This window comes from Mesorhizobium sp. C268A, assembly GCF_040324475.1.
GTDB lineage: Bacteria > Pseudomonadota > Alphaproteobacteria > Rhizobiales > Rhizobiaceae > Mesorhizobium.
In genome coordinates this window covers 1,695,373-1,751,963 of sequence record NZ_JAMYVX010000001.1, presented here as the reverse complement: position 1 = coordinate 1,751,963, position 56,591 = coordinate 1,695,373, and the positions used below count along the sequence as shown (strand labels likewise).

Sequence of the window (56,591 nt, the reverse complement as noted above, 5' to 3'; positions counted from 1 at the left end):
GGCACCGCCGCGCCTATCCAGGCAGGCGCTGTCGCCGCCATCCGCCAAGGCGAGCCGCTGGTCGAGGAGATCAGGCAGCGGATCAAAACCGGCCTCGACCTTGCCTATGACAGGCTGGCCCAGATTCCCGGCATCATCCTGCCGACGAAACCGCGCGGAGGCATGTATGCCTTCTTTGCCATGGACGGCGAAAGCGACGCCCGGCAGGCCTGCGCCAGGATACTGGAGACGGCGCGCGTCGGGCTGGCTCCCGGCCACCTCTTTGGAAATTCGGCAGCGGCCTTCCTGCGGATGTGCGTGTGCCGTGAACGCGACCAGATGGCGACCGCGCTCGAGCGCATGGTCGCCGCCATGAATTGACGCCCCGCTGGGAGGTGGGACGGCAACAAACCGTGCGGGAGCAAACCCGCCCGATCACAACCAGAGGGAACACAAAATGAGCTTCACTCGTCGCAACCTGCTTCTTCTCGCCGCCACGATCGGCATCGCTGCCGGCCCGGCCACCGCCTTTGCCGCCGATGTGCTCAATGTCGGCGCCTACCCGACCAATCCGCCCTTCGAATACAAGAACGAGAGCGGCACTTTCGAGGGCTTTGAAGTCGACATCGTCAACGAAGCGGCCAAGCGTGCCGGCATGACCACCGACATTGCCGACCTCGGCTTCCAGGCGCTGTTCGCGGCTGTCAGTTCCAACCGCATCGATGTCGCGATCTCCTCGATCACCATCACGCCGGAGCGACTGAAAACGCTGTCCTTCACCCAGCCCTATTATGACTCCGACATGGGCATTGCGACGAAGACCGATAGCGCTGTTAACACCGAGGCCGACCTCAAGGGCAAGATCGTCGGCGTGCTTTCAGGCTCGACCGGCGAGACCTGGGTCAAGGCGCATCAGGAGGCTGACGGCTACAGCGACGTGAAGGGCTATGACACGCAGCAGAATCTTCTGCTCGACCTCAGCGCGGGCCGCGTGGACGCCGCCGTCAGCGATATTCCGGGCATGGAATACTCCTTCACCAAGATGAAGGACCTGAAGGTCAAGCAGCGCATCAAGACCGGCGAACAGTACGGCCTGATGATGAGCAAGGACCATCCGCTGCTCGGCAAGCTGAACGACGCGCTGACCGCGATGAAGAAGGACGGAACGCTGGCCGCGATCCACAAGAAGTGGTTCGGCAGCGACGCGCCAGCCGATTCCTCGACGGTCAAGGAAAGGCCGCTGCCCAAGGCCTGACCGGCAATGCACTTAAATCGTGCCGGCTCCCAGGCCGGCACGATTCATTTCACGCTCCGGCGCCTGCTGCCACACGGATAGCCTCATCGGAGGCAAGGTCGATTGGTTTTAACTTGAGCATCCTTTGCTCTGGGGTTCGGGAACGCTCCCATGTCGCTGATCGACACCTTCTTCAATCCTGACGTGATCATGTCCAGCCTGCCGGCGCTGTTGCGTGGCTTCCTGAACACGCTGCTGCTCGGCATTTTGAGTATCGGCATCGGCATTCCCATCGGCCTGGGGATCAGCCTGTTGCGGCTCTATGCGCCGAAGCCGCTGCGCTGGCTGGCGGTCGGCTACACCGACATCTTCCGGGCCCTGCCGGTGCTGGTGGTGCTGATCCTGATCTACTATGCGCTGCCCTTCCTCGGCATCCGTCTGTCGTCCTGGGCCTCCGCCGTGACGGCGTTCGCCATCATCATGTCGGCCTATTCAGCAGAAGTGTTCCGCTCCGGCATTGAGAGCATTCCGAAAGGCCAATTCGAGGCAGCACAGGCGCTCGGCCTGCCTTTCCTTTTGACCTTGCGCAAGGTGGTGCTGCCGCAGGCGATCCGCGTGGTCATCCCGCCGATGACCAGCAATTGCGTTTCGATGTTCAAGGACACGTCGCTCGCTTCCACCGTTGCGCTGCCTGAACTGTTGAAGGAAGCGACCAACGCGCAATCGCTCTATGCCAATCCCTCGCCGCTGATCGGCGCCGCTTTGGTCTATCTCATCTTCCTCTGGCCCATGGTCCGCCTCGTCAGCCTGCTCGAAGACCGCTTCAAGACCGAGAAGACGCGCTGACCTCATCAACCGTCCCGCTTCCCAAGCCATTCGCAGGAGATACAGTTGAGCAATTCCCAAGCCGCCGGCGGCTTTCCGGTCGACACCATCCGCGCCATGTTTCCGGCCTTGCAGCGCGCCGGTGATTTCATCTTCATGGACAACGCCGCCGGCGCGCAGATCCCGCAGAGCGTGCTCGATGCGGTGACCAACCACCTGGTCTCGCACAATGTGCAGCGCGGCGGACGTTACGGCCGCAGCGTCGCGGTCGACCAATCGGTCGCCAATGCGCGCGAGAGCGTGGCCTTGCTGATCAACGCCTACAGTCCGTCGGAAATCTGCTTCGGCATGAACGCCACCTCATTCATCCGCTTGGTCAGCCTCGGCATCGGCCAGATGCTGGCCAAGGACACAGAGCGCGACGAGATCGTCATCACCGATATGGACCACGACGCCAACATCGCGACGTGGCTGGCGCTGGAATCCGCCGGAGCCAAGTTCAAGTGGTGGCGCATGCGCGAGGACGGCAACCTGCATGTCGACGACCTCAAGCCGCTGGTTTCTGAGCGCACCCGTCTCGTCGCCTGCACGGTGACGGCGCACTCGATCGGTTCGATCGTTGATGTCGCTTCCGTGGCCGCGATCGCGCATGCGGCCGGCGCCGAAGTGTTCCTTGACTGCGTGCATTACGGACCGCACGGGCTGATCGACGTGCAGGCCTGGGACTGCGATTATCTCGTCTGCTCCGGCTACAAGAATTTCTCGCCGCATATGGGCTTTCTGTGGGGCCGCTTCGAAACGCTGAAGCGGCTGCCGACCTTCCGCGAGGATTTCATCCCCGACGAGCCGCCTTACAAGGTCGAGGCCGGCACCTTCATCTACGAGAACGTCTCAGGCATGGATGCCGCGGTGCAGTACCTGGAACTGATCGGCCGCAATCTGGCGCCCTCCAACAACCGCTCGCGGCGCGACAACATCGTTGCCGGCATGGGCGCCATCCGCGACTATGAAATGCTCCTGGCGCGCGAGATGCTCGCCGTGCTCAAGGGATGCAATGCCACGATCTACGGCGTCGCCGAGGAAGCCCGCATCAACGAACGCGTGCCGACATTCTGCTTCAACATCGGCAAGCTGTCGCCGCAGCGGATCGTCGAGGAAATGGCTGACATGCAGATCGGCATCCGCGACGGCCATATGTATGCGCCCCGGCTGATGAAGCGTCTCAACCTGTCGATGGACAGCGGCGCCATCCGCGCCTCGCTGGTCCATTACAACACGGTCGACGAGGTCAGGCGTTTCGGCGAGGCACTGCGCGCCGTCATCGCAAGGCTGTCGTAGCTGGTCCTTAAACCTCTCCGGCGCGGAACATCGGCCCGCCCTTGTGGGCCGGGAAGCCATAGCCGTTGATCATCACCAGATCGATGTCGGAGGCACGCGCCGCGATGCCTTCGGCGAGTAATGCCTTGCCCTCTTCGGCCATTGCCGCCAGTAAGCGCGTGACGATCTCATCGGACGAAAAGCGGCGCGGCACGATGCCGTTGGCCGCTCGCACGGCCTCGATCAGCGCCGTTACTTGCGGGTCGCTCCTGCGTTCGCCGTCCGAATAATCGTACCAGCCGCGCCCGGTCTTGCGGCCGAAGCGGCCGGCCTCGCACAGCCGGTCGGCGATTTCGACATAACGTGCTTGCGGATCGCGCATCGCCGCCTGTCGCTTGCGCCGCGCCCAGGCTATCTCCAGCCCAGCCATATCGTTGACCGCGAAGATCCCCATCGGGAAGCCCCAGGCCTCCAGCGCGGCATCCACCTCATCGGGTGCTGCGCCATCCTCCACCATGAACTCCGCCTCGCGGCGGTAGGCGGAATAGATGCGGTTGCCGATGAAACCCTCGGTAACGCCGCACACGACAGGCAGCTTGCCGAGCTTTCTGACGAAGGCGATAGCCGAGGCGAGCACGTCGGGCGCCGTCGCCGCGCAATCCACCACTTCGGTGAGCCGCATGACGTTGGCCGGCGAGAAAAAATGCAGGCCGACGATCCGCTCGGGCCTGGCGGTTGCCGAGGCGATCTCGTTGGGGTTGAGGTAGCTGGTGTTGGTCGCAAGGATGGCGTCCGGGCGGACGATGCGATCAAGCGTCCGGAAGAGGTCGGTTTTTACCGCGAGATCGTCGAACACCGCCTCGATGACCAGATCGGCCTGCGCCAGCCTGTCGGCTTCGCTGGCCGCTTCAAACCGGCTCAGCGCCTCCCTGCGCGCATGATCGGTGAGACGGCCGGATTGGACTGACTTGTCGAGAAGGCCGGCGATACGCGCGTATCCTTTTGCCGCGGCGTCGTCCGTCTGCTCGACGCCGATTACGCCATAGCCGGCATTCAAGGCCGAGACCGCGATGCCTGCACCCATCAGGCCGGTTCCGACGATACCGACGGTCTCGACCTTGCGAGGCGTGACACCCTCCAGCCTGTCGACTTTGCTGGCTTGCCTCTCGGCAAAGAAGACGTGGCGCAACGCTGCCGCTTCGCGAGAATCCCGGAGGCGCAGGAAGGTCGCGCGTTCGTCCGCAAGACCGTCCTCAAGTTTGGCCGTGGACGCAGCCCGGACCAGTCTCACGGCTTCTGCAGGCGCGATCTGTCCACGGCTGCGGGAAAGCACCTTCTTTGCGGCTGCCGCGTCGGCCTCAGGTTGCGAGCGCGGGACGGAAAGCGCGCCCGTGGGCCGCAGCGGTTGGCCGACGAGATGGCGGGCGACGTCGAGCGCGCCTTCGGGAAGATCGTCGGCAATGGTATCGATCAGACCGAGAGCGAGCGCTTCGTCGGCATTTGCGGGCCGACCCGTGCCGATCAGGTCAATTGCGGCGACCGTGCCGATGAGGCGGGGCAGGCGTTGGGTTCCGCCGGCCCCAGGCACTAACCCGAGCTTGACCTCGGGCAGGCTGAAGCTGGCCGCCTTGCTGGCCACCCGGTAGTGGCAGGCCAGCGCAATCTCGCAGCCGCCGCCGAGCGCCGCGCCGCCTGCTGCCGCCACGATCGGTTTGGCGAAGCTCTCGATCGCTTCGATCACGTCAGGCAGTGTGGGCGAGACAGCGGGCTTGCCGAATTCCTTGATATCGGCGCCACCGATGAAGGTGCGCCCAATGGCGGTCAGCACCACGGCAGACACTTCATCCGACGCCGCACGCCCAAGCGCAGCCATCAGTCCGGCCCTGACATGGAAGGACAGCGCGTTGACCGGCGGATTTTCGATCGTGACGACGAGAACGCCATCGACGATCTTGCCTGTGACACTCTCGGAAAATCGTGCTGTGTTCATGGAGTTTTATCCCGGAACGACGGCAAATCTTCCTCCTCCTTCGCTCTCCGCCAAATGCCGGTGTCCCGGCTCGGACGGATGAAGCGCCATGGATCTTCAAAATAATTTCAAGCTTAAAATAATTAGAATTCGAAAAACTTCAAGCCTACCGGAGTCGACTGCAAAAGGCGTCGCTACCACGACGGTGATCGGTCAGACTTGACGGTTGCACTGCGGTGCCGGGTCAAGGCGAGTTTGTGGAAACCTTCGGCAGCAGGGCTTTGAAATAGTCGATCGTCTGTTGCAGCCCGGCTTCCAAAGTCACCGTCGGCTCCCAGCCGACAAGCCTTTTGGCAAGGGTGATATCGGGCTGGCGGTGCCGCGGATCGTCTTGCGGAAGATCGCCGTAAATTATATCCGAACCTGATCCGGTCATCTGCGTCGTCAGTTCGGCCAAGCGCCTGATCTTTACTTCCCTTGGATTGCCGATGTTTACTGGACCGGTCACCTCCGGCCCCGTATCCATGAGGCGCAGCATGCCGCTCACCAGGTCGTCGACGTAGCAAAACGACCTTGTCTGTGAGCCGTCGCCGAAAATGGTTATCGGTTCACCACGAAGCGCCTGCACGATGAAATTTGAGACAACCCTGCCGTCTGCCGGGTGCATGCGCGGCCCGAACGTATTGAAAATCCGCGCGACCTTGACCCACAAGCCATGTTGTCGGTGATAGTCGAAGAACAGCGTTTCGGCGCAGCGTTTGCCTTCATCGTAGCATGAGCGCGGCCCGATCGGGTTTACATTGCCCCAGTAACTCTCGGGCTGCGGATGCACAGACGCGTCACCATAGACCTCACTGGTGGAGGCCTGAAAGACTTTGCATTTCAGCCGCTTTGCCAGTCCAAGAACATTGATGGCGCCGTGCACGGCGGTCTTGATCGTCTGAACCGGGTCGTACTGGTAGTGAACAGGCGAGGCCGGACACGCCAGGTTGTAAATCTCATCGACTTCGACGTAGAGCGGAAAGGTCACGTCATGGCGCATGAATTCGAAGCGGGGATGCTTGGCCAAATGGTCGATATTGCGCTTTGATCCGGTGAAAAGGTTGTCGACACACAAGATTTCGTCGCCTCGTTCCAACAGGCGGTCAATAAGATGCGAGCCGATAAACCCTGCGCCCCCGGTAACGAGAATGCGTCTGCGGCTGTCATAGAGTCTTGCCAATTTCTGCTCCCAGGCAAATGCTGATCGACCAGATATCGGTCGCCACACGCAGGATACGACGTGTCCGCAGCCAATGCACAAGGACCAAACTGAAATTTCGCAGATCCGCTCGGTGCCGATGCGAATTCCGATCCGGGCATTTGGTTTGATCAGAAGGCACGATTGAGGCCGATAGTGGCCTATGGATTGGCAGCAGAGAATATCAGCCCTGTCGTCAGGGCCGCCGCTGCGTAGATGGCCGGCAGAACCTGACGGTTCACCCCAATCCGCAGCAGAGAGTGGCTCGAAACCCGATCCTGCTGGATTTTATCCACAACTTCGATGACATCGGCGGATGGCAACATGAAAAAAACGGTGACGCCTATTTGCGTGAGACATTCCTCTTCGCGATAGAGCATCGTTGAATTGGCCAACAGCCTGCCATACAAGCACGTCGGCTCAACAGGTGGCTCGAGGAACCCCACGGATGTCCGAACGCATTGCAGTTATCGGCCTGGGTTATGTCGGCCTGCCGGTAGCCATTGCCTTTGGGAAGGTTTTCCCCGGCACCATAGCTTTTGACATCAGCGAGCGTCGGATCGGGGAATTGCATGGCGGCGTCGATCGTACGGGGGAAGTTGACGCAACGGCGCTCAAGGAGACCTCGATAGGGCTGACCACCGACCGGGAGATGTTGAAAGGCGCTACTTTCTTCATCGTCGCCGTGCCAACCCCTATCGACGCAAATCGCGCTCCCGATCTAGCTTCTTTGAAACTGGCGTCCGAACTCGTCGGCGAGGCGGTGAGCAAAGGCGCCGTCGTCGTTTTTGAGTCGACAGTCTATCCAGGTGTGACCGAAGATTTCTGTGGGCCGATCATCGAGCAGGTTTCCGGCCTGCGACATCCCCGCGACTTTGCCCTCGGCTATTCGCCCGAACGCGCCAACCCCGGCGATCGAGAACACTCGCTGCAAAAGATCGTCAAAGTCGTCTCCGGCGAGAATAACGAGACGCTGGAGCGCGTCGCGAACGTTTATGGCCGTATCATCGATGCCGGCGTCTACCGCGCCCCGTCGATCAAGGTGGCCGAGGCAGCGAAGGTTATCGAGAACACCCAGCGCGATCTGAACATCGCGCTGATGAACGAACTGGCAATGATCTTCGAGCGGCTCGATATCCGGACGCAGGATGTTCTTGATGCTGCGTCGACGAAATGGAACTTCCTTCCCTTCAAACCGGGGTTCGTCGGCGGCCACTGCATCAGCGTCGATCCATATTATTTGACCGCCAAGGCCGAGGCAGAAGGTTACCATCCGCAGATCATCCTCGCCGGACGTCGCATCAATGACGGCATGGGGGCCTTCGTCGCCCAGCAGGTTGTCAAACGGCTGATTGGTTCTGACACGCCCGTCAAAGGGGCTTCTGTCGGCATTCTCGGGCTGACATTCAAGGAGGACGTGCCGGATTTGCGCAACAGCCGCGTTTTCGACATGGTCAAGGAACTAAGGCAGTTCGGAATTGTCCCCAAAGTCCATGATCCCCTTGCCGATGTCGAAACCGCTCGGCGTGATCACGGCGAAACAATCCTGCCGCTCGATGAGATAAACGATTTGCAGGCGCTTGTTCTGGCGGTGCCTCACAGGCAATATCTCACCAACGAAAGAGCGCGTCTTTTTCAAATGATCAGGCCGGGGGGGACACTGTTCGATGTCAAGTCGGCCATCAAGCCCAATGAAGTTCCCGACAACATAAAATACTGGAGCTTGTAAAGCTCGCCTGAAATTAACGCTAGGATATGCAGTGACATCAAGCAGGCCGATACTGATCACCGGCGCAGCCGGGTTCATAGGGTTTCATCTTTGTCTGAGGCTGCTTGCCGAAGGACGCCAGGTTATCGGCCTCGACTCCATGAACGAGTATTATGACGTCAGCCTGAAGCAGGCTCGTCTCGAGCGGCTGAAAGCGTTTTCAAATTTTTGTTTCGAGCATGCCGATCTCACGGAGCGGGACCGTATTTCGGAGCTCTTCCTCTCGGCCGCGCCGGAGGTTGTCGTCAATCTCGCGGCGCAAGCCGGCGTACGCTATTCGATCAGCAATCCGCACGCCTATGTGGAAAGCAACCTCAGCGGCTTTGTCAACATCCTGGAAGGATGCCGGCAGGCCTCCGTCGGCCATCTGGTCTATGCATCGTCGAGTTCGATTTATGGCGGCAGCACCCGCATGCCGTTTTCCGTGCACGATCCGGCGGACCATCCGCTCAGCCTTTACGCCGCAAGCAAGAAGGCGAACGAGCTGATGGCGCACACATACAGCCATCTGTTTCGACTGCCGACCACCGGGCTGCGTTTTTTCACCGTCTATGGTCCGTGGGGGCGGCCGGACATGGCGCTGTTCATCTTCGCCAAGGCTATCCTCGCCGGCGAGCCGATCGAGGTCTTCAACTATGGCAACATGCAGCGGGATTTCACCTATATCGACGACATTGTCGAAGGTATTATCCGCGTCATGCAGCAACCCGCGACACCCAATCCTGAGTGGAAAAGTGTCGCGCCAGACCCAGCGACCAGCAACGCCCCGTTCAAGATTCACAACATCGGCGGCAATTCGCCCGTTCAACTGAACCGATTGATCGAGGTGCTCGAAGACGCGCTGGGACGCAAGGCAAACCGCAACCTCAGGCCACTTCAGCCAGGCGACGTTCCGGCAACTTTCGCCAATGTCAGCTCGCTCGAGGAGGCGACCGGCTTCAAGCCCAAAATCCCGATCGAAATAGGGGTTCCGCGCTTTGTCGAATGGTACCGGGAGTTCTACCGATCATGATCGGACGCTTCGCCACCTGGAGGCGGCTGGCTCCTGACCAGCCATCGCTGGCGCATGCCGCTCGGAAAACTCAATAAGCCGCAGCCGAACTGGGTGTCGCCTGAAGGCGGTGAATATCTTTCCGGGGCGGCGCACCGAACAGGCGACGATATTCTCGGCTGAACTGCGAAGGGCTGTCATAGCCCACCGCGAACCCGGCCGTGCCTGCGTTTGCGCCGCCGGCAAGCATAATCCTTCGCGCCTCCTGCAGGCGCAGCTGCTTCTGGTATTCGAGCGGGGTCATGCGCGTAATCGCCTTGAAATGGGCATGAAGGGACGACGCGCTCATGCCTGATGCCGCCGCAATGTCTTCGATGCGCAGTTGTGCCTGGAAATGATTGCGGATCGTGGCGATGGCGCGGCTGACCTGGCTCAGGTGGCTGTCCACCGACGCCATCTGGCGAAGCGTGTCACCGTGCGGTCCGGTGAGGAGCCGGTAAAGGATTTCGCGTTCGATCAGCGGCGCCAGCACGGTGATGCTCTCGGGGCGATCGAGCAGCCTGACAAGCCGACAGGCGGCATCAATCAGGTCGGGGTCACTTGGATAGGCAGCTAACACCGGCAGATCCCTGCTGGGGGATGCACGTCCTTCTTTCACAAGCAGCTCGGCCAGCGCGGTGGAATCAAAATCTATCTTGCAACAGAGGTAGGGCGCCGCCGGGCTCGCCTCCAACACATGCCCGACCAGCGGCAGGTCGACCGAGACGAGCAGGTAGCTCGATGCGTCATAGACCACGCTCTGGTCGGCCAGCGAGACGCGCTTCGATCCTTGGGCGATTATGCAAAGCGACGCCTCGTAGACCGCAGGCACGGGTGCACTGGGCTGGTTGGCGCGAATGAGCGACAGCCGCGGCACCGCAGTGCCGGCCATGCCAGATTTCGGCGCAAAGCGGGTGATTAGCTCGGCGAGTTCATTGATTTTCTCCATGCCGCATAAATCTTCATGGCGCGAAATGTTGCAAGGCATTTCGAGTTCATTTGGAGGATCGTGCAAACTCTTTGGACGATCACGCTACCGCCCTTTACCGGTTCGCCGCCATCTATCTCCCCGCCACCGCAGCGAAAAAGGAAACGATCATGAAGGGACTTAAAGACAAGGTTGTACTCATCACCGGCGCCTCCAGCGGCATCGGCGAAGCGACGGTTCGGGAACTTGCCGGTGCCGGCGCCAGACTGTTCATCGGAGCCCGCCGCACCGAGCGGCTCAAGGCGCTGGCCGCAGAAATAGGCAAAGGCGTGGCGTGGCGCGAACTCGACGTGACTGACGCGGCGAATTTCGACGCCTTTGCCGATGCCGCTCATGCCGAATTCGGGCAGATCGATGTGCTGGTCAACAATGCCGGCGTCATGCCGCTGTCGCCGCTTGCCGCGCTGAAGCGCGATGAGTGGTCTCGCATGATCAATGTCAACATCGGCGGCGTGCTGAACGGGATCGCCGCGGTGCTGCCGCGCTTCGTCGCCCAGAAGAATGGGCATATCGTCAATGTCGCCTCGGTCGGTGCGCATATCGTGCTGCCCACCGCGGCGGTCTATTGCGGCACGAAATATGCCGTCTGGGCAATCACCGAGGGGCTGCGGCAGGAGCATGACGACATCCGCGCCACGATCATCTCCCCCGGAGTGACCGCAACCGAACTGGGCGACGATATCAGCGATCCTCAGGTCGCCACGGCTCTGAAAGAATGGCGGCAGAAGTCGCTCACACCGGACGCCATTGCACGGGCGATCCGTTTTGCGCTTGATCAACCCGATGGCGTCGACGTCAACGAAGTGATCGTGCGGCCAACCGCTGCCAATATGTAGAACTTGCTGCCGGATGCCGGCTTTCGGCGAGCTAGGGCGCTCTCCGAGATCCGGCAAACGGCCCACCCCTTAATGCACCCGCCCTCAGCCTCTGGCGCAACTCCCGCGGGCCACATCGTACCGGCTCTCGAACGCGCGCGAAAAATGCGCACTCGAATTGAACCCGCAAGCAAAGGCGATTTCCGAGATCGTGGGCGACACTCGGGCGGGCGACAACAATTCTTCCTTGCTGCGCTCCAGCCGCCTGTCCCAGACGAAGCGTTCCGGTCTCGCGGCAAGGCCGGTGCGCCGCTGGGAACTTACCCCGCTAATCATCTCCCCTGCGACGGTAGAGATGTCAGGCTTCGCCGGCCAGGCGCGCTGAAATCAGCCGCGCCGCCTTGATCACCGCTTCGCCCTGGCTGGCCGCCACGCTGTCATCGGCGCGTGACACAGGCGAGGCCACCGCCAGAGTGCCTAAAGGACGGCCATCGGAGCCGAGGATTGCCGCGGCTATGCTGTGGACGCCTTCTTCATAGCCTTGGGAGCTCGAGGAATAGCCGCGCTTGGCGGCAAGCCGGATCGCCTTCATCAGCCTGTCGGGCTGCGTCACCGTGTGTGGCGTGAAGGTCGGCAACGGCTTGTCGACATAGGCCTCGGCCGCTTCCTGAGGCGAAGCGGCGAGAAAGGCGATGCCGGAGGCGGTGCCGTGCAAGGGCAGCACCTGGCCGACATCGACATTGACCCGGTTGGCCTTTGCCGAGAGTTCGACGTGGACGGTCAGCAGTGCGCCGGCGCTGAATTCCGACAGATGCACCGTTTCGCCTGTTTCCAGCGCCAGCTCGCGAACCACAGGTGCTGCCACGCGCACGAAGGGAAAATGCGCGTCGCGAAAGCGGGCCAGCCGCGACAGGCCGGCGCCGAGCCGGTAGCGGCGGCTTGCCGGCTCTTGTTCGATCAGGCGGTGGTCGGCCAGCGCCATCAGCAGGCGCCGCGCCGTCGCCTTGTCGAGGCCGGTTTTGCGGGCGAGCTCGGACAGGCCGATCTCCGGTTCGCCGAGCGTGAACTGTTCCAACAGCGATATCGCTTTGCCGACTGTGCTCATCGTGCATCCTCAAGATACTTCGCATGGGAGGGAAGCCAATCCACCTTGCAGTCCGCTCATAGCACATAAAATGGTGGTTCAAATAACGAACCGTTTGGAAGCGACAAAAAACACCAGCAAGTTTCGCGGCGACATCAATCTCGATGCGCCGCGCCGTGCGAGGGGTGATGCTGCGCGGCAACACCTATCAACAGGTGGATCAACTCGGCGGCGCTGCGCCTGGCCGGCGTGTCGACCCAAACGCCTGATCCTGGCCGGCGCGGAAGCTTCAACTCTGCCCCAGCTGCGCGCGGCGCCAGGCGGCGGGCGCCTGGCCAACCCGCTCCCGGAAGAAGCGTGAGAAATAGGCCGGATCGTCGAAGCCGATTTCGTAGGCGATGTCCTCGACGGTGCGCACGGTGAACAGCAGCAAGCGCTTGGCCTCCAGCAACCGTCGCTCGCCCATGAGCCGCTTGACGCCGCTGCCAAGCACCCTATGGGCGGCCTTGTCGAGAAGATGCGGTGTCGTGGCCAGCGCCTCGACGTAGCGGTCGACGGGCCAGTTGTCGCGGAAATGCGCATCGACCAGACGGCGCAAGCCGCGCGCCAATGCAGCATCGGAAGAGCCAGTCGCATCCATTACCTCGGGACCAAGACGCGCGACGTGGGAGAGCGCGACGGCAATCAGCGCCGGCAGGGTCTTGTCACTCCCGGCCTGCGCCTCGGCATATTCCGTGGCGATCATCTCCAGCACCGCCGCAAGCCTTTTCCACGCGACGTGCTGAGGAAGGCTATCGGCAAAAACCGGCCGATCCAATGGCAGCAGGCTGTGAGCGGCTATTGCCGCAAGCGCATCATCGGCGACCGAAACGACGATGGCGTCGGTGCCGGGCCCGATCGAGAAGCCATGCACGATGGTGCTCGGCACGAAGCTGACGGCCGGCGCCGAAAAGTGCCAGGATTGATCCTCGATGCGATAAGTGCCGGAGCCGCTTGTCCAGTAGGTGATCTGGCCCATTTGCGGATGCTTGTGCGCGGCAACCTGGCCGAGATGAATGTTGCTGCGCGCAAGCACCGTCTCGACATGCAGGAAGCCGACTTCGAGCGGCCGCACCGGCTCGCCATAGACAAAGAAATCAGGAATGGAATTGAGGCTCATGGCGCCGGAAAAAGTCCAATCGGTTTTGCCGTTACGTCCTAACCGATCCTTGCCAGGAGAGCTAGAGTTGATGCCATAAGTGGAGGAACATCATGCGATCGGGAGACTTTCGTACCGACAATGGGCGCCCGTTCACCGGGGCCGAGTATCTGGAGAGCTTGCGCGACGGCCGCGAGGTCTACATCAACGGCGAGCGCATTGCCGATGTCACCACCCATCCGGCGATGCGCAATTCGGCGCGGTCGCTGGCGCGCCTCTATGATGCGCTGCACGATCCCAAGCGGCAGGGCACGCTGACCTCGCCTACCGATACCGGTTCGGGCGGCTACACCCACAAATATTTCCGCGTCGCCAAATCCTCCGGCGAACTCGCGGCCCAGCAGACCGCGATCGCCGAGTGGTCACGCATGTCCTATGGCTGGATGGGCCGCACGCCCGATTACAAGGCGGCACTGATGAACACGCTCGGCGCCAATGCCGACTGGTACGGCCCGTTCAAGGACAATGCGCTCGCCTGGCACAAGCGTGCGCAGGAAGCCGTGCTGTTCATGAACCACGCCATCGTCAACCCGCCGATCGACCGCCACAAGCCGGCCGAACAGGTGAAGGATGTCTTCGTCCACATCACCAAGGAGACCGACGCCGGCATCTATGTCTCCGGCGCCAAGGTGGTGGCGACGTCCTCGGCGCTGACCCACTACAATTTCCTGGCGCAGAGCTCGGCGACGGTCACCGAAGATCCGTCGCTGTCGGTCATGTTCATCGTGCCGATGAATGCGCCGGGGGTAAAGATGTTCTGCCGCGTCTCCTATGAGCAGACGGCCAACACGGCGGCGGCTCCGTTCGACTATCCGTTGTCGTCGCGCTTCGACGAGAACGATGCCATCCTGGTGCTCGACAATGTCTTCATCCCCTGGGAGGACGTGCTGGTGCTGCGCGACGCGCAGAAAATCCTGTCCTTCCATCCGGCTTCGGGCTTCATGCATGGCTATTGCTTCCAGGGCTGCACACGCTTTGCCGTCAAGCTCGACTTCCTCGCCGGCCTGCTGGCCAAGGCGCTGCGCGCCACCGGCGGAGATGCCTTCCGAGGCAACCAGGCGGCGCTGGGCGAGGTCATCGCGCTCAGGCACATGTTCTGGAGCTTTTCCAACGCCATGGCTTATAATCCGATCCCCTGGGCGAATGGCGCTGTCCTGCCCAACCTGGAAGCAGCCCTTGCCTACCGGACTTTCATGTCGGAAGCCTACCCGCGCGTCATCGACACGGTGCGCCGGGTGATCGCCTCCGGCTTGATCTACCTGCCGTCATCGGTGCGCGACTTCAACAATCCCGAGATCGACAAATACCTCGCGCAATATGTGCGCGGTTCCAACGACATGGGCCATGTCGAGCGCATCAAGATCATGAAACTGTTGTGGGACGCGACCGGCACCGAGTTCGGCGGCCGCCACGCGCTCTACGAACTCAACTATGCCGGTGCGCCGGAAGAGGTGCGGCTGCAGGTGCTGAAGGGCGCCGAACGCGGCGGCCGGCTGAAGGCCATGGAAGAACTGGTCGACACCTGCATGGCCGACTATGACGAGAACGGCTGGACGGGAGATACCTGGCTCAATCCGCTCGCTTCTACGGCCGGGTGATGTCAGATGGCCACGCAGATTTCGAAGGCCGATTTCCGCGACGCCATGGCAAGGGTCTGCGCGCCGGTCAACATCGTCACGACAGATGGTCCGGCCGGGCGCGGCGGCTTCACCGCCACCGCCATGTGCAGTGTGTCGGACGAACCGCCGACACTGCTGGTGTGCATGAACGGCCGCTCGACGCAGGCCGCAATGTTCCTCGCCAACCGGCGCTTCTGCGTCAACGTGCTGACGCATGACCATATGCACCTGGCCGGCAAGTTCGCCGGCGCGACCAGGGACATGGAGGCACGCTATTCGGCGGCGCGCTGGCAAACGCTGGCCTCAGGCACGCCGGCGCTGTCCGATGCGATCGTCAATTTCGATTGCGAGATCGAGGATGTGCACATAGTCGGCACGCATAATGTCATGATCGGCCGGGTTATCGACGTCAGGCACGGCAGCGGCGGCTCGGCGCTGCTTTATGTCGACCGCAATTACACGCAGCCGACGCGGCTTGGCAGTTTTGGCGGCTGAGCGGGAGCAGTCAGTTCTCGCCGGCGATCAGGCTCTCCAGCAGATCGAGCAATTGCTCGAGCCTCTCATGTCCGAAGCGCTGTTCGATGTCGCGGTAGATGACGAGGCGTTCCGGCGACAAGGCATCGATAAGGGCGGAGCCCGCCGGGGCGATCGTCAGCACGACACGGCGGCCATCGCCTTCCGCCCTGTTGCGGGTGATGAATTTTCGGCCCTCGAGCGTCTTGATGATGCGTGTCAGGCTGGGCGGCAGCACCGAAGCGCGATCGGCAAGTTCCGTCGCCTCGACAGGGCCGGCCTCGCTCAGAACGCGCAGCACACGCCATTGCTGTTCGGTCACGTCATGCGCCGCCAGCATAGGGCGAAACCGCGCCATCACCACTTCGCGGGCATGGAGCAGCGCCATCGGCAGAGAACGACGGGTGTTTTCAGGCAGCAAGAAGCAGCGTCCCCAATGATGCGGGCGGTCGGCGGGACCGCACGCCAAAACCTGACCTTTCCATCCCGTATCGTCGCCTCAACTTGGATGCAAGGCTTGACTTCAGTGATGCTGCATGTAATTAACGCGTTAACTACAGCAGCGCAACAATCCGGGAGGCGAGACGCGGTGCCTCACTTTTCCATCGAGTATTCGGCCAACCTCGATGCCAAGGTCGACATGAGCGAATTGTGCGCGCTGGTGTTGCGCACCGTGCTCGGCACCGGGCTGTTTGAAACCGGCGCGGTGCGGGTGCGGGCCTTCCGTGCGGAAGCCTATGCCATCGCCGACAGCCTGCCGGAAAACGCTTTCCTCGACATGTCGTTTCGCATTGGAACCGGGCGCAGCGCCGAGGACAAGAAACGAACCGGGGAGGCGGTCTTCGCCGCGGTGAGCGAATACCTTGGCCCCCTGTTCGATACCCCGCATTTCGCTCTTTCCCTGGAGATCAGGGAGATCGACCCGGTACTGAGCTGGAAGAAAAACGCAATCCATCCGCGACTGCGCGGCAAGTGACGGAAGCTGATATGTCCGACCTCGAAGGCAATCTGAAAAAGGCCGAGGCCTATCTGGCCCGTTTCAAGCGCGACGGCGTGCTGAACCAGATCGGCGGCGAAGCGGTGCCGGCGGTGGATGGCTCGACCTTCGAGAGCATGTCGCCGGTCGATCTCAAGCCGCTGGCCAAGGTCGCGCGTGGCAGTGCCGCCGATATCGACCGCGCCGCCAAGGCGGCAAAGGCGGCGTTCCCGGCCTGGGCCGCCATGCCGGGCGACGGGCGCAAGAAGCTGCTGCACAAGATAGCCGATGCGATCGAAGCGCGCGCCGAGGAGATCGCCTTCGTCGAGTGCATGGACACCGGCCAGGCGCTGAAATTCATGGCCAAGGCCGCGCTGCGCGGCGCCGAGAATTTCCGCTTCTTCGCCGACCGCGCGCCGGAAGCGCGCGACGGCGAGACGCTGCGCACGACAGGCCAGGTCAACATCACCACGCGCGTGCCGATCGGCCCGGTCGGCATCATCACGCCGTGGAACACGCCGTTCATGCTGTCGACATGGAAGATCGCGCCGGCGCTGGCGGCAGGCTGCACCGTCGTCCACAAGCCGGCCGAATTTTCGCCGCTGACCGCTCGCCTGCTGGTCGAGATCGCCGAGGAGGCCGGCCTGCCGAAAGGCGTGTGGAACCTGGTCAACGGCCTCGGCGAGCACGCCGGCAAGGCGCTGACCGAGCACCCTGACATCAAGGCGATCGGTTTTGTCGGTGAGAGCCGCACCGGCTCGATGATCATGAAACAAGGCGCCGATACGCTGAAGCGCGTGCATTTCGAACTGGGCGGGAAGAACCCGGTGATCGTCTTCGCCGACGCCGATCTCGAACGTGCGGCGGATGCGGCCGTGTTCATGATCTACTCGCTCAACGGCGAACGCTGCACCTCATCGTCGCGGCTTCTGGTCGAAGCCTCGGTCTACGACACATTCACGGATCTGGTTGCGGAGAAGGCAAAGCGCATCAAGGTTGGCCATCCGCTCGATCCCAAAACGGTGGTTGGTCCGCTGATCCATCCGGTGCACGAGGAAAAGGTGCTTTCCTATATCGAGATCGGCAAATCGGAAGGCGCGGTGGTAGCCGCCGGCGGCGGCAAGTTCGCCGGTCCGGGCGGTGGCTGCTATGTCAGCCCGACGCTGTTTACCGGCGCCACCAACAGGATGCGCATTGCCCAGGAAGAGATTTTCGGGCCGGTGCTGACCGCCATTTCCTTCAAGGACGAGGCCGAAGCGCTGGCGCTGGCCAACGACACCCAATACGGCCTGACCGGCTATCTCTGGACGTCGGATGTTACCCGCGCCTTCCGCTTCACCGATGCGCTGGACGCCGGCATGATCTGGGTCAATTCGGAGAATGTGCGGCATTTGCCGACGCCGTTCGGCGGCGTCAAGAATTCCGGCATCGGCCGCGACGGCGGCGACCATTCCTTCGATTTCTACATGGAGACGAAGAACATCGCCTTCGCCACTTCAGCGCACACGATCCAGAAACTCGGCGGCTGACCGGAGGACATCGCATGCCACTGCCCAAACCAAACCTCTATCCCGCCTTCAACATCGTGCGCCTCAGCCATGTCGAACTGGCGGCCACCGACCTTGCGAAATCCCGCGCCTTCTATGTCGACACGCTCGGCCTGCAGGTTACCGACGAGACATCGGACGCCATCTATCTAAGGGCCCTGGAAGAGCGCGGACACCACTGCATCGTGCTGAAGAGGGCCGGCAGCGCCGAAGCACGCGATCTCGGCTTCAAGGTTTTCTCGGATGAGGATCTCGACAAGGCCGAGCACTTCTTCAAGGCAAAAGGCCTGCCGGTCGAGTGGGTCGAGCGACCGTACCAGTCGCGCACCTTCCGCACCCGCGACCCGCACGGCATTCCGCTCGAGTTCTTTGCCCAAATGGAAAGGCTGCCGCCGATTCATCAGAAATATGCGCTCTACAAGGGCGTGAAGCCGCTGCGCATCGACCACTTCAACTGCTTCTCGCCCAATGTCGACGAGTCCGTCGCCTTCTACAACGAGCTTGGCTTCCGCGTCACCGAATACACCGAGGATGCCAGTAGCGGAAAGCTGTGGGCGGCCTGGACGCACCGCAAGGGCGGCGTCCACGACATCGCCTTCACCAACGGTGTGGGTCCGCGCCTGCATCACGTCGCCTTCTGGGTGCCGACACCGCTCAACATCATCGACCTGCTCGATCTGATGGCGACGACGGGTTACCTCGCAAATATCGAGCGCGGCCCCGGCCGGCATGGCATTTCCAACGCCTTCTTCCTCTATGTCAGAGACCCGGACAATCACCGCATCGAGATCTACTGCTCGGACTACCAGACGGTCGATCCGGATCTGGAGCCGATCAAGTGGGACCTCAAGGACCCGCAGCGCCAGACGCTGTGGGGCGCGCCGGCGCCGAAAAGCTGGTTCGAGGAGGGCAGCACCTTTGCCGGCGCGGCCGCACGCCAACCGGATTTGGCGGCGTCGCCGATCATCGCACCGTGACCACAGACGCGAACCTGACGGAGACCGGGATGACTGCACCTGGGCGGCTCGCCACCTTCACCGTCGGCGGCAAGACGCGCTATGGCGCGGTCACAGATAAGGGCGTCGTCGACCTGTCGGCGCGGCACAGCCAGTGGCCGACGCTGCGCGAAGTGATCGAGGCCGGCGTGCTACGGCGGCTGGCGGAAGAGGCCGAAGCCTACGCCGTCGATTTTCCAGTCGGCGCCATCGCTTATGAAATCCCTCTGCCGACGCCGGAAAAGATCATCTGCGTCGGCGTCAACTACCCGGACCGCAACGAAGAGTACAAGGACGGCCAGGCCGCGCCTTCCAACCCGTCGCTGTTCATCCGCTTCCCCCGCTCCTTCGTCGGCCACGACGCGCCGCTGGTGCGGCCGCCGGAATCGCCGCAGCTGGACTATGAGGGCGAGATCGTCATCGTCATCGGCAAGGGTGGACGACGCATCGCCGAGAGGGATGCGCTTGACCATATCGCGGCACTATCCCTGTGCAACGAAGGCACCATTCGCGATTGGGTACGGCACGCCAAGTTCAACGTCACGCAGGGCAAGAATTTCGACCGCACCGGCTCGCTCGGTCCGTGGCTGGTGCCGTTCACCGACGAGGCGCAGATTGCCGACATCGCGCTGACCACCCGCGTCAATGGCGAATTGCGCCAGCAGGACCGCACCAGCCGGATGATCTTCTCGTTCCGCAAGATCATCGCCTATGTCTCCACCTTCACCACGCTGGTGCCAGGCGATATCATCGTCACCGGTACGCCGACCGGCGCCGGCGCCCGCTTCGACCCGCCGATCTGGCTGAAGCCGGGCGACGTGATCGAAGTCGAAGCCGACGGCATCGGCGTGCTCCGCAACGGGGTCGTCGACGAGGCAGCATCGTGACCCCCGAGCAAGTTGAAGATGCCGCGGCAAGGCTGTTCGAAGCCGAGCGTTCGCGCCGCCAGATCCGTCTGCTCAGCCTCGATTTTCCCGACGCGACGATGGAGGATGCCTATCGCGTCCAGGCAGCGCTGGTGAAACGCAAGACCGATGCCGGGCTGACCCCGAAGGGCTGGAAGATCGGCCTGACATCGAAGGCGATGCAATATGCGCTCGCCATCGACACGCCGGATTCGGGCGTGCTGTTCGACGACATGTTCTTCAACGACGGCGCGACGATACCCGTCGGCCGCTTCATCCAGCCGCGCGTCGAGGCCGAGATAGCCTTCGTCATGAAGGCGCCGCTGAGGGGCCTAGGCGTGACCATCTTCGACGTGCTCAACGCCACCGATTATATCACGCCGGCGCTCGAAATCCTCGACACGCGCATCGAACGCGTCAATGCCGAGACAAAGAAGGCGCGCACTTTCTTCGATACGATTTCCGACAACGCCGCCAATGCCGGCATTGTCGTCGGCGGCCGGCCGCAACGACCCGATGAAGCCGATATGCGCTGGATCGGCGCCATCGTCTCGCGCAATGCGGAGGTCGAGGAGACCGGGCTTGGCGCCGGCGTGCTCAACCATCCGGCGATGGGCATTGCCTGGCTGGCGGACAGGCTCGCCCGCTACGGCATGTCCATCGCGGCCGGCGAGGTGGTGCTGTCCGGATCGTTTGTGCGCCCGGTCGAGGCGCGGCCCGGCGATACGATCGTCGCCGACTTCGGCAGCTCGGGAACGGTCAGCATCCATTTCGCCAAGAGCTGACGGCTCTCATCGGCTCGTCAGTTGGGCTGTTCGCCGCGCAAGTAGTCAATCACCACATCGGCTGCGATGGTCGACATGCGCAAGCCGACATCCCTGGTGATGTCGCCTTCGACGCGGCTTTGCACCCAGCCAAGAAACGCGAAGGCACGCAAGGCGGCGAATAGAGCCAATGCGGCGATGTCCTGCGGGATCAGCGCACGCTCTTGCTGGTAACCGTCAAGCAAAGCGGTTTCGATCAGCGGGTAGATCGCCTCCTCGCGGTTCTGGTAGAGGGCGACGGCAAGGTCGTACATGTGCCAGCCATGGCCGCAATCATCGAAGTCGATGATGCGCACCGCACCATCATGAATGAGCACATTTTCGCGCACCAGATCGGCGTGGATGATGCCGAAATTGCGCGCGCTGCGCTCATGTTCCGACAGCGCCTTCACTGCCTTCTCGCGCGCCTGCAAGACCAGCGCGCGGCGAGGACCATCGAGAAAGGGCGAGGTCTCGAACCGGCCCCAGACCGGGTTCGCACCGAAGAAGCCGTCGAAGTCCCATGCATGGCGGGCGAAGCCCGCGGGCGGCGCCCACGAGGCAGTGACATTGTGCATATGGGCGATGGTCCGCCCGATCGCCGTGAAGATCTGGATCGACTGGTCGGCCGTGTAGGCCAGTGGCACGCCGCGTGCGCCCACGGCGCGGCCCTCCAGCCAGCTCAGGCAATCGGCCTGCCGGGGCTGCGCCGAGGTGGCCGTGCTGACAAGCACGAACGGATCGCCGGCCTGTGTTGCGACGCAAGACGGCGTGGCGACGCCGGCGGATTGCAGGAAGCCCATCCATTGCAGTTCCGAACGCAGCGCGGCGTCCGTGTGGTAGCCGAGCCGGTGGATGCGCATGGCTGCCGGCTGGCCATCCGGCAGCCGCACGCGGAAGACGGCGTTCTCGCGGTGCTTCAGAAGTTCCGGCTCAGAGTTGCGGACGCCCCAATGTTCGAGCGCACGCCTGGCGAGCTCCGTGACATCGGCTGCCGTTTCGGGCTCGGATTGGGTGGAAACAGAATTCACGCCGGCACTCCGCCGACTTCGCCCAGCACCTCGTCCAGCAGGCCGATCAGGAAGTCGGCATTGTCACGCGAGAACGGCATGGGCGGGCGGATCTTGAGCACATTGCCGTGGATGCCGGTCTTGCCCATCAGCACGCCGCGATGGCGCATGCGATTGGCGACCTGCTCGGCAATGTCGGGCGCCGGTTCGCGCGTGTCGCGGTCGTGGACCAGCTCGGCGCCGAAGAACAGTCCGGCGCCCCTGACCTCGCCGATGCACTCATGCCGATCGGCCAGCGGGCGCAGCAGGCCAAGCGCATAAGCGCCGACGTCTTGCGCGTTGGCGACAAGGGTTTCCTGTTCGATGACGTCGAGGACGGCATTGGCGACCGCGCAGGAGACCGGGTTGCCGCCGAAGGTGTTGAAGTAGCGGAAAGCGTCGCGGAAGGTCACCAGTATCTCCTTGGTGGTGACCACGGCCGCGATCGGATGGCCATTGCCCATCGGCTTGCCCATGGTGACGATGTCGGGGACGAAGCCGGCGCGCTGATGGCCCCAGAAATGGCTGCCGGTGCGGCCGAAGCCGGGCTGCACTTCGTCGGCGATGACCAGACCACCGGCTTCGCGCACGGCCGCCAAGGCGTCGTCGAAAAATCCGGTGGGCAGAGCCGGGAAACCTTCATTGGCGAGCAGCGGACACAAGATGATGCCAGACAGGCCAATGCCATCCTGTGCCAGCGAGGCGATCGCTTGGCGCACGGCGTCGCCAAAGGCCTTGCCATTGGCCATCGCATCGGGATGGCGATAGCTGTCGGGGGCCGGCACCAGCCTGACATGGGGGGCGCGGCCGCGGATCGGAGGCATGCGCGTGCTCAGCTGCGAAACCGCCGTCGTGTTGCCATGATAGGTGGCGTCGGTGGCGATGATGCCCATATTGCCGGAGGCGGCCTGCGCCATGCGCAGCGCGATGTCGTTGGCCTCGCTGCCGGTGCAGGTCAGGATTGCGGTGGCGAGGCTTGCATCGAAGGTCGCCGTCAGCCGCTCGACATAGTCGAGAATTGCGGTGTGCAGATAGCGTGTGTGGGTGTTGAGCAGGCTTGCCTGACGGCACAAGGCCTCGACCACATGCGGGTGGCAATGGCCGACATGGGCGACGTTGTTGTAGGCATCGAGATATTTGCGGCCGTCGGCATCGTAGAGCCAGACGCCTTCGCCGCGCACCAGGTGCACGGGCTCGTCGTAGAACAATTGCGATTTCGCGCCGAGCAGGCGGGCACGCCGCTTGACGAGCGCTTCCTCGCTCGGGTTCTTCTCAGATTGGGTCATTGCGTACCAAACTCCATTGCGTCAGCGGGTCTATCAGGCCCTCGACAGACCTGCATCGATGGCCTCGCCGATCTTTGCCACGTCGGCGGCGCCGATGATCAGCGGCGGCGACAGGATGATGTTGTTGCCGGACACGCGCAGCATGACGCCGGCGTCATAAGTGGCTTCCGAAACCACGGCCATGGTCTTCTTGTCCACCGGCTTTTTCGTCGTGCGATCGGAGACCAGCTCTAGCGCAGCCATCAGGCCCTTGTACCTGATGTCGCCGACGATCGCGTGCTTGGCTTTTAGCCCCTCCAGCGTCGCCGCGAGCTCGATGCCGCGCGCGGCTGCGTTCTCGTCCAGGCGAAGCCGCTTGGTCTCGGCAAGTGCAGCCAGCCCTGCCGCGCAGCCGACAGGATGGCCGGAATAGGTATAGCCATGACCGATCGCCCCGAAGCTGGTCTTGTCGGCCTCGAAGACGTCGGCGACCTTGGCGCCGATCAAGGTGGCGCCGAGCGGGAAATAGCCCGAGGTGATCGCCTTGGCGATGGTCATGAAATCCGGCTTCACGCCGGATAGCCGCGAACCCGACCAGGCGCCGGTGCGACCGAAGCCCGTGACCACCTCGTCGGCGATCAGCAGGATTTCGTGGCGGTCGCATATCTCGCGGACCAGCGGCATGAAGCTGTCATGCGGAACGATGACGCCGCCGGCGCCGAGAACCGGCTCCATGATGAAGGCGGCAATGGTGTCGCCGCCCTGGAAGGCGATCTCGTCCTCCAGCGCTTTGGCGCACAGTTTGGCTAGCCGCGCCGGATCGGTCTCATCGAACGGATTGCGGAAGGTCCAGGGTGCGGGAATGTGGAAGACGCCGGGCATAAGCGGCTCATAGTTGCGGCGGAAATTGGCGTTGCCGTTGACTGACGCGCCACCGAAATGGGTGCCGTGATAGCCCTTCTTCAGCGCGAGGAATTTTGTCCGGTCGCCCTGGCCGCGGATCTTCCAGTATTGGCGGGCGAGCCGCAGTGCGGTTTCGACCGAATCCGAGCCGCCCGAGGTGAAGAAGGTCCGCACCATGCCTTCCGGTTCGAACCATTCGCTGAGTTCGTAAGCGAGCTCGATCGACGGGCCGGTCGACGTGCCGCGAAACCCGGAATAGTAGGGCAGGGCGCTGAGCTGGTCGGCGATGGCCTTCTTGATCGGGTCGCAGGAGTAGCCGAGATTGACGTTCCACAGGCCGCCAACCGCATCGAGCACGGTGTTGCCGTCGATGTCGGTGACCATCACGCCTTCGCCTTTCATGATCACCTTTGGCGGGTTGGCCCGCATCTCGGCCGGGTGTGCCATCGGATGCCAGATCGGCTTGGCGTTTTTCTCGGTGAGGAAATTGATGTCGCGCATCGCAAGGCTCCGCAAATGTCTCAGGAGATGAGGTCGAAATGGCCGAGGGCCTCGGCATAGGAAAGTGCCGGCCGCGCGACGTCGAAATGAACGGTGCGCATGCCGGCGGCACGGCCGCCATCGACATTGCGCTGCTGGTCGTCAACGAACACACAGGCGCCGGCAGGCAGGCCGAGCGCCTCGGTCACCAAGGCATAGGCGCGCGGATCGGGCTTGAGGATGCGGGTATAGGTGGCGTCGACGATGGTGTCGAACAGCTCGAGCAGCGGCAGCCGCTGACGGAAGCCGGCGCCATAGAACAGATCTAGCTCGTTGGACAGGATCGCTAGGCGAAATCCCGCCGCATGCACGGTCCGGATGGCGCGGACGGCTTCGGGCCGCACGATCTTTTCCGGCTCGGCTCCGCGTGCGCGCTGGACGAATGTCTCCATCGCCTGCCAGTCCTCGCCGACGAGCCGGCCGACTTCGCTGGTGCGGGTGCGCCAATAATCGCGCTCGCTGATCTCGTCGGCCTGCATGGAGCGCCACAGCGGATCTGAATCCGGGTCGAACGGCCCGTGCCATTGCAGCGTTCCCGGCGCGAGGCCGAGCGCCTGTTCGGTCAAGGCATGGGTCTCGAAAAGGGTCCGGGTGACGACGCCGCCGAAATCGAGGACGAGCGCCTGGGCAGGAACAGCGCTCACGCAGCCACTCCCTTGGCCGGCATGCCGCGCGGGATGATGCCTTCCTCGACCCAGCGGTCGAAGATTTCGAGCGCCTTGCCGACGAACTCGTCGCTGTTGATGTGGGCGTCGATCTCGTGGAACTCGACGCCGGCGGGAATGGCCTTGCGCATCTCATCGGTGAACGCCGCGAGGGCTTCGGGTTCGTACAGCGGCTCGCCCTGCGCATCCCATTCCTGGATGCCGCCGGAGGGCAGGATGAAAGCGGAGCGCCCCTTCGACGCACCGAGTTTGGCGGCGATGGTCCTGGCGACTTCACGGCGGTCGGCGGCATCGACGGTGATCGAGCCGATCAACCTGTTATGAGCATGGAATGGCCGCTGCGCGAACTTTGTCGGCAGCGCCTGCCAGGTCGGCAAATCGACCATGTCCACGGCGCCAGGGGCTGCGATCTGCGGAATGCCGCGGGCGCCGGCATTCTCGAGCCGGTCGGCGCCGGAGCTGACGACCGAACCGGCAAGATGATTGGTGATCTCCTGCAGGCTGAAGTCGAACACCGCGCAGAAATGGTCCTGGCTGGCGATCGATTCGAAGGCCCGGCCCCCCATCCCGGTGGTGTGAAAGACTGCGACGTCATAGCCGCGCTGCTCCAACGCCGGCTTCAGCGTCTTCATATAGCGCAGGCAACTGCTGCCCAGCGAAGTCATGCCGATGGTCGGTCCGACCGCCGGGCCGAAGCACGGGATGCAAGCACGATCTTCGCCGCACCGACCACCGCGCCGCAGGCCTGGGAAAGGACCAGCTTGCAGATGGTGTTGAGGCCGTAGAGCCCGCCTGCCCACAGGATCATCATCAGGTCGGGCGCGACACGCTCGGGCGGAATGAGATGCGAGTAGGCGATGGTCGAGACGACGAATTTCGGCACGCCGAGCGGCAGGCACAGCGCGACATCGAGCGCCAAATCGGTTCCCATCGAACCACCGATGGCGATGAAGGCGTCGATCTCGCCGCGCTGGTGAAGCTGGCGCACCAGCTGAACGGCGCCGACGGCCATCAATGTCATGGCGGTGTTTTCATCGCCGCTCGAGACGATTTCGGCCATCGTCACGCCAGCGGCCCGCGCAACGGCATGCTTGTCGTGATCGGGACTATAGGCGGGGGCGCCTAGCACGCTAACATCCATCATCACGGCGCGGCCACCGGATGCCTCGATACACGCTTTCATGAACAGCAGTTCGTCGGTCTTGGTGTCGCCCGTGCCGATGACCAGGATGCGGGGCGTCGCCATATCTGCAGACATCAGGCCTGCCTCCTCAGGGTTTGCAGGTTTTCGCCATTGAGGCGCATCGAAATCTCCCGTGCCGCGGTCACAACCGCAAGCCCTCGTTCCACGATCGTAGCCGGTGTCGTCCTGGCCTTCGGGGCTGCCACCGCAATTGTCCCCAGCGCAAGACCATCGGCGGCGCGGATTGCAGCCGCGACGCCGATCACGCCGTCCTCATGGCCCTGGTCGCAGATCGAATAGCCGCGGTCGCGCGCCTCGCCGATCGACTTTGAAATGGCGGCCGGCTCGACGAGGGTATGATCGGTGAAGGCCTCAAGCGAACCTGTCAGGCATGCTTTCACCGTCGCGTTGTCGGCGAAGGCCAGATAGGCGATGCCGGAGGCGGTGGAATGCAGCGGCAGAAGCTGGCCGATATCGATGTTCACCCTGTTTGCCCAGCTTGAATGCTCGACATGGACGGTGATCAGTCTGTCGACGCCGAATTCCGACAGATGCACCGTCTCGGTTGTCGAACCCGCCAGATCCTGCGCCACGGGAATTGCCGTTTGCAGGAACGGGAAGCAGGCTTCGCGGATACGCGCCAGCCGCGACAGGCCGGCGCCGAGGCGATAGTGCCGCGTGCCGGCATCCTGCTCGACGAAACCATGGCCGCCAAGCGCCACCAGCAGCCGCCGCGTCGTCGCCTTGTCGAACGCACACCGCCGCGCGAGATCGGAAAGTCCGAACTCGGGTTCGTCCACCGTGAACAGCTCCAGAAGTGAAATCGCCTTGCCGACCGTACCCATCCAGCCTCCCGCTCGGATAGAAACTTAATGTGTGAATTAACTTGACAGGCATCGGCATTCTTTGCAAGTCTATATTCAAAATAAGGGTTCAAATAATGAACCGATGGCATTCAGGGAACAGGCCGAGCGGCCGCGAACCCAGGGGTTCGTAAAACTGGAGGGACAAATGTCAGCAGTTTCGGAACAGGCGCCCGCCAACAGGCTGCGCAAGAACAGTCTTGGCGTCGGCGCTATCACCTTCATGGTGATTTCGGCGGCGGCGCCGCTCACCGCGGTCGCCGGCGGCACGCCGCTCGGCATGCTTATGGGCAATGGGGCGGGCTTTGCCGGCACCTATCTTATCGTGACCGTGTTGCTGCTGCTGTTTGCGGTCGGCTACGTCGCCATGTCGCGCCATGTCGGCAATGCCGGCGCGTTCTATGCCTATGCCGCGCGCGGGCTGGGCGGTTTTGCCGGCGGCGCAACCGCAATCATCGCGATCCTGTCCTACAACGCCATGCAGATCGGGGTCATGGGCCTGCTGGGGGCCGCGACCGCCGGCCTGTTCGCCGGCTGGGGCATCGACCTGCCCTGGTGGGTGTGGAGCTTCATCGCCGTTGCCATCGTCGCGGTGTTGGGCTACCGCCAGGTCGACCTGTCGGCCAAGATCCTGACGGTGCTGGTGCTGTGCGAATACATCGTTGTGCTGGTGCTAGACCTCGCCATCCTCAAGACCGGTGGCGACAGTGGTCTCTCTGCGGCGCCGTTCAGCTGGAGCCAGATCGTCAGCGGCTCGCCCGCCATCGCCATCCTGTTCTGTTTCGCCGCCTTCATCGGTTTCGAGGCGACGACGATCTACGCCGAGGAAGCCCGCGACCCCAAGGTGACCATTCCGCGCGCCACCTATTTCTCCGTGCTGCTGATCGGCGTCTTCTACATGGTCACGGCCTGGCTGATGGCGGTCGGCGCCGGCGTCGACAAATTGTTGCCGGCACTGCAGGCGCTTCAGGATCCGACGACTTTCCTGTTCGGCCTGTCCGACCGCTACGCCGGAACCATGCTGTCGCACGCCATGGGCATCCTGTTCGTGTCGAGCCTGTTTGCCGGCGTGCTGGCGTTCCACAACGCGGTTGCCCGCTACATCTACGTCTCGGGCCGCGAGAAGCTGTTGCCTGAAGCGATCGGCGTGACGCATTCAGTGCACCAGAGCCCGCATGTCGCTTCCGTCATCCAGAGCGTGTTGGCAGCGATCGTCATCGGACTGTTCGCGATACTCGGCCTCGATCCGGTTCTGGCGCTGTTTTCCTGGCTGACCAATGTCGCGACGCTGGGAGTCATCGTCATGATGGCGGTGGCCTCGCTCGCCGTGGTGATGTACTTCCGCGCCAACCCGTCGACGCAGGAGAATGCGCTGAAGACCACCATCCTGCCTGGGCTGGCCTTCATCGCTTTCGTCGTCATCATCTACCTGATCGTCATTAATTTCGGTGGCCTGTCCGGGGCCGGTGGCTTCCTTGGCGTGTTGCTGCCGGGGCTGGTGCTGATTGCCGCGGTGGTCGGCCTGCTGCTTGCCGGTGCGTTGAAGAGCCGGGATCCGGTTGCCTTCGAAAATCTCGGCGTGCCGCTGAAGGACTAGGACAAAGGACAAGGGGGTAGCGCGTTCGGCGCCGCCCCTTTCCATCGCAAGGGAGTAACGGCGTTGAGCTTTGCCGAGAGCATCACCGTTGAGGCGCTGGAAGCCGATCCGTATCCGATCTATGCGGAACTGCGGCGCAGTGCGCCTGTCGCTTTCGTGCCGGCGGTCAATCTCTGGTTCGTCACCCGCTGGAAGGACGTCGAGACCGTCGCAAAGTCACCCGACATCTTCTCCGCCGTCGTCGGTACGTCTCCGGTCGAACGCTCGTTCGGCAAGCCGACCATCCTGACCACCGACGGCGAAACGCATAGACAGCTGCGCCAAGGCGTCGATCCGAAATACCGGCCGCGCACCGTCGCCGCCTATGCCGGCGATCTCGTACGGTCGATTGCCGAACCTTTTCTCGACCGGATCGCCGAACAAGGCTCCGCCGAGCTGATGGCGGATTATTTCGAGCCGGTGTCGACGCTCAGCCTGGCGCGCTCGCTTGGCCTTGCCGACATCGACATGCCGACGCTGCGCCGCTGGTTCTATGGCCTTGCGCAGGGCGCCATCAATTTCGAGAACGACCCGAAGCGGCAAGAGATCGCCGACGCGATCAGCGCCGAGGTCGGCGCAGCCATCCGGCCGACTCTGGATAGACTGGCGCGCGCACCCGACGACTCGGCGCTGTCGCATATGCTGCATGACGGCATGCCGGAAGGCACGACGCGGCCGATCGATTTCTTGATGCCAAGCATCAAGGTCATCCTGCTTGGCGGCATGCAGGAGCCCGGACATGGTGCCGGTTCGATCCTCGCCGGCCTGCTTGCGCATCCCGAACAATTGCGGCAGGTGCTCGCCGATCCCGAGACCTTTGTGCCCAGGGCTGTCGATGAAGGCTTGCGCTGGGTGGCGCCGATCGGCACCCAGACGCGGCAGACGACGCGGGCGGTCGAGCTTGGCGGCGTAACGATCCCTGCCGGCGCCGCGGTCGCTGCACTTGTCTCCTCGGCAAGCCGCGACGAGAGCCGCTTTGCCGATCCAGACCGCTTCGACATCAACCGCGGGGAAGGCAATCATGCCGCCTTCGGCTTTGGTCATCATTTCTGTTCGGGCCGGTTTTTCGCGCGCGAGCAGATGTGCCTTGCGTTAAGGCTGCTGCTCCTGCGCTTCCCCGATCTCAGCCTGGTGCCAGGCAAGGTGCCGGTGTTTCGCGGCTGGGAATTCCGCGCGCCAACCACGTTGTATGTTTCCCTGGGAGTCCGCCACCAATGATCAGCCAGAATGCCATCGACGCGCTGCGCAAGACGGAGATCGGCGAGCGGGGCTTGTTTATCGACGGCGTACAGGCCGCAGCGACGAGCGGCGCGACGCTGGCGGTGATTTCGCCGATCGACGGCCGCCCTTTTGCCAGCATCGCTGACGGCAATGCCGCCGACATCGATCGCGCGGTCCGATCGGCGCGAAAAGCATTCGAGAAGGGTTCATGGTCGCGCGCCGCCCCTGCCTTTCGCAAGAAGGTGCTGACGAAATTTGCCGAGCTGATCGAAAAACATGTCGATGAGCTGGCCGTGCTTGGCGTGCGCGACAACGGCACCGAGATCGGCATGGCCTACAAGGCCGAGCCGCTGTCGGCGGCCGGCACCATCCGCTACTACGCCGAGGCGATCGACAAGGTCTATGGCGAGATCGCGCCGACGGCCGACAATGTGCTCGGGCTGATCCACAGGGAGCCACTCGGTGTCGTCGGCGTCATCGTGCCGTGGAACTTCCCGCTGATGATCGGCGCCTGGAAGATTGCGCCCGCACTGGCCACCGGCAACAGCGTCGTCGTCAAGCCGCCGGAGATCGCCTCGCTGACCTTGCTGCGGCTGGCCGAACTCGCAAGCGAGGCTGGACTTCCCGAAGGCGTGTTCAACGTCGTTACCGGGCATGGTGCTGTCGCCGGCGAAGCGCTTGGCCTCCACATGGATGTCGACGCCATCGCCTTTACCGGATCGGGGCCGGTCGGCCGGCGGCTGCTCGAATACTCCGCCCGTTCCAATTTGAAGCGGGTCTTCCTCGAGCTTGGCGGCAAGTCGCCCAACATCGTCTTTGCCGACGCTCCGGACCTGAAGCAGGCGGCGGTCGTCTCGGCCAACGGAATCTTTCGCAATTCAGGCCAGGTCTGCGTTGCCGGCTCGCGTCTGCTCGTTCAGTCGTCGGTCTATGATCTTTTCATGGACGAACTTGTCTCGGCAACCACGCGGCTCAAGGTCGGCGACCCGCTCGATCTCGCCAGCGATATCGGTGCGGTATCGAGCGCCGAACAGCTGGACAAGAATCTCGGCTTCGTCGCCATGGCGCAAGCCGAAGGCGCCCGTCTCGTCGCCGGCGGCGAACGGATACTGACCGAGACCGGCGGCAGCTACATGGCGCCGACGATCTTCGAGAACGTGACGCAAGAGATGCAGTTGGCGCGCGAGGAGGTGTTCGGACCGGTGCTCGGCGTGATGCGCTTCGAGACCGAGGAGGAGGCGGTGCATCTGGCCAACTCCACTGTCTACGGACTTGCCTCGGCGGTGTGGACCGCCAATCTTTCCACGGCCCATCGCATGGTGCGCGCCATCAACGCCGGTGTCGTCCACGTCAACACCTATGGCGGAGCCGATATCACCGTGCCGCTTGGCGGCGTCAAACAGTCCGGTTTCGGCCGTGACAAGTCGCTGCATGCACTGGAGAAATTTGTCGACCTCAAGACCGCCTGGATTGCGCTCTGAGCCTCGCGGAAAGGCAGGCATATCTGCTCTTTTCGTCAAGCTTGGCCTCAGAACGCCACGCTGGTGCTGGTTGGCGGCGACCGCGTCGTCGCTATCGGCAGCTCGACTAGCGTGGTGTCGCGGGTCCAGGCTTTGCGCGGAAAGCCGTGTTGCGACCGGCGGGTATCACAGCGTCCTACTCCGTTGTGCCGGCTTTTTTTCTGCGCCGATTGGTGTGCGACTGCGCGACGGCCATTCGCAATTCAGGTGTGATCTCCAAAGGCGCATTCTCTGTCCCATGCGGGTCTTGCAGCCCCTGGACGTGGACGGTCGGGAATGGGAGTTCGATGCCCTGCTCCTTGAAGGCTTGGCGGAGGCGCAAAAAGAACCTGCCTTTCATGCTGAAGGCGCCTCCAGGTCTGGTCGTGACCTTGACCCTCAAGACGATGCCGTACTCGCCGAACTCCTGCACCCCCTGCATCTTGATCGGTTCGATCACCCAGTGTTTGAACTCCGGATCTTCCGCCAGTTCCAGGCCAATTCGCTTGATCAGTTTGCGAGCAAAGTCGATATCGGTGTCATAGCCAACGGTGATGTTGAATTTGTCGGTGACCCAGTCGCGGCTCTGGTTCTGCACGGCGCCGAGTTCGCCGAAAGGTATCGTGAACAGCGGACCACGATGGTGGCGCAGCTTCACCGAGCGCAGCGAAAAGCTCTCCACCGTACCCCTGTAGCTGCCCGATGAAATGTATTCGCCGACACGGAAAGCATCGTCGAGCAGATAAAACACGCCAGAGATCACGTCCTTGACGATGGTTTGCGCGCCAAAACCCACGGCGACGCCGACGACGCCGGCGCCGGCGATCAGCGGGCCGATCTGGATGCCGATCGAAGCGAGCATCATCAGCACCGCCATCACGATGATAACCGCGAGCAGAATGTTCTGAATGATCGGCAACAGCGTGTGCAGCCGCGCCTGATGCGGATCGAGGGTGAGGATGTCCTCCTCGCCCATCACCGCTTGCGGTATCGCGACGCCCAGCTTTCGTTCGATCAAGGCTTTGATGATCGACCAGCCGAAATCGGCAGCAAGGGCAATGACCACGACGTTGATCAAGCCGCGCAATATGAGCATGGTGGTCGTATCGCTGCCGCGCATGGATTGCATGTCCAGGCCCAGTACGCGTGCGAGAAGGTAAGCCGCCGCGAGGATGAAAATCATCCGGATACCGCGATCGATGACAGCGATCGTCACCGCCGGGATCGTCGGCCGGCCGGCATCTTCCGAACCCGGCCGCAGGACGAAATTAACCCCGCGCTCTGTCAGCACAATTGCCAAAGGCAGGAAGAATGCGGTGAAGGTAAACCAGAAGAATGTATAGAGGCCGGCAATGCGTTCGAGGAACAGAACGACGAAATAAGCCGTCAACAACCATGTCACTGCCGTGTGACCGCTGTGGCGCGCGCCGTCTCGCTGCGTCCTTGGCCGACGCCAAATGGCCAGCAGGAAGAGCAACAGCAGGATGAAATCGGCGCCGACGGACAGGACCATCATTCCGTCCTGGTCTATGCCGAGACCCGGCAAGAGGACAAACGCGGCGGCGAAGAAGGCGAAAACGCCGACGATCCGGGGCAGCCAATAAGCCCAATGGTCAGCAGCTCCGTTGGTGATCGGCAGGGCACGAACCTCGATGGCGTGCTCGACCTCCATGAAAGAAGGGACGAGCGTGGCCATCACGTACAGGCGCACAGCCCACGTAAAGACCGCAGCCATCAGAAATGTCAGCACAATCTCGCGGATGAGCGCTGGCCAGTCGAACAGCATGAACGCACCGGCGCTGCCCAGCGCGAACGAGCCGATCATCATGCTGGAATAAAGCGTGCGGCCGCCGATCTTCTTGGCCCGCCCGATGGGCGTATCTCTGGGTTGCGCGATGATCCAAAGACGAAATGGACGGGTGAGCTTGTATATTGCCCAGGTGAGCGCCAGGCCGGCAGCGATAAAGATCGCAATCAGCACCAATATGCTGACGGGGCCCTTGCTGGACATATCGTCCATGGTATTGGCCCGGACGCGCGCGAACTGGTCCGGCAGCGAAGGCAAGGTTCGCACGATCTTTTCGATGTGATGCTTGATCCGATCGAGCGTCGAGGATGCCATAGTATTCATCTGGCCCGGTGCGGCCACGGCGTCGGCCGGCGGAGCGCTAGTCTCGGCAGGCGCTTCCGTCGATCCTGCGCCCTGATTTCGTTGCTCGGCCACCCAGGCCTTCACCGACGGATCGTCGAGAAGCTCGAACAGCTGTTTGACCTTGTCGGGCGTGACGGCGGCCGGTGCCTGGGCCTGTGCCGGACCAGCCAACAGGAGGGCGATGCCAAGGACGAGTGGCCCGGCTATCAGGACGAACATCGCCGTCAGGTTCCCGGGACGCCGTGCCGGGCGCGCCGGCTCCCTGGCCCCCAATCGTCGTTTCATGAGCAGCATCGTGCGGTAACCTTCCGGTCAGATCGGCGAGCAAGGACAGCTATGTCCGTCGTTGCCCCCACCTTTAACAAGCCGATGTTGCGGTGCAAGGCTCATCGCACCTAGACCGTTGGGTAGGGCACCAGGCGACCGGCAAGGCTGTCATCACCAGTGCCAGCGTTGCGCTGCATTCCTTGTCCCGACCACCTAGACCGGGTCGTTGTCGGTCGTCGGTTGCTCCGCGGCGGGAGCCTGTGACCATGCCGCATTGCACAATTTTGCGACCTTGCCCACAATGCACGCATGGTCCGCAGCTCACTCGCCGTCCTGGTCATCGACGAAAACCGTATCCGCGCCGCGATCATCGAGGCAGGTTTGCGCGAGGCCGGCCATGAGCGGGTCACCGTCATCCACGACGTGACCGGCATTGCGCGGCGCATCGCCGAGATCGAGCCGGACGTCATCGTCATCGACCTGGAAAACCCGAACCGCGACATGCTGGAAAACATGTTCCAGCTGTCGCGTGCGGTGAAGCGGCCGATCGCCATGTTCGTCGACCGGTCGGACCAGGCATCGATCGAAGCGGCGGTCGATGCCGGCGTTTCGGCCTATGTCGTCGACGGCCTCAGGCAAGAGCGCGTCAAGCCGATCCTGGACATGGCGGTCAGCCGCTTCAACGCTTTCTCGCGCATGGCGCGCGAGCTGGAAGAGGTTCGAGGCGAACTTGAGAGCCGCAAGGTGATCGACCGTGCCAAGGGCATCCTGATGAAGTCGCGCGGCCTGACCGAAGAGGCCGCCTACACGCTGCTGCGCAAGACGGCGATGAACCAGAACCGCAAGATCGGCGACATTGCCCAGAGCCTGGTGACTGCCGCCGGGCTGCTCGGGCCGTCGGAGGACGAATGAGCATGAGCGCCGAGCACCAGATCACCGCCGGCTTCATGCCGCTCTTCGACAGTGCCGTGCTGGTTGCGGCGGGTGAGCTTGGATTTGCCGCACGCGAGGGCATCGATCTCACACTGCACCGCGAGACCTCCTGGGCCAACATCCGCGACCGCATCGCCATCGGCCATTTCCACCTGGCGCACATGCTGGGGCCGATGCCGCTCGCCTGCAATCTCGGGCTGACGCCGCTTGCTTCCGAGACCATCGTGCCGTTTTCGCTCGGGCTTGGCGGCAATTGCATCACCATCTCCAACGCCGTCTGGGAAGGCATGGCGGCACACGGCGCCATACCCGATCTCGAGCCCGCGCGCGCGGGCGCAGCCCTCGGTGCCTTCATTCGCGACCGCGCCGGGGCTGGCGGCGATCCGCTGCGCTTTGCCGTGGTGCACCCGCATTCGGGGCATAATTACGAACTGCGCTACTGGCTTGCCGGGTGCGGCATCGATCCGGAGCGCGAGATCGAGATTGTCATCGTGCCACCGCCCTTCATGGCCGATGCGCTGGTCGTCGGGCGGATCGACGGCTACTGCGTCGGCGAGCCCTGGAACAGCGCCTCGGTCGCCGCCGGCACCGGCCATATCGTCACCATCAAGGCGCTGCTGTGGCGCAACAGTCCGGAGAAGGTGATCGGCGTGCGCAAGGCCTGGTCGCAGGAGAACCCGGTCGCGCTGGCAGCATTGCTGCGCGCGCTGCATCATTCGGCGCGCTGGTGCCAGGATCCGGGCAACCACGCCGAACTGGCTGGTGTGATGGCTCAAGCTGGCTTCCTCGGCCTGCCACCAGCTGTCCAGATGCCGATCCTGACCGGCCATCTTGAACTGGGCGGCGGCGCCGAACTGGATGTCGACGACTTCTTCCTGCCCTTCGACAAGGCGGCGAACTTTCCGTGGAAGAGCCATGCGCTGTGGTTCTATACGCAGATGGTGCGCTGGGGGCATGTCGAGCACACGCCGGAAAACCTTGCTATCGCCCGTGACTGCTACCGTCCGGACCTCTACCGCTCGGCGCTAAAGCCGCTTGGCGTTGCACTTCCCGGCGCCAATGCGAAGGTCGAGGGCGCGCTTAAGGTCGCCACGGCTGTCGGTGCGACCGGGGCAGGCTTGGTGCTTGGGCCAGACGGCTTCTTCGACGGTCAGACCTTCGACCCCGACGAGATCGACGGCTATATAGCGCGCCAGAAAGCCGCTCGCGCGGAAGCCTGATCATTCTCGCGCCATTCTTGTGCATTGCACAAAAAATGTGCGTGCGATTGCTGTAATGAACAATCTTTGACCTGCTTGCGATGTCGCCTCGCGTGCCGGCGTCTGGCGCGTAATGTTGATTTCATTTAGGTTTTTCGTTTCACTCAGAACTGGCACGGTTCCTGCTTTGAATTAGCCAGGCCCTTCGCGGGTCACGGAACAGGCGTCCAATGGCGGGCGCCACAGGCAAAGCTGCCGCTCAGGTCAACGACGCGATCCCGGATGTACGGACGCGCGAGGCCTGGACGGCGGCTTTTTTGTTTTGGGCCACTCGACGAAGCGTTCAACCGGAGATCACGATGAAAGAAAAAATAGGGAAATGGATCGGGACGGGAACATCGCTCAAGGATGTGACGCGCCGCGATTTTCTTGTCAGCAGCGCCATGACGGCCGGCCTGTTCGTGGCGGCCCGCAAGCTCTTCCCCTCGGGCGCCTATGCCGCCACGACCGCTCCGGAGGTCACCGGCGCCAAGCTCGGCTTCATCGCGCTGACCGACGCGGCGCCGCTGATGATCGCCAAGGAGAAGGGGCTGTTCGCCAAGTTCGGCATGCCCGACGTCGAGGTGCTCAAGCAGGCCTCCTGGGGCGCGACGCGCGACAATCTGATGCTCGGCGGCGAAGCCAACGGCATCGACGGCGCTCACATCCTGACGCCGCTGCCCTATCTCATGCACACCGGCAAGGTGACGCAGAACAACCAGCCGATGCCGATGGCTATCGTGGCGCGGCTCAACTACGACTGCCAGGGCATTTCGGTTGCGCAGGAATACGCCGGCACCGGTGTCGGCCTCGACGCCTCCAAGCTGAAGGACGCCTTCGCCGCCAAGAAGGCGGCCGGCAAGGAAATCAAGGCCGCCATGACGTTCCCGGGCGGCACCCATGATTTGTGGCTCCGTTACTGGCTGGCCGCCGGCGGCATCGATCCCGACAAGGACGTCTCGACCATTGTCGTGCCGCCGCCGCAGATGGTCGCCAACATGAAAGTCGGCAACATGGACGTGTTCTGCGTTGGCGAACCGTGGAACGAACAGCTCGTCCACCAGGGCGTTGGTTTCACCGCCGCCACCACCGGCGAACTGTGGAAGGGTCATCCCGAAAAGGCGCTCGGCCTCCGCGCCGAATTCATCGACAAATACCCTAACGCCACCAAGGCGATCGTGATGGCCGTCATGGAGGCCCAGCAATGGTGCGAGGCCACGGAGAACAAGGACGAGATGGCCGCCATCATCGGCAAGCGGCAATGGATGAACGTGCCTGTCGCCGACATTATCGGCCGCCTCAAGGGCGACATCAACTACGGCAACGGCCGCGTGGCCACCGGCACTGACCTCTACATGAAATTCTGGAAGGGTGGCGTTTCCTATCCCTACAAGAGCCACGACAGCTGGTTCCTCGCCGAAAACATCCGTTGGGGAAAATTCGGGCCGACCACCGACATCAAGACGCTGGTCGATCAGGTCAATCGCGAGGATATCTGGCGCGAGGCGGCGAAGGATCTCGGCGTTGCCGCAGCCGATATTCCGGCCTCGTCGTCGCGCGGCGTCGAGACCCTCTTCGACGGCAAGATTTTCGACCCGGCCAACCCGTCGGCCTATCTCGACAGCTTGAAGATCAAGGCATCGGCTTGACCTGCGCAAACGGCGCGTTGCGCCGTTTGTCGCCCCAGCGCAACGGCGCTTCGCCGTTGTCGCCCGCATCGACCCCGGAGTTATTGTCAGACATGTCCATCCAAGCCATTGAGGAAACCACGGTGAAGGCGTTCCCCGCCAAGCCTGCCGCGGTCATCGCTTTCACCGCCAAAGCGCGGCGCCGCTTCGACCCGATCGCGATCGCCGGCAGGCTGGCCACCGCCCTGGTGCCGCCGGTCATCGTTATCGCCTTCATGCTGGTCGTGTGGCAGATCGCCTGCTCGTCGCCGACCGCCAGCCTGCCGCCGCCCAGCCAGGTGTGGAACGAGGCTTATGATCTGATCGCGCATCCGTTCTTCAACAACGGCCCGCAGGATATCGGCCTTGCGTGGCGGGTGCTGATCTCTCTGCAACGCGTCGCCATCGGCTTCGGCCTGGCGGCGATCGTCGGCGTCGCGCTCGGCGCCCTGGTCGGCCAGTCGATCTGGGCCATGCGTGGCCTCGATCCGGTGTTCCAGATACTGCGCACCGTGCCGCCGCTGGCCTGGTTGCCGCTGTCGCTGGCTGCTTTCCGCGATTCCAGCCCGTCGGCGCTGTTCGTTATCTTCATCACCTCGATCTGGCCGATCATCATCAACACCGCCGTCGGCGTGCGCAACATTCCCGAAGACTACCGCAACGTCTCGCGCATCCTGCGGCTCAACCAGTTCGAATTTTTCGTCAAGATCATGGTTCCGGCGGCTGCACCTTACATCTTCACCGGCTTAAGGATCGGCATCGGCCTGTCCTGGCTCGCCATCGTCGCCGCCGAAATGCTGACCGGCGGCGTCGGCATCGGCTTCTTCATCTGGGACGCCTGGAACTCGTCGCGGCTGCCCGACATCATCGTCGCGCTCGCCTATATCGGCGTCACCGGCTTCTGCCTCGACCGCCTGGTCGCGGCAGTCGGCTCTTTCGTCACCCGCGGCACAACGGCAAAGTGAGGAGAAGGGCGATGACGGCCTATCTGAAGCTCGACCATATCGACAAATCCTTTGCCCGCGGCGGTCAGGTCAGCGAGGTGCTCAAGGACATCAGGCTGACCATCGACAAGGGCGAATTCGTCTCCATCATCGGCCATTCCGGCTGTGGCAAGTCGACCTTGCTCAATCTGATCGCCGGGCTGACCAAGGTTTCCGCCGGCGCCGTGCTGCTCGAAAACAAGGAGGTCGACAGCCCCGGACCCGAGCGCGCCGTGGTGTTTCAGAACCACAGCCTGCTGCCATGGCTCACCGTCTACGAAAACATCAGCCTGGCGGTATCGAAAGTCTTTGGTCGTTCCAAGAGCAGGACCGAACGGCATGACTGGATCATGCGCAATCTCGATCTCGTGCAGATGGCCCATGCCAAGGACAAGCGGCCGGCCGAGATATCGGGCGGCATGAAGCAGCGCGTCGGCATTGCCCGGGCGCTTGCCATGGAGCCGAAGATCCTGTTGCTCGACGAGCCGTTCGGAGCGCTCGACGCGCTGACGCGCGCCCATCTGCAGGATGCGGTGATGGACATCCATTCCCGGCTTGGCTCGACGACGATCATGATCACCCACGATGTCGACGAGGCGGTGCTGTTGTCCGACCGCATCGTCATGATGACCAACGGTCCAGCGGCGACCATCGGCGAGGTGCTGGCGGTGCCGCTGGCGCGGCCGCGTCGCCGCGTCGAACTCTCTTCCGACCGCACCTTTTTGCGCTGCCGCGAAGCGGTGCTGAAGTTCCTCTATGAACGTCATCGCTTCGTCGAAGCCGCGGAGTAACGCCATGACCGAAAAACTCGTCATCATCGGCAACGGTATGGCCCCTGGGCGCATGCTGGAGCATCTGCTCGAACAGGCGCCGGGCCGCTACACCGTGACCATCTTCAACGCCGAGCCGCGGGTGAACTACGACCGCATCATGCTGTCGCCGGTTCTCTCCGGCGAAAAGGCCTATGAGGAAATCATCATCCACGGCGACGGCTGGTACATCGCCAACAACATCACCCTCTACAAGGGTCACAAGATCGTCGCCATCGACCGGGCGGCCAAGACCGTCACCTCCGACCACGGCGTCACCGAGCCTTACGACAAGCTCGTCATCGCCACCGGATCGGTGCCCTTTATCATTCCGGTGCCCGGCCATGATCTGCCGGGGGTGCTGACCTATCGCGACCTCGACGATGTTCAGGCCATGATGCTTGCCGCCCAGTCGCGCGCCAAGGCCGTGGTCATCGGCGGCGGCCTGCTCGGGCTGGAGGCGGCAGCAGGTTTGAACGCCCAAGGCATGGACGTCACCGTGCTGCATGTCATGCCGACATTGATGGAGCGTCAGCTCGATCCAGCCGCCGGCTATCTCCTGCAGCGCGCGGTGGAACAGCGCGGCATCAAGGTCATCACCAAGGCCAACACCCAGGCGATCACCGGCAACGGCAAGGTCGGGCAGGTGGAGCTTGCCGACGGCACTATTATCCCGGCAACGCTGGTGGTGATGGCGGTCGGCATCCGGCCGAATGCGGCGCTGGCCAGAGAGGCCGGCATAGCCGTTAATCGTGGTATCGTCGTCGATGCCGGCATGCGCAGCAACGACCCCGACATCTACGCGCTCGGCGAATGCGCCGAGGTCAACGGCCAGGTTTACGGGCTGGTCGCGCCGCTCTACGAGATGGCGCGTGTTGCCGCGAGCCAGTTGGCCGGCAACGAGGCAGCGGCCTTCGTCCACATGGACACGCCGACCAAGCTCAAGGTCACAGGCATCGACCTGTTCTCGCTTGGCGACTTCGCCGAAGGCGAGGACCGCCAGGAGATCGTGCTGCGCGATGCCGCCGCCGGCGTCTACAAGCGCCTTGTCCTGAAAGACGACCGCATCATCGGCACCGTGCTTTATGGCGAGACGGCTGACGGCGCCTGGTTCAACGACCTCAAGAAGAAGCAGACCGACATATCGGAGATGCGCGACACGCTCATCTTCGGCCAGTCCTACCAGGGGGGTGCCCCGCTGGACCCTATGGCGGCCGTTGCAGCCTTGCCGGATGATGCGGAAATCTGCGGCTGCAACGGCGTTTGCAAGGGCAAGATCACCGGCGCGATCACGGCCAAGGGCCTGGCTTCGCTCGACGACGTGCGCGCCCACACCAAGGCATCGGCTTCCTGCGGTTCGTGCACCGGGCTGGTCGAGAAACTGATGGTGCTGACCATCGGCGACAAATACAACCCGGCCGCCGTGCAACCGATGTGCGGCTGCACCACGCTCGGCCATGACGAGGTGCGCCGGCTGATCATCGCCAAGAGCCTGAAGACCATTCCCGCCGTCATGCAGGAGCTGGAATGGACGACCTCCTGCGGCTGCGCAAAATGTCGGCCGGCGCTCAACTACTACCTCGTCTGCGACTGGCCGAACGATTACGCCGACGACTATCAGTCGCGCTTCATCAACGAACGCGTCCACGCCAACATCCAGAAGGACGGCACCTATTCGGTGGTGCCGCGCATGTGGGGCGGCGTCACCAACGCCGCCGAACTGCGCGCCATCGCCGACGTCGTCGACAAGTTCGAGATACCGATGGTCAAGGTCACCGGCGGCCAGCGCATCGACATGCTGGGCATCCGCAAGGAGGATCTGCCGGCGGTGTGGGCCGATCTCGGCCAGGCCGGCTTCGTCTCAGGCCATGCTTACGCCAAGGGCCTGCGCACGGTGAAGACCTGTGTCGGCTCCGACTGGTGCCGCTTCGGCACGCAGGATTCGACCGGCCTCGGCATTCGCATCGAGAAATTCATGTGGGGCTCGTGGACCCCGGCCAAGGTCAAAATGGCGGTATCGGGCTGTCCGCGCAACTGCGCCGAGGCGACCTGCAAGGATGTCGGCGTGATCTGTGTCGACAGTGGCTACGAGATCCATTTCGCCGGCGCCGCCGGGCTCGACATCAAGGGCACCGAAGTGCTTGGCCTGGTCAAGACCGAGGACGAGGCGCTGGAGCATATCGTGGCGCTGACGCAGATGTACCGCGAGCAGGGCCGCTATCTCGAGCGCATCTACAAATGGGCCAAGCGCATCGGCATCCCCGAGATCAAGCGCCAGATCATGGACGACGGCGCCAAGCGCAAGGCCTATTACGAACGCTTCGTCTTCAGCCAGAAATTCGCCCAGGTCGACCCGTGGTCGGAACGCGTCTCCGGCAAGGACAAGCACGAGTTCCGGCCAATGGCTTCTGTCGGGTTTGCGCAGGCTGCGGAGTGATTAAAATGGACTGGATCGCAATCGGCTCACTCTCCGACATCCCCCGCCGCGGAGCGCGCTGCATCGCTACACCCGAGGGTAAGATCGCCGTCTTCCGCACGCAGGACGATCAGGTCTACGCCATCGACGACCATTGCCCGCACAGAGGTGGGCCGCTGAGCCAAGGCATCGTCCACGGCACCGCCGTCACCTGCCCCTTGCACAATTGGGTCATCTCGCTGGAGACGGGCAAGGCGCTCGGCGCCGACGAGGGCGCAGTGCGCACCATTCCTGTGCGCATCGAGGGCGAGCACCTGTTCATTGCGCTGAAAGCGCTAGCCAGCCGCGCGGCCTGAAGCATGGAACTGGGCGAAGCGCGCGAGGTGAGGACCACCTGCCCCTATTGCGGGGTGGGTTGCGGCGTGCTGGCGAAAGTCGCCGCGGACGGTGAAGTCAGCGTCCGCGGCGATCCCAATCATCCAGCGAACTTCGGCCGGCTCTGCTCCAAGGGCTCGGCCCTGGCCGAAACCATCGACCTCGACGGCAGGCTGCTCTACCCCGAAATCCACGGTCGCCGTGCCGGCTGGGACGAGGCGCTCGACCGCGTCGCTTCGACCTTTTCGCAAACCATCGCCGAGCACGGTCCTGACTCCGTCGCCTTCTATGTCTCCGGCCAGTTGCTGACCGAAGACTACTATGTCGCCAACAAGCTGATGAAGGGCTTCATCGGCTCGGCCAACATCGACACCAATTCGCGGCTATGCATGGCCTCCTCGGTTGCCGGCCACCGCCGCGCCTTCGGCTCCGACACCGTGCCCGGCACCTACGAGGATCTCGAGCTCGCCGACCTGATCGTGCTGGTCGGCTCCAATCTCGCCTGGTGCCATCCCGTGCTCTTCCAGCGCATCGCGGCGGCCCGGGAAAAACGACCGGAGATGAAGGTCGTGCTGGTCGACCCGCGCCGCACCATGACCGCTGATATCGCCAACATTCACCTGGCGATCGCGCCGGATGGCGACGTTGCTTTGTTCACTGGTCTGCTCGCCTGGCTCGGCCAGCACAACGCACTCGACCGTGGCTATGTGACCGCACACACGACCGGCTTCGGCCAAGCTCTCTTCGCCGCATCGGCGCTCGACCTTGCCGGCATCGCCGCCGCCACCGGCCTGAGCGAGGACGAGCTCACCCGCTTCTACAACCTGTTCGCCGCGACTGCGAAAACCGTCACGGTCTACAGCCAGGGAGTGAACCAGTCGTCTTCGGGCACCGACAAGGTCAACGCCATCATCAACTGCCATCTCGCCACCGGCCGCATCGGCAAACCTGGGGCAGGGCCGTTTTCAGTGACCGGCCAGCCCAACGCCATGGGCGGCCGCGAGGTCGGCGGCATGGCCAATATGCTGGCCGCCCATATGGAGATCGAAAACCCCGAGCACCGCGACCGCGTGCAGCGTTTCTGGAATGCGCCGGCCGTCGCCCAAAAGCCCGGTCTGAAGGCGGTCGAGATGTTTCAGGCGGTGGCCGACGGGCGCATCAAGGCGCTGTGGATCATGGCCACCAACCCGGTCGATTCGATGCCGGATGCCGATGCCGTCGAGGCAGCGATCAAGGCCTGCCCGTTTGTCGCGGTTTCGGATGTGCTGGCGAGCACGGACACCGTGCGCCACGGCCATGTGCGGCTGCCCGCCGCCGCATGGGGCGAGAAGGACGGCACCGTGACCAATTCAGAGCGCCGCATCTCGCGCCAGCGCAGCTTTCTTGCGGTGCCTGGTGAGGCGCGGCCGGATTGGTTGATCGTCGCCGAGGTGGGCAAGCGGATGGGGTTTGACGAGGCGTTTTCCTATTCGTCGCCAGCGGAAATCTTCGCCGAACACGCCGCGCTGTCGGGGTTCGAGAATGACGGCGCACGGGATTTCGATATTGGTGGTTATGCTGGTGTTGATAAGGAGGCCTATGCAGCGCTTGAGCCTTTCCAATGGCCGGCGCCGAGCCCAGCCATCCCCCTCTGGCCTGCCGGCCATCTCCCCCGCAAGGGGGGAGATCAGCCGTCGCCTCGGCCTTCGCCAATTTCCAACGATGCAGAAGATATGCCGGCGTCAAAGCTGCCAATCTCCCCCCTTGCGGGGGAGATGTCCGGCAGGACAGAGGGGGGTGTTCAAGCGGGACTTGACCCTTCCAACACCCGCTTCTTCGCCAACGGCAATTTCTACAATCCCGACCGCAAGGCCCGCTTCATCGCCATTCGTCCCATCGTCGAGACACGCACCAGCCCGGACTATCCGCTGATCCTCAACACCGGCCGTGTTCGCGACCATTGGCACACGATGACCCGCACTGGGAAAAGCCCACGTCTCTCCCAGCACATGGCCGAGCCCTTCGTCGAGATCCACCCGGCGGATGCCACGCATCACGGCATTGGCGACGCCGACATCGTGCGCGTCTCCAGCCCGCGCGGCGATGTGCTGGTGCGCGCGCTGGTGACGGCACGCCAGCGCCAGGGCAGCGTGTTTGCGCCGATGCACTGGACTGACCAGTTTTCGGCAAAAGGCCGGCTCGACACGCTGACCGCGCCTCTGACCGATCCGGTTTCCGGTCAGCCTGGGCTGAAACATGTCGGCGCCCGCATCGAGAAGTTCGCCGCGAGAGCCTTCGGCTTCGCCGTGGTGCGCCGCAAGCCGGTGGCGGTCGCAGCAGATTACTGGGCCGTGGCCAAATGCAAGGGCGGCTGGCGGGTGGAGCTTGCCTTTGCTGACGACGACATCGACTGGGCTGGTTTTGCTGGTTCGCTTTTCGATGTTCCCGTAGCCGATACGCTCGCTTATCACGACCGCGATACCGGCCAGCATCGTATTGCTGCCTTCGACGACCAGCACCTCGCCGGGGCTTTGTTTATCGCGTCGGGACCGGTGGCGGTTTCGCGGGGTTGGGCGGCACAGCAACTCCAGGAGGTTCACACCAGCCAGCGCGAACGCTTCAGGATCGTCGCCGGTCGCGCCGGCGCCGATCGGCCCGATGCGGGCGCGACCGTCTGCTCCTGTTTCAGCGTCGGGGTCAACCAGATCGCGGCGGCAGTGGCAGCCGGGTGCGCGACAGTCGAAGCCATAGGCGGCGCCCTGAAGGCCGGCACCAATTGCGGCTCCTGCCGGTCCGAGATCCGGGCGGTCATCCAGGCCAATCGGGTTCAGGCTGCGGAGTAGATGCGGCTGGATGGGGAGGGGATCTGATTATATCCTCTTGGGCCACCACGGTCATCGATTGCGGAAGGTGTGGCGGTCCTTTTCGGGTCGCTGTGAGCGCGCCGGCAGGAGGATCACCTGGCTTGGCTGTCTAATCCAGCCGGTCGCGCAGGATGCTCCAGGGGAGCAGCATATTCGGTGCATAGCGCACGAGGTTGTGCAGCGGGATCGGCGCTGGCGGTGCGAAGGGGAGCGGCAGATATCGGGCGTCCGTTCCGCTCGCCCAGTCCGCCAGCACTCTGCCCATTACCGTGGTCATGGCGATGCCGCGGCCGTTGCAGGCGAAGCCGGCGATCAGGCCCGGGCCGAGGTCGATGAGGCGCGGCAGGAAATCCGGCACCACCGCCGCCACGCCTGTCCAGCTGTAGGCAAGCGGCGGCAGGTCAGGCAAATCGAGATGCCTGGCGAGCCGTCGCCAGATCGTTTGCGGCATGCGCGTCTCAGCGCCGGCTCCGACGACATGCATGCCGCCGCTGATCAGCCGGTTCTGGCCATCGAAGCGGCACGTGAACAGGTTTCGCCTGGTGTCGCCGACGCCCTGGCCGCCGGGCAGCAGGCGCGCGCGTATGGCCCGGGACAGCGGCGCAGTGGCGATCTGGAAGACTTTCAGCGGGATATAGGTCCGCGCCAGTGTCCGGTTCAGTGCCCCGCCATAGGCGTTGGTGGCGATCACCACCTTGCCCGCACGCACGGCGCCGGATGCGGTCGTCAAGGTCCAGCCATCCGCAGCGCGGTCGATGGAAGCGACGCGCGTCTGCTCGAAGATCCGCGCGCCGGCTTTTTCGGCGGCATCGGCCAGGCCGCGCGCATACTCGACCGGATTGAGGACGCCGCCCGAGTTATCCATCCAACCGCCGGCGTAGCCGCCGATACCGGTGAGCGTCGTGACCGCCATGGCATCGAGCGCAACGGTCGGCCTGCCCCGCGCCGCCCATTGCTCGGCGCGCGATCGCGTCTTTTCCAGCGCGGCGGACGAATGCGCCGGCTGGATCCAACCATTCTGCACAGCGTCGCATTCGATGCCGTGCCTCTTGATCAGGCCGAAGACGAGATCAGCGCTGCCGGCGGCGAAGTCAACCAGGCGCCCGCCGCGCTCGGGTCCGAGTTCGGTGATGATGTCGTCTGGATCCCGCTTGGCGAAGTTCGGAACGACGAAGCCGGCATTCCGGCCGGTCGCACCCCAAGCGATGAATTCGGCTTCGAGGACCGCGACCGAAAGCCCTTTCTCAGAGGCATGCAATGCCGTCGACAGGCCGGAAAAGCCGCCGCCCACAATCGCGAGATCGACGTCGAGTCCGCCTTGCAGCGCGCCCCGGTCGCGGCGGTTGCGGCTGACGGCATGCCAGAGCGAAACGCCATACGCTTGCTGCCGGATCATGGCATTCATGATCCGGCCTCGTTCTCGTTGGCCGCCGCCTTTGTCTGTGTGCCGGGCTTCGGTCGGCGCGGCCGGTCGCCGAACAATCCGTTAGGCCGGATCAGCAGGATGACGCAGAGCATGACGCCGATGGCGACGATCTGCAGTGAGGCCGCGCGTGCTTGCTGCTCGGGCGCAAACAGCACGCTGGTCAGCGTGCCCGACCCCGCCCATATCGCCCAGACCAGGATGCTGCCGGCAACGGCGCCGGCATTGCTGCCCGAGCCGCCGACGATCAGCATCACCCAGACCTGGAAGGTCAGGATCGGCAGATAGTTATCGGGCGCGATGAAGCCGGTGAAATGCGCCTGCAAAGCGCCGGCCAGCGCCATGATAGCGCCGCCGACGGCGAAGGCCTGGACGCGGTAGAAGCGCGCGCTCTTGCCCAGCGAAATCGCCGCTCGCTCGTCCTCGCGCAGCGCCTTGAGCACGCGGCCCCAGGGGCTGCGCGACAGGTGCTCCAGAGCGAGATAGGCGATCAGCGTCACAGCCGAAACGACGGCGAGGTTCGACAGGTTGAACAGCAGCGGCGTTTCGGCAAGGCCGCCGAACGGGCGCGGGATGAAACCGATGCCGAACGGGCCGCCGGTGAGTTTCTGCGCGTTGAGCGCGACCAGCTGCACGACGACGGCGACGCCGAAGGTGGTGATCGCCAGGTAGTCGGATCGCAGACGCAGCGTGGCCATGCCGGTAAGTGCTGCGGCGATACCGCCGACGACCATGGCGCCCGCCCAGCCGACCAGGATCGGCAGACCGAAGCCGCCGAAGCGCGCGGCATCGTCCGGGGTCGTCAGCAGCGCCGATGTATAGGCGCCGATGGCGACGAATCCGGCAAGGCCGACATTGAAAAGGCCAGTCAGCCCCCACTGCAGATTGAGCCCCAGTGTGACCAGCGAAAAGATCAGTGCGGTGGTCAGGAAGAAGGCGCCGTAGCCGAGCAGGTCCATCAGCGTTCCCTCACACCAAACAGGCCGATCGGCCGAACGAACAGCACCGCCATCAGGATGATGAAGGAGATTGCGGCGCGCCATTCGGCGCCGATCAGCTGCACCGCACCGGCTTCGGCAAGACCGATGATCAAGCCGCCGAGCACAGCGCCCGGAATGCTGCCGATGCCGCCGAGGATGGCTGCTGCAAACATCGGCAGCAGCATGTCGAAGCCCATGAACGGGCGGATCTGCACCAGAATGCCGATCATCACGCCGGCCACGCAGGCCAGCGCCCCGCCGATGATCCAGGTGACACGCACAACGGAGGCAACATCGATACCGACGATGCGGGCCAGCGCTGCATTCTGGCTCAGCGCCTGCATGGAGCGGCCGGTCTGCGTGCGTGTCATCAACAGATGCACGCCGAGCACCAGCACGGCGGTCAGCAGCAGAAGCGCGATCTGATCGGGCGTGATGCGGATGCCGAAGCCGACCGGCATGGCGATCTGGATCGCGCGGCTGAAATAGGTCGGCCGTGAGCTGAAGGTGAATTCGAGCAGGCTGCGCAGCGCCATCGAGGCGCCGAAGCTCGCCATCACCACGATGATGGCTTGCCCCTGCGAGCGAAGCCGCGAAAACAGCACCTTGTCGAGCAACAGCGCCAGCAGGGCGGTGAAAGTCATGCCGACAACCAGCGCAACCAGCAGCGGCCAGCCGAAAGACAGCGGTCCAATGGGCGCCACCTTGCCGAACATCGCGCCGATGGCGCTGACGACGGCGAGCGTCGCATAGGTGCCCCAGGCCATGAAGTCGCCATGGGCAAAATTCGAGAAGCGCAGGATCGAATAGGTCAGCGTCACGCCGATGGCGCCAAGTCCGATCATCGAGCCGGTCAGCAACCCATCGACGACAAATTGCAGGCTCATGCCGCGCCTTCCTTGCCGGCGTGAGACGGGCGTTGGCCGAGATAGAGTTCGGCGACGACAGGATCGTTCCACAATTCGGACGCCACACCCTCGTGCCGGTCCTTGCCTTCGACCAGCACATAGGCGCGGTCGCCGATGGCCAGCGCTGCCTTGGCGTTCTGTTCGACCAGCAGGATGGTGACGCCGGACCTGCGGATGCCGGCCAGCATCTCGAACACCATCGATACGAATTTCGGCGACAGGCCGGCCGACGGCTCGTCGAGCAGCAGCACCTTGGGATGGACGATCAGCGCACGTGCGACGGCGAGCATCTGCCGCTGTCCGCCCGACAGATTGCCGGCGGCGGTGCGGCGCTGGCGGACGAGGTCGGGGAAGGCCGCATACATTTCCTCGATGCGGGCAGGGATTTCGCGTCGCTCGAGGATGCCGCAGGCGACCTTCAGATTGTCCTCGACCGACATCAGCGGGAAGATGTTCTCCGTCTGCGGTACGAAGGCCAGGCCGAGCCGAACCATGGTGTGCGCGGGAGCGGCGGTGATGTCCTTGCCGTCCAGAAATACGGTGCCGCCGGTGATCGGGACAAGGCCGGCGATCGCCTTGATGAAGCTCGACTTGCCGGCGCCGTTGGGACCGAGCACGACGACGATCTCGCCCTTGCCGACGGTGATCGAGGCGCCGCGCACGATCGGCACGCCAAGCTCATAGCCGGCTTCGAGGTTGCGCACGTCGAGGACGGTCTCGTTCATGTGGCGCCCCCGAGATAAGCCTCGATGACGCGCGGGTCGCGGGCGACTTCCTCTGCCGTGCCTTCGCTGAGCAACTGGCCGCTCGCCATGACCAGCACGCGGTGGCAGAGCCGCGTCACCATGTCGATATTGTGCTCGATCAGCAGAAAGGTGATGCCGTGCGCGTTGATGTCGCGGATGCGGTCGATGATGATCTCGAGCAGCGTCGCGTTGACGCCGGCGGCCGGTTCGTCGAGCAGGATGATCGCCGGATCGGCCATCATGACGCGGGCGAGTTCGAGCAGCTTGCGCTGGCCGCCGGAAAGCACGCGTGCCGGCTCGTGCGCGAGATGGGTGAGAGTGACCAAATCCAGCAGCTCGAGTGCCTTTGCCCTGGCTGCTCTTTCCTGTGCCGCCACTCGCCACGGCGTGACGAAGTTGGCGAGCAATTTTTCGCCGGCTTGGCCCTGCGCCGCCAGCATGATGTTTTCGATCAGCGTCAGATTGGGCAGGGGGCGCGGGATCTGGAAGGTGCGGCCAAGACCACGGCCGATACGCAGATGAGCGGCTTCGCCGGAGACGCGCGTGCCATTGAGCAGGATATCGCCGCTGGTTGGCAATATGCTGCCCGCCAACAGATCGAACATCGTCGTCTTGCCGGCGCCATTCGGCCCGATCAGGCCGAGGATTTCGCCCGCTTTGACATCAAACGAGACATCGTTGACGGCGACAAGGCCGCCAAAACGCCTGACGACGTTTCGTGCCGTCAGAACTGGCGCACGGGTCTCCTGCCCTTGGCGCTCCGCTGCATCGCTCATCAAACCCTCTGGCCGAAGACGATCGTTGTCGCCTCCTGATTTTTGATTTGTGATCACACTTGCTTTGATCACGCTATTCGGCTTTAATTTCATTCGCAAGCCGAAAACGGGGCAAATGCCGGTAATGCAGAAGGCTGCCATCGAAAAGAACAACGAGACGATCGCAGCCCAGCTTACGCCGGTCGGCCGCGAGACGGTGCAGGATCGCGTCTATTCCGAGTTGCGCCGTGCTCTGATCGGTGGCCTTTTCGAGCCAAACCAGGTGCTGACCATCCGTGGTCTTGCCGATGCGCTGGTCACCTCGACCATGCCGGTACGCGAAGCGCTCGGCCGGCTGATCACGGAAAAGGCGCTGGAGGCGCTGCCCAACCGTTCCGTGCGCGTGCCGCCGATCACGCTGGAGCGCATCGACGACCTCCTGCGTGCCCGCTCCCTCATCGAAGGCGAAGCGATAGCGCTTGCCGCCAGGCGCATGAGCCCGCGCCAGATCGCATCGATCGAAGCCATGCTGGGCGAGTGGGACGAGATGCGGGCCCTGAAGCACAAGAAGGATATCGATCGCGAAGCGACGCTCAACCAGAGCTTCCATTTTGAGATCTACCGCTGCTGCGGCTCGGCTGTGCTGATCCCGATGATCGAAAGCCTCTGGCTTCAATCGGGTCCCTGCATCCGCGTCGCCATCTATGCCTTCTCCGAGGCAGGCGAGGTTGATACCGCCCACTATCATCGTCGAATTGTCGCGGCACTTGCCAAACAGGATGCGCAAGCGGCGCGCGAGGCGCTGGTAGCCGACATCAGCCGCCCCTTCGCCTTCCTGCGCGACAAACTTCAATCGGCGAAGGACTGACATGCCCAAGCCCGCCATCGGCATCACAGAACCACGCTCGAAGCTTTCCGTGACGGCGCTGCTATTGCCCGAAAAGGCGCCGGAGAATGCCGCCTTCCTGCTGGCGTATCTGGCGCAGCCACGCATCATCCCAGGCATCCATGCGATGTGGACAGGACCGGAAATCTCGTGCCCGGTTCCGTCAGCCGATCTCCACGGCCAGGCCTATGCCCAGTCTTTGCCACCGGAGAATGCAACGGTGACGCCGCAGCCCGGCGATATCGTGCTGTCCTATGTGCCGCCACGCGTGTGGGGCGGCAATCCCAATGCCATCTTCGATATCGGCCTGTACTACGGGCAGGGGGCGCGGCTGCTGTTCCCGATCGGCTGGCTGGCCGGCAGCGTGGTCGCGCAAGTGCTTGCCGGAGAGCGCGATCAGTTTGCCGCCGCCTGCGGCGTCATCCGCCGCAACGGCGCCTGTGACATCACCTTCAGCCTGGTGGAGGCCTGAATGGCCGACGACAGTTTCGAACTCTTCGATCTGCGCGTCGAAGCGGTCATCCCCGAGGGCAAGCCGGTCTATTGCGGCGCCAGGGCCGGCGACTATTTCGAACTCAAGGGCGAAATGCTCTCGCTGCCGGCAGGGCAGGGTTTTTCGATCTATTCGATCTCGGCCGTGTTGCCGCTCCTGGCGGCAAAGCAGCGCCCGACGCATGCAAATGACTGGATGACCTCGGATGCCGAGATCGCCTGTCCCGATCCCAATTGCGCCAGCCGGCTCCGCATCGTCAGGCTTGCCAAGCGGCGGTTCAGCCATGCCGAAACCACGGCCGTGCCGCTGCCGAAGGAGACCGACAAGGGATGACCGCCAGGACCATCGAACTCAGCCCCGGCTATGGGATCTCGCGAGTCATCCGCGGTGGCTGGCAGCTGGCCGGCGGGCATGGCGCCGTCGACCGCAGCCAGGCGGTGACCGACCTCATCGCCACTTTCGATGCCGGCATCTGGACCTATGACTGCGCCGACATCTACACCGGCGTCGAGGAACTGATCGGCGCCGCGCGCCTGCGGCTGGCCGGCGAGCGCGGTCTCGATGTCGCGGCCAGGATGAAGGTGCACACCAAGCTGGTGCCGGACCTCGAACGACTGGCAGGCATCAGCCGCGACTACATCAGGGGCATCGTCGATCAGTCGCTTCGCAGGCTCAAGACCGAGCGGATCGACCTCGTGCAGTTTCACTGGTGGGATTATGACCAGCCTCGTTACGTCGAGGCGATGGGTTGGCTCGACGAGCTTCGGCTGGAAGGCAAGGTGCGCAATCTCGGCACCACCAATTTCGATACGCCGAGGCTAGCCGAAATCCTCTCCGCGGGCATCCCGCTGGTCAGCCAGCAACTGCAATATTCAGTGCTCGACCAGCGGCCGGCAAACAGCCTTGCGGGCCTTGCCGCTAAGAACGGTGTCCGCTTCCTCTGCTACGGCTCGGTGGCGGGCGGCTTCCTCAGCGACAAATGGCTTGGCGTGGCCGAGCCCTCCACGCCGCTCGAAAACCGCTCGCTGGTCAAATACAAGCTGATCATCGACGACTTCGGCGGCTGGGAGCTGTTCCAGTCCCTGCTCAAGGCGCTGAAAGCGGTCGGCGATCGCCACGGCGTCGACATTGCCACCATCGCCTCGGCATGGGTGCTCGAGCAGCCGCAGGTCGCGGCCGTCATTGTCGGTGCGCGCAACCAGGCACATGCGCTGGCCAATACGAAAATCATGGACGTCGCGCTCGACGCCGACGATCGCGCGCGGATTGCTGCCGCCATCGCACAAGGCACCGGCCTCGCGGGCGATGTCTACGCGCTGGAGCGCGACCGTCATGGCCGCCACGGCTCGATCATGCATTACAACCTCAATGCGGGGAAGAAATGAGCGGAGAGCCTTCCCTTTTTTCGCGTGCCAGCGCTGAAATCATCGACCTGCATCGCTTCTTCGTCGACTGGTTTGTCGCCGCGCGAGCCGACGCTGTGGAGTTCGGCCGCTTCGAGGCTGTCATGGGCGAAGGCCTCACCATGGTGGCGCCGAATGGCCAGATCCTCGATCGCGACGCGGTCGTAGATCATGTCCGGACAAGCCGCGCCACTTGCGACGACGGTTTTGCCATATCGATCGAGGACATCAGGCCGGGTTGGCAGGACGCGGACACGATCGTCATCTTCTACATCGAGGCGCAACTGCGCGCCGGCAAACACAGTCGCCGGCAGTCCAGTGCGGTCTTCACCACCAGTTCATCGGCACCAAACGGCGTCGAATGGCGGCATCTGCATGAGACCTGGCTGCAGGCGCCGGAAGGCTGAACAGGCAAAAGTTCAAACAAGAAAAGGGGAACGGCAATGAAGAAGACGATACTTCAAATCACCACAGCACTGGCTCTCGTGACGATGGCCGGCGCCGCACACGCAGCGGACTGCAAGATCACCGTCGGCCTGGTCATGGAGCTCACCGGTCCGGCCGGCGAATACGGCCAGGCCGGCGCGAAGTCCGTCGAAATGGCCTTCCGCGACATCAATGAAGCCGGTGGCGTACGCGGCTGCGATCTCGCAACCGACACGCGCGACAGCCAGAGCCAGGGCAATATCGCGGTCGATGCCGCGACCCAGCTGGTACAGGTCAAGAAGGTGCCGGTGATCATCGGCGGCATCATCTCCTCGGTGTCGATCCCGATTTTGACCTCGGTCACCGGGCCGGCCAAGATCGTGCAGGTGTCGCCGGCTTCATCCTCGCCGACGCTGACCGCCCTTGGCCGCGATGGCAAGACCAACGGCATCTTCTTCCGCACCATCACGTCGGATGCGCTGCAAGGCGTGGCCGCCGCCAAATACGCCATCGACAAGGGTTTTAAGAAACTGTCGATCATCCACGTCAACAACGACTTCGGCGTCAACATGGTGGCGGAATTCTCGCGCGCCTACAAAGCGCTCGGCGGCACCATCGTCTCCGACACGCCCTACAACGAAAAGCAGTCGAGCTATGCCTCGGAGGTCACGGCGGCGATGGGAGGCGAACCGGACGGGCTCTACCTCGTCAGCACGCCGGTCGACGGCGCAACGGTCGCCCGCACCTGGATATCGCAGGGCGGCGTGCAGAAATTCCTGCTCAATGACGGCATGAACAGCCCGGACTTCATCGAATCCGTCGGCGCCGATTATCTCAAGGATGCCTATGGCACCTCTTCCGGCACCAGCCCGACGGCCTCCACCGACTACTTCCTGAAAAACTACAAGGAGTTTTCGGGTATCGAGCCGTCGAACCCGGCAGCCGACCGTTCCTATGATGCCGGCGCCATTGTCGGCCTCGCCATTGCCATTGCCGGCTCCGAGGATCCAGCCAAGATCAAGGATGCCATGTACAAGGCGGTCGATCCTGCCGGCACACCGATCTATGCCGGCAAGGACGAGTTCGCCAAGGCGCTCGGCCTGATCAAGGACGGCAAGCCGATCCGCTATGAAGGCGTCATCGGTCCGGTCAGCTTCGACAAATATGGCGACATCACCGGTCCGTTCCGGCTGTGGAAGATCGTCGACGGCAAGGTGACGACCGACGGTGAAATGACAACCGACGACGTCAACGCGCTGCAGGCGAAATTGCAGTAGGCGCTGGTACATTGTCCGGCGCGATCTCCGTTCGATCTCTGGGAGATCGACGCCGGACAAGCAGTCCAACATCGGCGCTAGTTACGCGGTCAAGCGCGAAATCAGCCGGGTCAATATAACGACAGGCGGCTGGCCGGGCATGAAGACCTGCGGATTGGAGAGGGCGCCGACGATATGACCCACATAGTCCGATTTGTCGTAGCCGATTGACGATATCGGGTAGGCGTCGAAATTTGTCAGGGACACATTGTCGAAGCCATAGAGGCGGAAGCGGCTGGGCCGGTTGTCGGGGAAATCCGCCCGGCAGACATCCAGAACACCCATGGCCATCGCGTCGGACGTACAAAAGACCGCATCGGGACAGCCGCGTCCCGTCAGGCCGGCGGCTGCCGCATAGCCCGACTCGTAGGAATAGTCTCCCTGGACCGTCTGCAGCAGTTCAATTCCATGATGCCGGAACGCTTCGAGGTAGTGGCCGATGCGCAGCTGTTCGACGCGCGAGGACGAACGGCCGGTCAGTAGGCTGGCCGTGCGCACGCGCTTGGCCGCCGCATCCGCCACGGCCTCGGCGATGCCCACACCTTCATCGGGAATGACGGTGGGTGACAGATCGTCATGCAGTCCGTTCAGCATGATGACCAGGTCCGAGCGAAACAAGCGCCGCACCGTCGCTGCATCGGCAAAGTCGGAGAACACCACGGCGGCATCGACATGATAGGCAACGCCGTTGCGCAGAAAATCCTCGACCCCTTCCGCCGAGCCGATGCGGATGAGGATGACCTGCTTGCCGATCGACTGGATTGCGTCGAGCAGCCGGTCGAACAGGTCGAGATCTGAAAGGTCGTGAATGTGGTTGACCACGACGGCAACCAGATTGACGGTCTTGGTGGTCAGGCTTTGCGCCAGGAGATTGGGTTTGTAGCCGAGCTGCGCGGCGGCCTGCACGACACGTTCGCGTTTGTCCGCCGAGACCGGTCGCGGTCCGCTCGACAGCGCACGGCTGGCCGCGGCACGCGACACGCCTGCCAGCCGCGCGACGTCGGCGATCGTTGCGACGGCGCCTCGAGTGTGCGCCGATCGGTTGCCGGTAATGGGTGTCACCACAGCGGGTTGAGCGCCGGCGGGTTGGAGTCCGGCCCCCACCACTTCTTGTAGGTCGTCTCGTAGGTGCCCGACTGGATGAAGTCGGACACGAACATGTCGAGCCAGCGGACGAATTCGGGATCGCCCTTGACGACGGCGATGCCGATCGGATCGTTGGAATAGAGGCCTGGCAGCGTCACCAGGCTCGGTGTCTTGGTCGCGAGGTAATCGAGCAACGAGGAATCCTCGATCGCCGCATCGACGCGCTTCTGTTGCAGCTGCAGAACCCCGTCGGGCGCGAACTGGTCGACATAGACGAGCTCTGCTTCCGGCACGGCCGCCTTGAGGAAGGTTTCGCCCGTGGTGCCGCGGCCGACGACAACCTTCTTGCCGGCGAGCCCCTTGAGGTCGGTTATCCCGGCATCTTTCTGGACGATGACGCGCAGCCCGGCCCGGTTGTAGGGGATGGTGAAGTCGACGGTCTTGGCCCGCTCGAGCGTTGCAGAGGTGTTTGCGACCGCGACATCGATCTGTCCCGACACCAGCATGGAAATACGCGCATCGCCCGAGACGTCGACGAACTCGACCGGCACGCCGAGCTTTTGCGCCAGCAGCGTCGCGACATCGACATCGTAGCCGACAGGGTTGTTTTGTGCATCGCGAAAGCCGATCGGCTCGCCGCCGAGCGATACGCCGATGCGAATGGTGCCGCGTGAGCGGATGTCGTCAATCATGCCGGCAAGGGCTGGAAATGCCGAACCGGCCACGATGGCCAGCGCGGCGAAGGCACGCAGTACGGTTTTCATGGTTCCTCTCCTTATTTTCAAGTGACGCGTCTTGCCGCCCGCAATTCGGGTGCGGACATGGAATCCTTCCAGAGCCAGTAGCGGACCTCGCCC

The 56,591-nt window shown here is 63.3% G+C and carries 53 protein-coding genes and 1 pseudogene (2 of these 54 only partly in view); 31 read left to right on the top strand and 23 right to left on the bottom strand.

Going from position 1 to position 56,591, the window contains the following annotated elements; genetic code table 11:
* The 4 genes from NKL06_RS08660 to NKL06_RS08645 form a co-directional block, all read left to right on the top strand.
* On the top strand, nt 1–360 hold the end of the coding sequence (locus NKL06_RS08660) for a pyridoxal phosphate-dependent aminotransferase (protein WP_023692285.1). The gene continues 840 nt to the left of window position 1, outside the view; 360 of the gene's 1,200 nt are visible here — the last part of the coding sequence; the start codon falls outside the window, past its left edge; its stop codon occupies nt 358–360.
* A gap of 76 nt (nt 361–436) precedes the next feature.
* The gene (locus NKL06_RS08655) at nt 437–1,234 is read left to right on the top strand and encodes an ABC transporter substrate-binding protein (protein ID WP_023692284.1); all 798 of its coding nucleotides are present in this window, start codon (nt 437–439) and stop codon (nt 1,232–1,234) included.
* Nucleotides 1,235–1,384: 150 nt separating this feature from the next.
* Nucleotides 1,385–2,059, top strand: coding sequence for an amino acid ABC transporter permease (locus tag NKL06_RS08650; protein WP_023667812.1), 675 nt, complete (start codon nt 1,385–1,387; stop codon nt 2,057–2,059).
* Nucleotides 2,060–2,104: 45 nt separating this feature from the next.
* Complete coding sequence (locus tag NKL06_RS08645; RefSeq protein WP_023692283.1) at nt 2,105–3,376, top strand: cysteine desulfurase-like protein; 1,272 nt, start codon at nt 2,105–2,107, stop codon at nt 3,374–3,376.
* Between the two features lie 7 nt (nt 3,377–3,383).
* Here NKL06_RS08645 and NKL06_RS08640 read toward each other — a convergent pair whose 3' ends face one another.
* The 3 genes from NKL06_RS08640 to NKL06_RS08630 all read right to left on the bottom strand — a co-directional run bounded on the left by NKL06_RS08640 (nt 3,384) and on the right by NKL06_RS08630 (nt 6,944).
* Nucleotides 3,384–5,345, bottom strand: coding sequence for a 3-hydroxyacyl-CoA dehydrogenase NAD-binding domain-containing protein (locus NKL06_RS08640; RefSeq protein WP_023667814.1), 1,962 nt, complete (start codon nt 5,343–5,345; stop codon nt 3,384–3,386).
* A gap of 223 nt (nt 5,346–5,568) precedes the next feature.
* Nucleotides 5,569–6,546 carry a UDP-glucuronic acid decarboxylase family protein gene (locus NKL06_RS08635; RefSeq protein WP_023692282.1) on the bottom strand — a complete coding sequence of 326 codons (978 nt, stop codon included), beginning with the start codon at nt 6,544–6,546 and terminating at the stop codon, nt 5,569–5,571.
* A 179-nt stretch (nt 6,547–6,725) separates the two neighbouring features.
* Nucleotides 6,726–6,944: a hypothetical protein gene (locus NKL06_RS08630; protein WP_023692281.1), complete on the bottom strand. Its 219-nt coding sequence runs from the start codon at nt 6,942–6,944 to the stop codon at nt 6,726–6,728.
* Between the two features lie 68 nt (nt 6,945–7,012).
* Between NKL06_RS08630 and NKL06_RS08625 the strand changes: the two genes are divergently transcribed.
* Nucleotides 7,013–8,293 carry a nucleotide sugar dehydrogenase gene (locus NKL06_RS08625; protein WP_023692280.1) on the top strand — a complete coding sequence of 427 codons (1,281 nt, stop codon included), beginning with the start codon at nt 7,013–7,015 and terminating at the stop codon, nt 8,291–8,293.
* 31 nt (nt 8,294–8,324) lie between these two features.
* Nucleotides 8,325–9,344: an NAD-dependent epimerase gene (locus NKL06_RS08620; protein ID WP_032998896.1), complete on the top strand. Its 1,020-nt coding sequence runs from the start codon at nt 8,325–8,327 to the stop codon at nt 9,342–9,344.
* A 70-nt stretch (nt 9,345–9,414) separates the two neighbouring features.
* On the opposite strand, the gene NKL06_RS08615 is transcribed toward NKL06_RS08620, so the two are convergent.
* Nucleotides 9,415–10,311: an AraC family transcriptional regulator gene (locus tag NKL06_RS08615; protein ID WP_023692278.1), complete on the bottom strand. Its 897-nt coding sequence runs from the start codon at nt 10,309–10,311 to the stop codon at nt 9,415–9,417.
* A 149-nt stretch (nt 10,312–10,460) separates the two neighbouring features.
* On the opposite strand from NKL06_RS08615, the gene NKL06_RS08610 reads away from it, so the two are divergent.
* Complete coding sequence (locus tag NKL06_RS08610) at nt 10,461–11,186, top strand: SDR family oxidoreductase (protein WP_023692277.1); 726 nt, start codon at nt 10,461–10,463, stop codon at nt 11,184–11,186.
* 84 nt (nt 11,187–11,270) lie between these two features.
* On the opposite strand, the gene NKL06_RS08605 is transcribed toward NKL06_RS08610, so the two are convergent.
* The 3 genes from NKL06_RS08605 to NKL06_RS08595 form a co-directional block, all read right to left on the bottom strand.
* The gene (locus tag NKL06_RS08605; RefSeq protein ID WP_023692276.1) at nt 11,271–11,501 is read right to left on the bottom strand and encodes a helix-turn-helix domain-containing protein; all 231 of its coding nucleotides are present in this window, start codon (nt 11,499–11,501) and stop codon (nt 11,271–11,273) included.
* 22 nt (nt 11,502–11,523) lie between these two features.
* Nucleotides 11,524–12,270, bottom strand: coding sequence for an IclR family transcriptional regulator (locus NKL06_RS08600; protein WP_023692275.1), 747 nt, complete (start codon nt 12,268–12,270; stop codon nt 11,524–11,526).
* Nucleotides 12,271–12,538: 268 nt separating this feature from the next.
* The gene (locus tag NKL06_RS08595) at nt 12,539–13,408 is read right to left on the bottom strand and encodes a helix-turn-helix domain-containing protein (protein ID WP_023692273.1); all 870 of its coding nucleotides are present in this window, start codon (nt 13,406–13,408) and stop codon (nt 12,539–12,541) included.
* 92 nt (nt 13,409–13,500) lie between these two features.
* Here NKL06_RS08595 and NKL06_RS08590 point away from each other — a divergent pair, with 92 nt between their 5' ends.
* Both NKL06_RS08590 and NKL06_RS08585 read left to right on the top strand, forming a co-directional pair.
* Nucleotides 13,501–15,045: a 4-hydroxyphenylacetate 3-hydroxylase N-terminal domain-containing protein gene (locus NKL06_RS08590; RefSeq protein WP_023692272.1), complete on the top strand. Its 1,545-nt coding sequence runs from the start codon at nt 13,501–13,503 to the stop codon at nt 15,043–15,045.
* Between the two features lie 6 nt (nt 15,046–15,051).
* The gene (locus tag NKL06_RS08585; protein WP_023692271.1) at nt 15,052–15,561 is read left to right on the top strand and encodes a flavin reductase; all 510 of its coding nucleotides are present in this window, start codon (nt 15,052–15,054) and stop codon (nt 15,559–15,561) included.
* A 10-nt stretch (nt 15,562–15,571) separates the two neighbouring features.
* Here NKL06_RS08585 and hpaR read toward each other — a convergent pair whose 3' ends face one another.
* The gene (gene hpaR, locus NKL06_RS08580) at nt 15,572–15,967 is read right to left on the bottom strand and encodes a homoprotocatechuate degradation operon regulator HpaR (RefSeq protein ID WP_023714916.1); all 396 of its coding nucleotides are present in this window, start codon (nt 15,965–15,967) and stop codon (nt 15,572–15,574) included.
* A 201-nt stretch (nt 15,968–16,168) separates the two neighbouring features.
* Between hpaR and NKL06_RS08575 the strand changes: the two genes are divergently transcribed.
* From NKL06_RS08575 to hpaH, 5 genes are read left to right on the top strand one after another with little or no spacing between them, the layout of a single operon-like run.
* Nucleotides 16,169–16,555, top strand: a complete 387-nt coding sequence (locus NKL06_RS08575; protein WP_023667827.1) for a 5-carboxymethyl-2-hydroxymuconate Delta-isomerase — start codon at nt 16,169–16,171, stop codon at nt 16,553–16,555.
* 11 nt (nt 16,556–16,566) lie between these two features.
* The gene (gene hpaE / locus NKL06_RS08570) at nt 16,567–18,084 is read left to right on the top strand and encodes a 5-carboxymethyl-2-hydroxymuconate semialdehyde dehydrogenase (protein WP_023692269.1); all 1,518 of its coding nucleotides are present in this window, start codon (nt 16,567–16,569) and stop codon (nt 18,082–18,084) included.
* Between the two features lie 14 nt (nt 18,085–18,098).
* A complete protein-coding gene (gene hpaD / locus NKL06_RS08565; protein ID WP_023692268.1) occupies nt 18,099–19,079 on the top strand; it encodes a 3,4-dihydroxyphenylacetate 2,3-dioxygenase in 981 nt (326 codons plus the stop codon).
* 29 nt (nt 19,080–19,108) lie between these two features.
* Nucleotides 19,109–19,984: a fumarylacetoacetate hydrolase family protein gene (locus NKL06_RS08560; protein WP_023692267.1), complete on the top strand. Its 876-nt coding sequence runs from the start codon at nt 19,109–19,111 to the stop codon at nt 19,982–19,984.
* A complete protein-coding gene (hpaH, locus tag NKL06_RS08555; protein ID WP_023692266.1) occupies nt 19,978–20,787 on the top strand; it encodes a 2-oxo-hept-4-ene-1,7-dioate hydratase in 810 nt (269 codons plus the stop codon). Before NKL06_RS08560 ends, hpaH begins: the two co-directional genes overlap by 7 nt.
* A 17-nt stretch (nt 20,788–20,804) precedes the next feature.
* Here the strand turns inward: hpaH and NKL06_RS08550 are convergent, their stop codons facing one another.
* From NKL06_RS08550 to NKL06_RS08525, 6 genes and pseudogenes are all read right to left on the bottom strand, one after another.
* Nucleotides 20,805–21,836, bottom strand: coding sequence for a phosphotransferase enzyme family protein (locus NKL06_RS08550; protein ID WP_023692265.1), 1,032 nt, complete (start codon nt 21,834–21,836; stop codon nt 20,805–20,807).
* The gene (locus NKL06_RS08545; protein ID WP_023692264.1) at nt 21,833–23,140 is read right to left on the bottom strand and encodes an aminotransferase class III-fold pyridoxal phosphate-dependent enzyme; all 1,308 of its coding nucleotides are present in this window, start codon (nt 23,138–23,140) and stop codon (nt 21,833–21,835) included. The genes NKL06_RS08550 and NKL06_RS08545 overlap by 4 nt, the downstream gene beginning before the upstream one ends.
* A gap of 33 nt (nt 23,141–23,173) precedes the next feature.
* Nucleotides 23,174–24,523 carry an aminotransferase class III-fold pyridoxal phosphate-dependent enzyme gene (locus NKL06_RS08540; protein WP_023708115.1) on the bottom strand — a complete coding sequence of 450 codons (1,350 nt, stop codon included), beginning with the start codon at nt 24,521–24,523 and terminating at the stop codon, nt 23,174–23,176.
* Between the two features lie 20 nt (nt 24,524–24,543).
* Nucleotides 24,544–25,206: an HAD family hydrolase gene (locus NKL06_RS08535; RefSeq protein ID WP_023682706.1), complete on the bottom strand. Its 663-nt coding sequence runs from the start codon at nt 25,204–25,206 to the stop codon at nt 24,544–24,546.
* A pseudogene (locus NKL06_RS08530) lies at nt 25,203–26,485 on the bottom strand (Tm-1-like ATP-binding domain-containing protein). Before NKL06_RS08530 ends, NKL06_RS08535 begins: the two are co-directional and overlap by 4 nt.
* Nucleotides 26,485–27,255: an IclR family transcriptional regulator gene (locus NKL06_RS08525; RefSeq protein WP_023686944.1), complete on the bottom strand. Its 771-nt coding sequence runs from the start codon at nt 27,253–27,255 to the stop codon at nt 26,485–26,487. Before NKL06_RS08525 ends, NKL06_RS08530 begins: the two are co-directional and overlap by 1 nt.
* A gap of 166 nt (nt 27,256–27,421) precedes the next feature.
* On the opposite strand from NKL06_RS08525, the gene NKL06_RS08520 reads away from it, so the two are divergent.
* The 3 genes from NKL06_RS08520 to NKL06_RS08510 all read left to right on the top strand — a co-directional run bounded on the left by NKL06_RS08520 (nt 27,422) and on the right by NKL06_RS08510 (nt 31,611).
* On the top strand, nt 27,422–28,870 hold the full coding sequence (locus NKL06_RS08520) for an APC family permease (protein WP_023692262.1): 1,449 nt from the start codon (nt 27,422–27,424) through the stop codon (nt 28,868–28,870).
* Between the two features lie 63 nt (nt 28,871–28,933).
* A complete protein-coding gene (locus tag NKL06_RS08515) occupies nt 28,934–30,127 on the top strand; it encodes a cytochrome P450 (RefSeq protein ID WP_023692261.1) in 1,194 nt (397 codons plus the stop codon).
* Entirely contained in the window at nt 30,124–31,611 is a 1,488-nt protein-coding gene (locus NKL06_RS08510) for an aldehyde dehydrogenase (RefSeq protein ID WP_023692260.1), read from the top strand. The genes NKL06_RS08515 and NKL06_RS08510 overlap by 4 nt, the downstream gene beginning before the upstream one ends.
* Before the next feature lie 175 nt (nt 31,612–31,786).
* Here the strand turns inward: NKL06_RS08510 and NKL06_RS08505 are convergent, their stop codons facing one another.
* On the bottom strand, nt 31,787–34,075 hold the full coding sequence (locus tag NKL06_RS08505) for a mechanosensitive ion channel family protein (RefSeq protein ID WP_245267104.1): 2,289 nt from the start codon (nt 34,073–34,075) through the stop codon (nt 31,787–31,789).
* Between the two features lie 282 nt (nt 34,076–34,357).
* Here NKL06_RS08505 and NKL06_RS08500 point away from each other — a divergent pair, with 282 nt between their 5' ends.
* The 8 genes from NKL06_RS08500 (at nt 34,358) to NKL06_RS08465 (ending at nt 45,291) form a co-directional block, all read left to right on the top strand.
* On the top strand, nt 34,358–34,960 hold the full coding sequence (locus NKL06_RS08500) for an ANTAR domain-containing response regulator (protein WP_023667842.1): 603 nt from the start codon (nt 34,358–34,360) through the stop codon (nt 34,958–34,960).
* A 2-nt stretch (nt 34,961–34,962) separates the two neighbouring features.
* Nucleotides 34,963–36,201 carry a CmpA/NrtA family ABC transporter substrate-binding protein gene (locus tag NKL06_RS08495; RefSeq protein WP_031210481.1) on the top strand — a complete coding sequence of 413 codons (1,239 nt, stop codon included), beginning with the start codon at nt 34,963–34,965 and terminating at the stop codon, nt 36,199–36,201.
* Between the two features lie 338 nt (nt 36,202–36,539).
* The gene (locus NKL06_RS08490) at nt 36,540–37,868 is read left to right on the top strand and encodes a CmpA/NrtA family ABC transporter substrate-binding protein (RefSeq protein WP_031197901.1); all 1,329 of its coding nucleotides are present in this window, start codon (nt 36,540–36,542) and stop codon (nt 37,866–37,868) included.
* A 92-nt stretch (nt 37,869–37,960) separates the two neighbouring features.
* Entirely contained in the window at nt 37,961–38,851 is an 891-nt protein-coding gene (ntrB, locus tag NKL06_RS08485) for a nitrate ABC transporter permease (protein ID WP_023692255.1), read from the top strand.
* 11 nt (nt 38,852–38,862) lie between these two features.
* A complete protein-coding gene (locus NKL06_RS08480; RefSeq protein ID WP_023682696.1) occupies nt 38,863–39,660 on the top strand; it encodes an ABC transporter ATP-binding protein in 798 nt (265 codons plus the stop codon).
* A 4-nt stretch (nt 39,661–39,664) separates the two neighbouring features.
* Nucleotides 39,665–42,115 (top strand): nitrite reductase large subunit NirB, encoded by a 2,451-nt coding sequence (nirB, locus tag NKL06_RS08475; protein ID WP_023692254.1) that lies wholly within the window; start codon nt 39,665–39,667, stop codon nt 42,113–42,115.
* Between the two features lie 5 nt (nt 42,116–42,120).
* On the top strand, nt 42,121–42,450 hold the full coding sequence (nirD, locus tag NKL06_RS08470) for a nitrite reductase small subunit NirD (RefSeq protein ID WP_023692253.1): 330 nt from the start codon (nt 42,121–42,123) through the stop codon (nt 42,448–42,450).
* A 3-nt stretch (nt 42,451–42,453) separates the two neighbouring features.
* Entirely contained in the window at nt 42,454–45,291 is a 2,838-nt protein-coding gene (locus NKL06_RS08465; protein WP_023692252.1) for a nitrate reductase, read from the top strand.
* Between the two features lie 130 nt (nt 45,292–45,421).
* Here the strand turns inward: NKL06_RS08465 and NKL06_RS08460 are convergent, their stop codons facing one another.
* The 5 genes from NKL06_RS08460 to NKL06_RS08440 are packed head-to-tail and all read right to left on the bottom strand — an operon-like array spanning nt 45,422 to nt 50,145.
* A complete protein-coding gene (locus tag NKL06_RS08460; protein WP_023692251.1) occupies nt 45,422–46,717 on the bottom strand; it encodes an NAD(P)/FAD-dependent oxidoreductase in 1,296 nt (431 codons plus the stop codon).
* Nucleotides 46,714–47,697 (bottom strand): branched-chain amino acid ABC transporter permease, encoded by a 984-nt coding sequence (locus NKL06_RS08455; RefSeq protein ID WP_023692250.1) that lies wholly within the window; start codon nt 47,695–47,697, stop codon nt 46,714–46,716. Before NKL06_RS08455 ends, NKL06_RS08460 begins: the two co-directional genes overlap by 4 nt.
* Nucleotides 47,694–48,602 (bottom strand): branched-chain amino acid ABC transporter permease, encoded by a 909-nt coding sequence (locus NKL06_RS08450; RefSeq protein ID WP_023745643.1) that lies wholly within the window; start codon nt 48,600–48,602, stop codon nt 47,694–47,696. Before NKL06_RS08450 ends, NKL06_RS08455 begins: the two co-directional genes overlap by 4 nt.
* Nucleotides 48,599–49,348, bottom strand: coding sequence for a branched-chain amino acid ABC transporter ATP-binding protein (locus tag NKL06_RS08445; protein ID WP_023692249.1), 750 nt, complete (start codon nt 49,346–49,348; stop codon nt 48,599–48,601). Before NKL06_RS08445 ends, NKL06_RS08450 begins: the two co-directional genes overlap by 4 nt.
* The gene (locus NKL06_RS08440; RefSeq protein ID WP_023692248.1) at nt 49,345–50,145 is read right to left on the bottom strand and encodes an ABC transporter ATP-binding protein; all 801 of its coding nucleotides are present in this window, start codon (nt 50,143–50,145) and stop codon (nt 49,345–49,347) included. The genes NKL06_RS08445 and NKL06_RS08440 overlap by 4 nt, the downstream gene beginning before the upstream one ends.
* 124 nt (nt 50,146–50,269) lie before the next feature.
* On the opposite strand from NKL06_RS08440, the gene NKL06_RS08435 reads away from it, so the two are divergent.
* The 6 genes from NKL06_RS08435 to NKL06_RS08410 are packed head-to-tail and all read left to right on the top strand — an operon-like array spanning nt 50,270 to nt 54,609.
* Complete coding sequence (locus tag NKL06_RS08435; protein ID WP_023686960.1) at nt 50,270–50,992, top strand: GntR family transcriptional regulator; 723 nt, start codon at nt 50,270–50,272, stop codon at nt 50,990–50,992.
* Nucleotide 50,993: 1 nt separating this feature from the next.
* Entirely contained in the window at nt 50,994–51,482 is a 489-nt protein-coding gene (locus NKL06_RS08430; protein ID WP_023692247.1) for a DUF3830 family protein, read from the top strand.
* Complete coding sequence (locus NKL06_RS08425) at nt 51,483–51,836, top strand: TIGR04076 family protein (protein WP_023667858.1); 354 nt, start codon at nt 51,483–51,485, stop codon at nt 51,834–51,836.
* Nucleotides 51,833–52,888 (top strand): aldo/keto reductase, encoded by a 1,056-nt coding sequence (locus tag NKL06_RS08420; RefSeq protein ID WP_023667859.1) that lies wholly within the window; start codon nt 51,833–51,835, stop codon nt 52,886–52,888. The genes NKL06_RS08425 and NKL06_RS08420 overlap by 4 nt, the downstream gene beginning before the upstream one ends.
* Nucleotides 52,885–53,313 carry a hypothetical protein gene (locus NKL06_RS08415; RefSeq protein WP_023667860.1) on the top strand — a complete coding sequence of 143 codons (429 nt, stop codon included), beginning with the start codon at nt 52,885–52,887 and terminating at the stop codon, nt 53,311–53,313. Before NKL06_RS08420 ends, NKL06_RS08415 begins: the two co-directional genes overlap by 4 nt.
* 36 nt (nt 53,314–53,349) lie before the next feature.
* Nucleotides 53,350–54,609, top strand: a complete 1,260-nt coding sequence (locus NKL06_RS08410) for an ABC transporter substrate-binding protein (RefSeq protein ID WP_023692246.1) — start codon at nt 53,350–53,352, stop codon at nt 54,607–54,609.
* 81 nt (nt 54,610–54,690) lie between these two features.
* On the opposite strand, the gene NKL06_RS08405 is transcribed toward NKL06_RS08410, so the two are convergent.
* The 3 genes in view from NKL06_RS08405 to NKL06_RS08395 are tightly spaced (at most 17 nt apart) and all read right to left on the bottom strand, a layout consistent with a single transcriptional unit that may run on beyond the window.
* Entirely contained in the window at nt 54,691–55,713 is a 1,023-nt protein-coding gene (locus NKL06_RS08405; RefSeq protein ID WP_023692245.1) for a LacI family DNA-binding transcriptional regulator, read from the bottom strand.
* Nucleotides 55,707–56,498, bottom strand: coding sequence for a transporter substrate-binding domain-containing protein (locus NKL06_RS08400; protein WP_023692244.1), 792 nt, complete (start codon nt 56,496–56,498; stop codon nt 55,707–55,709). The genes NKL06_RS08405 and NKL06_RS08400 overlap by 7 nt, the downstream gene beginning before the upstream one ends.
* Nucleotides 56,499–56,515: 17 nt before the next feature.
* Nucleotides 56,516–56,591, bottom strand: partial view of an isoaspartyl peptidase/L-asparaginase gene (locus NKL06_RS08395; protein WP_023807550.1) — the 3' end only. Its footprint extends 845 nt past the window's final position; only the last 76 of its 921 coding nucleotides appear in the window; its start codon lies beyond the right edge, outside the window — the gene reads right to left on this strand; its stop codon occupies nt 56,516–56,518.

Excerpts from the sequence above, each read along its gene's own strand:
- hpaR (WP_023714916.1), bottom strand. The coding sequence starts at position 15,967 with ATGGCGCTGCTCCATGCCCGCGAAGTGGTGATGGCGCGGTTTCGCCCT.
- NKL06_RS08540 (WP_023708115.1), bottom strand. The coding sequence starts at position 24,523 with ATGCGCGACATCAATTTCCTCACCGAGAAAAACGCCAAGCCGATCTGG.
- NKL06_RS08610 (WP_023692277.1), top strand. The coding sequence starts at position 10,461 with ATGAAGGGACTTAAAGACAAGGTTGTACTCATCACCGGCGCCTCCAGC.
- NKL06_RS08450 (WP_023745643.1), bottom strand. The coding sequence starts at position 48,602 with ATGAGCCTGCAATTTGTCGTCGATGGGTTGCTGACCGGCTCGATGATC.
- NKL06_RS08590 (WP_023692272.1), top strand. The coding sequence starts at position 13,501 with ATGCGATCGGGAGACTTTCGTACCGACAATGGGCGCCCGTTCACCGGG.
- hpaD (WP_023692268.1), top strand. The coding sequence starts at position 18,099 with ATGCCACTGCCCAAACCAAACCTCTATCCCGCCTTCAACATCGTGCGC.
- NKL06_RS08415 (WP_023667860.1), top strand. The coding sequence starts at position 52,885 with ATGAGCGGAGAGCCTTCCCTTTTTTCGCGTGCCAGCGCTGAAATCATC.
- NKL06_RS08465 (WP_023692252.1), top strand. The coding sequence starts at position 42,454 with ATGGAACTGGGCGAAGCGCGCGAGGTGAGGACCACCTGCCCCTATTGC.
- NKL06_RS08445 (WP_023692249.1), bottom strand. The coding sequence starts at position 49,348 with ATGAACGAGACCGTCCTCGACGTGCGCAACCTCGAAGCCGGCTATGAG.
- NKL06_RS08480 (WP_023682696.1), top strand. The coding sequence starts at position 38,863 with ATGACGGCCTATCTGAAGCTCGACCATATCGACAAATCCTTTGCCCGC.
- NKL06_RS08420 (WP_023667859.1), top strand. The coding sequence starts at position 51,833 with ATGACCGCCAGGACCATCGAACTCAGCCCCGGCTATGGGATCTCGCGA.
- ntrB (WP_023692255.1), top strand. The coding sequence starts at position 37,961 with ATGTCCATCCAAGCCATTGAGGAAACCACGGTGAAGGCGTTCCCCGCC.
- NKL06_RS08430 (WP_023692247.1), top strand. The coding sequence starts at position 50,994 with ATGCCCAAGCCCGCCATCGGCATCACAGAACCACGCTCGAAGCTTTCC.
- nirB (WP_023692254.1), top strand. The coding sequence starts at position 39,665 with ATGACCGAAAAACTCGTCATCATCGGCAACGGTATGGCCCCTGGGCGC.
- NKL06_RS08510 (WP_023692260.1), top strand. The coding sequence starts at position 30,124 with ATGATCAGCCAGAATGCCATCGACGCGCTGCGCAAGACGGAGATCGGC.
- NKL06_RS08545 (WP_023692264.1), bottom strand. The coding sequence starts at position 23,140 with ATGACCCAATCTGAGAAGAACCCGAGCGAGGAAGCGCTCGTCAAGCGG.
- NKL06_RS08650 (WP_023667812.1), top strand. The coding sequence starts at position 1,385 with ATGTCGCTGATCGACACCTTCTTCAATCCTGACGTGATCATGTCCAGC.
- NKL06_RS08425 (WP_023667858.1), top strand. The coding sequence starts at position 51,483 with ATGGCCGACGACAGTTTCGAACTCTTCGATCTGCGCGTCGAAGCGGTC.
- NKL06_RS08495 (WP_031210481.1), top strand. The coding sequence starts at position 34,963 with ATGAGCGCCGAGCACCAGATCACCGCCGGCTTCATGCCGCTCTTCGAC.
- NKL06_RS08440 (WP_023692248.1), bottom strand. The coding sequence starts at position 50,145 with ATGAGCGATGCAGCGGAGCGCCAAGGGCAGGAGACCCGTGCGCCAGTT.
- nirD (WP_023692253.1), top strand. The coding sequence starts at position 42,121 with ATGGACTGGATCGCAATCGGCTCACTCTCCGACATCCCCCGCCGCGGA.
- NKL06_RS08625 (WP_023692280.1), top strand. The coding sequence starts at position 7,013 with ATGTCCGAACGCATTGCAGTTATCGGCCTGGGTTATGTCGGCCTGCCG.
- NKL06_RS08630 (WP_023692281.1), bottom strand. The coding sequence starts at position 6,944 with ATGCTCTATCGCGAAGAGGAATGTCTCACGCAAATAGGCGTCACCGTT.
- NKL06_RS08460 (WP_023692251.1), bottom strand. The coding sequence starts at position 46,717 with ATGAATGCCATGATCCGGCAGCAAGCGTATGGCGTTTCGCTCTGGCAT.
- NKL06_RS08435 (WP_023686960.1), top strand. The coding sequence starts at position 50,270 with ATGCAGAAGGCTGCCATCGAAAAGAACAACGAGACGATCGCAGCCCAG.
- NKL06_RS08500 (WP_023667842.1), top strand. The coding sequence starts at position 34,358 with ATGGTCCGCAGCTCACTCGCCGTCCTGGTCATCGACGAAAACCGTATC.
- NKL06_RS08605 (WP_023692276.1), bottom strand. The coding sequence starts at position 11,501 with ATGATTAGCGGGGTAAGTTCCCAGCGGCGCACCGGCCTTGCCGCGAGA.
- NKL06_RS08615 (WP_023692278.1), bottom strand. The coding sequence starts at position 10,311 with ATGGAGAAAATCAATGAACTCGCCGAGCTAATCACCCGCTTTGCGCCG.
- NKL06_RS08525 (WP_023686944.1), bottom strand. The coding sequence starts at position 27,255 with ATGGGTACGGTCGGCAAGGCGATTTCACTTCTGGAGCTGTTCACGGTG.
- hpaE (WP_023692269.1), top strand. The coding sequence starts at position 16,567 with ATGTCCGACCTCGAAGGCAATCTGAAAAAGGCCGAGGCCTATCTGGCC.
- NKL06_RS08595 (WP_023692273.1), bottom strand. The coding sequence starts at position 13,408 with ATGAGCCTCAATTCCATTCCTGATTTCTTTGTCTATGGCGAGCCGGTG.
- NKL06_RS08505 (WP_245267104.1), bottom strand. The coding sequence starts at position 34,075 with ATGCTGCTCATGAAACGACGATTGGGGGCCAGGGAGCCGGCGCGCCCG.
- NKL06_RS08560 (WP_023692267.1), top strand. The coding sequence starts at position 19,109 with ATGACTGCACCTGGGCGGCTCGCCACCTTCACCGTCGGCGGCAAGACG.
- NKL06_RS08655 (WP_023692284.1), top strand. The coding sequence starts at position 437 with ATGAGCTTCACTCGTCGCAACCTGCTTCTTCTCGCCGCCACGATCGGC.
- NKL06_RS08400 (WP_023692244.1), bottom strand. The coding sequence starts at position 56,498 with ATGAAAACCGTACTGCGTGCCTTCGCCGCGCTGGCCATCGTGGCCGGT.
- NKL06_RS08410 (WP_023692246.1), top strand. The coding sequence starts at position 53,350 with ATGAAGAAGACGATACTTCAAATCACCACAGCACTGGCTCTCGTGACG.
- NKL06_RS08585 (WP_023692271.1), top strand. The coding sequence starts at position 15,052 with ATGGCCACGCAGATTTCGAAGGCCGATTTCCGCGACGCCATGGCAAGG.
- NKL06_RS08600 (WP_023692275.1), bottom strand. The coding sequence starts at position 12,270 with ATGAGCACAGTCGGCAAAGCGATATCGCTGTTGGAACAGTTCACGCTC.
- NKL06_RS08520 (WP_023692262.1), top strand. The coding sequence starts at position 27,422 with ATGTCAGCAGTTTCGGAACAGGCGCCCGCCAACAGGCTGCGCAAGAAC.
- NKL06_RS08490 (WP_031197901.1), top strand. The coding sequence starts at position 36,540 with ATGAAAGAAAAAATAGGGAAATGGATCGGGACGGGAACATCGCTCAAG.
- NKL06_RS08640 (WP_023667814.1), bottom strand. The coding sequence starts at position 5,345 with ATGAACACAGCACGATTTTCCGAGAGTGTCACAGGCAAGATCGTCGAT.